We start from the raw sequence: 57,671 nt of genomic DNA, 5'->3' as shown, positions 1-57,671 counted from the left end.
GGCGACCAACCCGGCCGGCAGCCTGATCGAGCGCTTCCAGATGCCGCGCAGCGACGGCGGCGCCAAGGGCCCGAACGCCGGCGCCCAGACGGCGGCGCGCACCCGCTACGAATCCGCGTCGGAACTGGCGGCGCTGGCCCATGCGCTGCAAAAGATGAGCGCCGATGCCGGCCTGGCATCGAATCTTGCCACGGTGGTCACGCCGACCGGCTTGCGCGTCATGCTGCACGACACGGACCGCCAGGGCATGTTCGTGCGCGGCAGCCCGCTGCCGACCGACAAGTTCGCCAAACTGTTGCGTGCGATGGCGCCATTGTTCGAAAAAATGGAAAATCAGATGTTGATTGTGGGCCACACTGATTCCTTGCAGTACACTTATAAGGGTCCGACGGGCTATTCCAACTGGAGCCTGTCGGCCAACCGTGCCCTGGCCGCGCGCGGGGAACTGCTGAGCGGCGGCATGCGCAGCGAAAGCGTGCTGCAGCTGGTCGGCATGGCCGACCAGGCGCCCATCGATCCGGACCACGCGGATGCCGCCATCAACCGCCGCATCGAACTCATGATCCTGACCAGCGGCCAGGCCGCCAGCATCAAGAGCATGTTCGGCCCGCCGGCCGCGACCGACACGTTGACCAAGGACGTGGCGATCTCGAAACCGGGCGAACAGGCGCTGCAGGAATTGCGCGGCCAACTGGCGAACAAACCATGACGATCCAATCGAAATCCCGAGGACAGCGCATGAAGATCACAGGCGTATCCACTCCTTCCATCCAGCTCAATCCGCAGACGGGCGGCGCGTCCGCTCCCGCTGCCGTCCCGGCCGCCGCCACTGACGCCGTGCTGGAATCGAGCGTGCTCAAACCGGCCCAGGCCGCGCTGGCCGCCCTGCCCGACTTCGACGCCGCCCGCGTGGCCGAGCTGCGCGACGCGCTCGCCAAGGGCGAGCTGCCGTTCGACGCGGGCCGCCTGGCCGGCGCGATCCAGCGTTTCCACGGCAGCAAGGGCTGACGGCATGAGCGCAACCCGCATGACCCGCGACCAGGCCGTCGCCCGCCTGCTGGACGGCATCCAGGGCGACATCGCCGCCTGCGGCGCCATCCGCGAGCTGCTCGAACGCCAGTTCCAAGCCGCCCTGCGCCGCCGCAGCGCCGAGCTGGCCGAGCTGGCCGGGCAGCTGATGCCGCAGCTGGACGCGATGGAAGGACGCCGCAAGCAGCGCGTGCAGCTCGTGCGCGCCCTGCTCGGCCCGCAAGCCACGATGGGCGAGCTGTTCGCCCAGCTCGACGCGGCCCGCCGCGACGCCGCCGCGCACGCCTGGACCCAGCTCGAAGCGCTGGTGCGCGATTGCAAGGAAGCCACGCTGCGCAACGGCAGCCTGATGGCGGAGCAGCACGGCGTCATGCAGCGCGTGCTGTACGGCGAGGAGGCCACCTATGCGCCACGCTGAATTCGGCTCCGCGATTCCCTCCCTGCCCCCGACCGCGGCCACGCAGGCCACGGCGCCGCTGTCCAATGGCGGCAACGCATCGGCGAAATTCGGCGGCATCTTCAACGAGGTGCAGGGCGAAGTCGCCACCTTCATCCGGCAAGGAAGCGACGACGGCTTTGCCAGCAGCGCCAGCCTGTCGGCCGAGGGCCGCATCTGGGCCGCGCGCAGCCAGCAGGCCGCCGGCGCGGCCGGCGTCGTCGGCGTGGACGGCAATAGCGATGGTACGGCCTCGCCCGACCAGCAGGCCTTCCTGGATAGCATCGCCCCATGGGCGCGCGAGGCGGCCGACCGGCTGGGCGTGGCGCCGGAGCTGGTGTCGGCCCACGCCGCGCTGGAATCCGGCTGGGGCCAGCGCCCGCTGCGCAACAGCGACGGCAGCTCGACCTACAACCTGTTCGGCATCAAGGCAGGCGCCACCTGGAACGGCGACGTGGCCGAATCGCGCACCACCGAATACGTGGGCGGCGCGGCCGTCAAGACCAGCGCGCGTTTCCGCGCCTATCCGGACCAGGCCAGCGCCTTCCGCGACTATGCGCGCATGCTGACCGATAACCCGCGTTTCCGCGGCGCGCTGGGCGCCGGCAGCGACGCCCAGGCCTTCGCGGGCGCGCTGGCCAAGGGCGGCTACGCAACGGATCCGTCGTATGCCGCCAAGCTCGCACGCCTGGCGGGAAAATTGCAGGGCATCAGCGGTTGACCGCTGAATCGATGGGCTCGACTTCTCCCGGCCCGGCCACGCGCATGCGCACGACCTGCCCGCTATTGGCATTGCGCACGCGGATCGCGGCGCCCCTGGCGCCCGCGTCGAGCGCCTCGCCGGCCGTGCTGACTTCGATGCCGTCGCGCCGCGCCGTCATGACGACGGCATCGCCGCGCTTGACGAGGACGGGGCTGGACAGCTGGCCGCTGCGCAATATGTCTCCTGGACGCAACATGCGACGTGACATTTGTCCGACCGCATCCTCAGGAGTCGTGATCGGATCGGCAACGTTCGAGATGTCGCGGCGCTCGAGCGTGACTTGTGCATCGGTCAACGCTTCGTTGGGCGCGACCGGCGCGGCGGCCACCGCCACCATCGCCGAGACGCGCGCGCGGACGACGTATTCGAGCCGCCAGCCGGGTGTGTCGTTGCAGCGCGCCAGGAAGCGCATCCGCTGGGGAGAACGGGTATCCAGCGTCTCGACGACGACGTCCCGGGCGCACGGCGGCGCCGCGCGCCGGGTCACGACGGCGACGTCGAACTGCGGTTCGGTCAGGCCGGACGCCGCCATCTGCCGCTCCAGTTCGGCGCGCGCGGCTTGTTCGATTTGCATCGGAACGGCGGGTTGAGCGGCGTGCGCGGACGCAAAAAACAGCGTCAGTATCGAAACGACAAGGGTTGCCTTATGGAAAGCAATCATTAGAGAATAGCGGCTGACAAAAGCCAGATTCTAACCAATCCATTGCCGGGTGCAATTTCAGCCCGGTGGTCCACACGACGGAGGTCCTGCAATGACGATCAATTTCAAGGAGGCGCTCGGGGTCCATGCCGATACGCTCGCCCTGCGCGCCGAACGCACGAAAGTGCTGGCGGCGAACATCGCGAACGAAAGCACCCCCGGCTACACGGCCCGTGACGTCGACTTCGGCGCCATGCTGCAGGAACGCGTCGACAGCGAGAACGGCGAACTGAGCCTGGGCGACGGCGAAGCGCTGTACCGCGTGCCATTCCACCCGAGCGCCGACGGCAATACCGTCGAGATCGGCGTCGAGCAGGCCGCCTTTTCGCAGAACGCATCGGACTTCCAGACCAGTCTGACCTTCATCAACATGCAGTTGCGCGGCCTGGCGAAAGCCATCAACGGCCAGTAACGCGCCCCTACCGGTAAGGCATAGCAATGGGTTTCAAGGATATTTCCCAGATCGCCGGTTCGGCGATGACGGCGCAATCGGTGCGCCTGAACACGATCGCCAGCAACCTGGCCAACGCCAACGCGTCGGCCGGCTCCGAGGCCGAAGCCTACCGCGCGCGCAAGCCCGTGTTCTCGACCCTCATGGGCGGCAACAACGGCGGCGCCGTGCAGGTGCTGGACGTCGTCGAGAGCGCCGAGCCGCTGCGCCGCGCGCACGAGCCGGACAATCCCAAGGCCGACGCCGACGGCATGGTGTACTACACCAACGTCAACGAAGTGGCCGAGATGGCCGACATGATGACCGCGTCGCGCGCCTTCGAGACCAATGTCGAGGTACTGGGCCGCATCAAATCCATGCAGCAGTCGCTGCTCAAGCTGGGAGACAACTGATGACGGCCACGACGTCCGCCACCAATAGCCAGTTCGGCAACGGCGCCTCCGCCAATGCCAAGGTCGCGACCCAGGCTTCCACCGATGCCAACCGCGACATGTTCACCAAGCTGCTGGTCGCGCAGATCCAGAACCAGGATCCGCTGTCGCCGCAGGACCCGACCGAATACGTGAACCAGCTGTCGCAGCTGTCGCAGACGGAGGCGCTGCAGGACCTGTCCAAGCTCACCAGCGCCAACGCCAGCGTGCTGGCCAGCCTGCAGACGCTGGCGCTGGGCGGCCAGGTGGGTTCCGACGTGTCCGTCGTGACCGACACCATCAAGCTGGACGGCAACAAGGTCTCCGGCATCGTCAACCTGAACGGCCTGAGCACCGGCACCGGCCTGGTGCTGACCGGCAGCGACGGCAAGCAGACCACGATCGACCTGGGCACCCATGCATCCGGCGCGCAGGCATTCACGATCGACCCGGACGCACTCGGCCTGGCGCCGGGCACCTACAAGATCGCGGCCAAGCCGTCGGACGGCAGCTCGCCCACGATCGAAGTGTCGGCGCGCCTGAACAGCGTGCGCGTGACCAACGGCGGCGTCGTGCTGCAGGTGTCCAACCTGGGCGACGTCGATCCCGCGTACGTTACCGCTTTCAACGGCAAGACGGGCTCGTAAGCCCCCTCCTCTACCGCTCCAGAGAACATTAAGGAATCGACATGAGCTTCGACATCGCACTGTCCGGCATCCAGGCCATCAACGAACAACTGACCACGGTCTCGAACAACATCGCCAACGCGGCCACCTACGGCTTCAAGAGCAGCCGCGCCAACTTCTCGTCCGTGTACGCCGGCACCAAGGCCAACGGCGTGGAGATCGGCTCGATCACCCAGAGCATCGCCCAGAACGGTTCCGCCGTCACCACCGGCCGCGCGCTCGACGCCGCCATCGACGGCCGCGGCTTCTTCGTCAGCCGCGACCTGCAGGGCGGCCTGACCTACAGCCGCGTGGGCATCTTCTCGGCCGACGTGCAGGGCTACCTGATCGACAGCAACGGCAAGCGCGTGCAGGGCTACGGCCCCACCACGGCGGGCAGCGCGCTGGGCGCCATGGGCGACGTCAAGATCCCGACCGGGCAGATCGAGGCGAAGGAAACCACGAGCATCGACTACGTCGGCAATATGTCGGCGGACTGGGCCACGAAGACCGTCGCCGGCTTCAAGGCGAACGATCCCTCGACCTACAACCAGGTCAAGCAATCCCTCGTGTACGACTCGCTGGGTGCCCAGCACACGTTGTCGCAGTACTTCGTCAAGACCGGTGACAATACGGTCAGCGTGTTCTACGCGTTCGACAAGGGCACGCCGGGAACCGCCGCGAATGCGACGCTGACGTTCGACAGCAAGGGCAAGCTGACCGGTACCGCGAACACCGGCACGCTCACGTTCCCGGCCGCCGCCGGCGCCGCCTCCGGCTCCGTCACCATCAGCTATGCCGGCAGCACCCTGTACGCCGGCGACGCCACCACCACCACCAACCGCAGCGACGGCTACGCCTCGGGCGCCTTCATCGGCGTCGAGCTGGCATCGGACGGCTCGCTGGTGGCCAAGTACAGCAACGACCAGTCGCAGGTGGTCGGCACGCTGGCCATCGCCACCTTCCCGAACGAAGGCGCGCTGACCGCCACCAGCGACACCAGCTGGACCGCCAACGCCAACTCGGGCGACCCGCTGTACAACACCCCGGGCGTGGGCCTGTCGGGCAAGCTGACCACCGGCACGCTGGAAGGCTCGAACGTCGACATCACCTCGGAACTGGTCGGCCTGATGACCTCGCAGCGCAACTACCAGGCCAACTCGAAGGTCCTGACCACCGAGAACCAGATGATGCAGGCCCTGATGCAGGCCCTGTAAGACACCGAGCGACCATGGACAAACTGATCTTCACCGCCGCCTCCGGCGCCGCGCACCTGATGCGCGCGCAGCAGGTGCACGCCAACAACCTGGCGAACATGGATACCGCCGGCTACCGCGCCAGCATGGAAACGGCCGGCAATGCCCAGCTGGGCGGCTACGGCTACGACGACGTGCACATGGCCACCACCCAGGCCGACACCATCTCGACCCGCGCCGGCAGCGTGCGCGAGACGGGACGCGCGCTCGACGTGGCCATCGGCGGCCAGGGCTACCTCGCCGTGCAGTACGGCGACGGCGAAGCCTATACCCGTTCGGGCGAGATCGCGATCGGTCCCGACGGCGAACTGTCCGTGCACGGCCACGCCCTGTTGGGCGAAGGCGGCCCGATCGTGCTGCCGCAGCACACCGCCGTGGAGATCGCCACCGACGGCACCGTCTCGATCCTGACCGAGGGCGCCACCGAGATGCAGACGGTCGACCGCCTGCGCCTGGTGAATGCCGAAGGCACGGAACTGACCAAGAACGAGGCCGGCCTGATCGTCTCGCGCGACGGCGCCGACCTGGCGGCCGACCCGAACGTCAAGGTGCGCCCGCGCGCCCTCGAAGGCAGCAATGTCTCGGCGGTCGAGGAAATGGTCGCCACCATGAGCCTGAACCGCAGCTTCGAGATCCAGATGAAGCTGTTCCAGGCCAGTGACAAGATGAACGAAACGGGCAACCGCCTGATCGGCGCGTGATCGGCGCCTGAGCGCCCGCCACCGACAAGATAGAGAGGACATATCATGAATCCAGCAATGTGGATCAGCAAGACCGGCGTGCAGGCCCAGGATGCGAAGCTGCAGGCCATCGCCAACAACCTGGCCAACGTGAACACCGTCGGCTTCAAGCGCGACCGCGTCATGTTCGAGGACCTGTTCTACCAGGTCGACAAGCAGCCGGGCGCCCAGACCGCCGACAACACGGTCAGCAACGGCACCCAGCTGGGCAACGGCACGCACATCGTCGGCACCCAGAAGGTGTTCACCAACGGCAGCCTGCAGACCACCAGCCAGCCGCTCGACGTCGCCATCTCCGGTAGCGGTTTCCTGCAGGTGCTGCGTCCCGACGGCCAGCCGGCCTATACCCGCGCCGGCCAGCTGCAAGTCAACCAGAACGGCGTGCTGACCAATGCCCAGGGCCTGCCCCTGGTGCCGCAGATCACCGTCCCGAACAACGCGACGGCACTGACCATCGGCGAGAACGGCATGGTCAGCGCGACCGTCCCGGGCACCACCGCGCCGACCGAACTGGGCCAGCTGACGCTGACCACCTTCGTGAACCCGGCCGGCCTGCAGGCGCTGGGCGAGAACCTGTTCTCGGAAACGGGCGCCAGCGGCGCCCCGAACGAAGGCGTGCCGGGCACCGGCGCGTTCGGCAAGCTGAAACAGGGCGCGCTGGAAGGCTCGAACGTGCAGGTGGTCGAGGAGATGGTCGACATGATCGCGGCCCAGCGCACCTACGAGATGAACACCAAGGTGCTGTCCGCGGCCGACAACATGCTGCAGTACCTGTCGCAGGCGGCGCGCTGATCATGATCCGCTTCGCCACCGCCGGCCTGCTCGCCGCGGCCGCCCTGCTGACCGGCTGCGCCTCGAACGTGCCGCTGCAGGCCCCTGCCGCCGACCCGTTCGACCTGCCGCAGGCGCAGGTGGCGCGGCGCGGCGTGTCGGGCGGCGTGTTCAGCGCCGATACCGTGTCGCTGACCTCGGACGCGCGCGCATTCCGCGTGGGCGACGTCGTCACGGTGATCCTGCAGGAGACCACGCAGGCCAGCAAGAAGGCCGGCACCAGCTTCAGCAAGGGCTCGACGGTCGCCGTCGATCCGCTCGCCGCACTCGGCAAGACCTATCCCAAGACCGCCATCGGCATCAACGCCGACCGCAGCTTCCAGGGCGACGCCACCAGCACCCAGCAGAACGCGCTGTCCGGCGCCGTGACCGTGATCGTGCAGGAAGTGATGGCCAACGGCCTGCTGCGCGTGGCCGGCGAAAAGCGCCTGCAGCTGAACCAGGGCGAGGAATTCCTGCGCCTGAAAGGCTACCTGCGCCCGGCCGACATCGACAGCGACAACCAGGTGTCCTCGCTGCGCGTGGCCAACGCGCGCATCGCCTACTCCGGCCAGGGCACGCTGGCCGACGCCAATTCCCCGGGCTGGCTGACGCGCTTCTTCACCGGCCCCCTGATGCCGTTCTAAAGGACGACACGATGCGATCCTTCTCCACCGTTCCGCTGCTGCGGATCGTTTCCATTGGCCTGGCGCTGTGCGCCGTCGCCAGCCTGCCGGCCGCCGCGGCGCCCGCCGTCAAGTCGGCCGCCAGCGCCGCCGCCCAGCCGATGACCCGCACCCAGCCGCTGCGCAACCTCGCCAGCGTCGAAGGCGTGCGCGAAAACCCGCTGGTCGGCTACGGCCTGGTGGTGGGCCTGAACGGCAGCGGCGACTCGACCCAGGTGAAGTATTCGAGCCAGTCGGTGGTCAACCTGCTCAAGCAGTTCGGCGTCAAGATGCCGGACGGGCAGGATGCCAAGAACAAGAACGTGGCCGCCGTCATGGTCTCGGCCGTGTTCCCGCCCGGCTACCGCCGCGGCCAGCAGATCGACGTCACCGTCTCGTCGCTGGGCGACGCCAAGAGCCTGCGTGGCGGCACCCTGCTGCTGACGCAGCTGCGCGCGGCCGACAACGAAGTCTATGCGCTCGCCCAGGGCAATCTGGTGGTCGGCGGCCTGTCGGCTTCCGGCAAGAGCGGCTCCTCGGTGACGGTGAACACGCCGACCGGCGGCCGGATCCCCAACGGCGCCCAGATCGAGCGCGAGATCCCGACCGACTTCGCCACCCGCGCCCACGTTCTGCTGCAGCTGCGCCATCCGAACTTCGACACCGCCACCAACGTCGTCGAGGCGATCAACCGCCGCTACGGCCCGATCGCCACGACCGCCGACGGCAGCAGCATCGAGGTGGTCGCCCCGACCAACCCGACCGAGCGCGTGGCCTTCGTCGCGCGCCTGGAAAACATGCCTGTCGAAGCAGGCGCGGAAACGCCCCGGGTCGTGTTCAATTCGCGCACCGGCACCGTGGTGATCTCGGACGGCCTGCGCGTGCGCTCGGCCGCCGTCACCCATGGCGCGCTCAAGGTCGTGATCTCGGAAAGCTCGGCGGTGAGCCAGCCCGGCCCGCTGTCGCGCGGCCAGACCGCCGTCACCCCGCAGTCGAAGGTCCAGGTGGATCAGGGCTCCGGCCAGATGTTCCATTGGCCGCCGGGCGCGCGCCTGCAGACCATCATCGACGTGGTCAACAGCCTGGGCGCCTCGCCCGACGACATCATGGCGATCCTGCAAGCCCTCGACCAGGCCGGCGCGATCGAAGGCGAACTGGTGGTGATCTGATGGACGACAAGCTCAATCCGCTGGCCGCCCGGGCCATCCCCCTCGATACGGGCAAGGACGCGCAGGTGGCCCCCGCCGCCGACGGCGCGCCCGATCCGGCCTACGTGGCCAAGGCGACCAAGGTCGCCGTCGAATTCGAGAGCTTCTTCATCTCGCACATGCTGCACCAGATGCGCGAGAGCGCCCGCACGCTGGCGCCGGAAGACAGCCCGACGCGCGACCGCGTCAACCAGGACATGACGGACATGGTCGACAACATGTTGGCCGGGAATATCGCCAACCAGCGCGCGTTCGGCGTCGCCGACGCGATTTTGAAGCAGTTGTTGCCGGCGCCACTTAATAAGATGCCATAAACGGTCGCCTGTAACTACTGAACACGTATTCGAGAGAACGGCCCATGAGCATCCTGAACAACGCATTGTCCGGCGCGATCGCTTCGCAACTCGCCCTGAACGCCGCCAGCCAGAACATCGCCAACCTGCAGACCAAGGGCTATACCCGCCAGGCCGCGCTGCTGGCATCGGTGGCGCCGTCGGCCGGCTCGCAGGTCGGCAACGGCGTGTCGGTGACGGCCCTGATCCGCTTCTCCGACGGCTACAAGACCCAGCAACTGTGGAGCAGCGCCTCGGAACTGGGCAGCTATGCACAGACCCAGCCCTACCTGACCCAGCTCGAGCAGGTGATGACCGACGACAAATCGAACGTCTCGGACGGCATCGACCAGTTCTTCGCCGCGCTGAACGCCGTTGCCGGCGTCGACCCCACCTCGACCCCGCTGCGCCAGCAGGTGGTCACCGCCGGCAACCTGCTGGCCCAGCGCTTCAACAGCCTGAACAATGTGTTCAACACGCAGGAGCTGTCGATCCGCCAGCAGCGCAGCGCCATCGTCGACGAAGCCAACAGCGCGATCGCCGCGATCGCCTCGCTGAACACCCAGATTTCCGCGGCCAGCGCGGGCGGCACCAACGTGTCCTCGCTGATCGATGCGCGCGACCAGGCGATCGACAGCCTGTCCAGCCTGATGAAGGTGGAAGTCAACGACCAGCCTGACGGCAGCCGCAACGTCTCGCTCGCCAACGGCCAGTCGCTGGTGCTGGGCGGCGTCGGCGGCACGCTGGCGACGGACGGCGGTCTCGACCAGACCTTCAGCGTGACCTTCGCCGGCACCAAGTTCGACCTCGATCCGGCCAGGCTGGGCGGCGAGATGGGCGGCCTGTCGACCTACCTGAACGACACGCTGCTGCCGACCAAGCAGGGCGTCGCGGACCTGGCCAGGCAACTGACGGAAAAGATCAACACCCAGCTGCAGGCCGGCACCACGATGGACGGCAACCCGGGCAAGGCCTTGTTCGTATTCGACCCGAACAGCGTGTCGAACATGGTATCGGTGGCGGCCGGCTTCCAGACCTCGGACCTGGCATTTTCCGCGAGCGCCGCGGCCGGCCCCGGCGATACGGGCAACCTGCAGAAGCTGGTCGCCATCAAGAACGAGTCGATCAGCGTGACCCGCGTGGGCAGCGTGCTGATCGCCGACGCCGACACCCAGCTGGTCGGCAAGCTGGCCGTGGACAGCCAGCAGAACAAGAGCGCGCTGAACACCGCCCAGACCTTGCGTACCCAGGCCGAGAACGACTGGTCCGCGACCAGCGGCGTGAACGAAGACGAGGAAGCGGTCGGCCTGGTCGAATACCAGAAAATGTACCAGGCCAACATGAAGGTGATATCGGTCGCGAACGCGCTGTTCGATGCCACCCTGGCCATGATGGGATAAGGAAGACGACCATGCGCATCGCATCCAGCCAGTACCAGGCATTCATGACCGCCGCGCTCCAGAAGAACCAGGAGCGCATCACCTACGTTACCCAGCAGCTGTCCACGGGCGACCGTATCCAGCTGCCGTCCGACGATCCCGTCGACAGCGTGCGCCTGTCGCGCCTCAAGCGCGAGGAAGCCGCCATCGACCAGTACCGCGCCAACATCGCGGCCCTGCAGCAGCGCATGTCGAAGAACGAAGGCTACCTGACCAATATGGTCAACGACATGGGCGCCGGCCGCGACCTGCTGGTGTGGGCCGCCGACGGTTCCAACACCCCGAACGACCTGAACGCGATGGTGACCTCGCTGTCCTCGCTGCGCGACAGCCTCGTGTACACGGCCAACACGGTCGACCAGGAAGGCCGCTACGTATTCTCCGGCACCGCCACCAACGTCAAGCCGATGGTCTACAACGCCAACGCCGCGCTGGGCCAGCGCTACGGCTACGTCGGCAATACCAATGACCAGAACGTCGTCGTCGGCAACGGCATCACCCAGGTCGCGAACCAAAACGTGGCCGGCCTGGAAAAACTGCTCAACAAGCTGGACGAGACCATCGACGCGCTGTCACAGTCGGGCGTCGACGCCAACGACCCGGACGTGCGCGCGACCGTCGCGGCCACCCTGGGCGCCTTCGACGATGCGCTGAACCTGGTCAGCGGCAAGGTCGCCGTGCTGGGCGGCCAGCAGAACATCCTCAAGACGCTGGACGCCAACCACAACAACGTCAGCCTGTCGAACAAGACCGCGATCAACGACATCGGCTCCGTCGACGTGGCCGTCGCCGCGACCGAGCTGACCGGCTACACGACCGCGCTGCAGGCCTCGTACAAGGCCTACGGCAAGATCGGCAACCTTTCCCTGTTCGACGTACTCTGATGGACACGACGCTTCGACCCACCACGACGGGCAGCGCCCTCGGCACAGTACGCAGCAAGGGCGCCACGGCGCTGGTGCCGGCGCGCGCGCCCGACGCGGCGGCCGGCGCCGCGGAGAGTACGGCTGCCGCCTCTTCCGCCAAGCCCGCTGCCCTGCGCCGCAGCAGCGCGCGCATCGACAGCGGCCTGCAGGACGGCGTCGCGCGCGCCCAGCAGGCCCTCGACTACCTCGAACGCGTCGCCAGCCAGCTCGAGAACCTGAAGGGCGAGCTGACGGCCAAGCTGGCTGGCAGCCGCAACGGCGGCGCCGTCAAGAACCGCCCGCAACTCGACACCCACGTCCGCCAGCTCGCCCGCACGCTCGCGGCGCGCAAGTCCGAAGGCGGCGGCGGCATCGACGGCGACCTGCAGTTCACGGCCCAGCCGTCGACGCAACGCTTCCGCATCCGCGCGCTGGACATCGACACGCTGCAGCAGAATGCGCCCCAGACGATCGCCTTCTCGATCGGCGGCGCCGGCGGCCCGCAATTGTCGGCCACCGTCACCGGCGAGCAGACCAACGAACAGCTGGCGCGCGCGATCGACCGCGCAATGGCGCCGCTGGGCGTACGCGCCGGCCTCGATGGCGACGGCTTCGTGTTCTCGACCGCGGAATCGAACTGGCCCGCAGTCAAGGACAGCATCGCCGTGAGCGGCATCGGCCGTGTCGCGGCCGAGGAAGTGCAACCCAGCCTGGCGCCGCAGCAGTGGAACACGGGCGCAGGCTCGGACGCGCTGCGCCAGAGCCTGCGCGAAGTGGTGCAGGCGCTGGAACGCGTGCACCGCTCGCAGAGCGCCGCCAGCAGCGCCCTGTCGTCGGCCAACGTCGAAGTGACGCAGGCCCAGACGCCGCCGCCGGAAGTCGACCTGGCCGCCGAGGATTTCTCCGCCGCGGCCGCCAGCACCGACTACGAGTCGCTGCTGGCCCTGTCCTCCGCCCTCGTCGGCGTCAGCCGCGAACGCGTGCTGGCGCTGCTCGGCCTTCGCTAAAACCCTCCCCAAAAAACCGTCGCCCCTGCGCAGGCAGGGGCCCAATTTTCACGCGTCACCGCAACGCTGAACTTGGGCCCCTGCCTGCGCAGGGGCGACGTGTTTGGTCGCAGGGGCGGAGTGTTTTTGCTCGCGGGGACGGCACGTTCTGCCATCCCGCCGACTCCCGGACGAAAAAAAACCCGCTGCATGCAGCGGGTTTTTCTTGACTGCCTGAAGGCTTACGCGCCTTCGCGGCTGGCCTTCTTGCGCTCGTGTTCCTTCAGGTAGCGCTTGCGCAGGCGGATCGATTTCGGGGTGATCTCGACCAGTTCGTCGTCCTCGATGAACTCGACCGCGTACTCCAGCGACATCTGGATCGGCGGCACCAGGCGCACGGCTTCGTCGGTACCCGAGGCGCGCACGTTGGTCAGCTGCTTGCCCTTGATCGGGTTGACGACCAGGTCGTTGTCGCGCGAGTGGATACCGATGATCATGCCTTCGTACACCGGGGTGTTGTGCTCGACGAACATGCGGCCGCGGTCCTGCAGCTTCCACAGCGCGTAGGCGACGGCCTGGCCGTCATCCTGCGAGATCAGCACGCCGTTGCGGCGGCCGGCCAGTTCGCCCTTGCCGTTGTCGACCGGCGAGTAGGCGTCGAACACGTGGCTCATCAGGCCGGTGCCGCGGGTCAGGGTCATGAAGTCGCCCTGGAAGCCGATCAGGCCACGGGCCGGGATGCGGTATTCCAGACGCACGCGGCCCTTGCCGTCCGATTCCATGTTCTGCAGGTCGCCACGGCGGCGGCCCAGTTCTTCCATCACGCCGCCCTGGTTGGCTTCCTCGACGTCGACGGTCAGGTTCTCGTACGGCTCGCACTTGACGCCGTCGATTTCCTTGAACACGACGCGCGGACGCGACACCGCGAGCTCGAAGCCTTCGCGGCGCATGTTTTCCAGCAGGATGGTCAGGTGCAGTTCGCCGCGGCCCGACACTTCGAACGTGGTGTCGTCATCCGTCGGCAGCACGCGCAGCGCGACGTTCGACTTCAGTTCGCGGTCCAGGCGGTCGCGCAGCTGGCGGCTGGTGACGAACTTGCCTTCGCGGCCGGCCAGCGGCGAGTTGTTGACCATGAAGTTCATGGTCAGTGTCGGCTCGTCGACGGTCAGCATCGGCAGCGCTTCCGGGGTATCCACGGCAGTCACGGTCACGCCGATGCCGATGTCCTCGATACCGTTGATCAGGACGATGTCGCCGGCGACGGCTTCGTCGACCAGCACGCGCTCCAGGCCCTTGAAGTTCAGCACCTGGTTGATGCGGCCCTTGATCGGGTTCTTGTCGTCCTGGCCGTTCACGACCAGCACGTCCATGCCCGGCTTGACGCGGCCGCGGTTGACGCGGCCGATGCCGATCTTGCCCACGTAGGACGAGTAGTCCAGCGAGGTGATCTGCAGCTGCAGCGGGCCGTCCGGATTGTCGTCGCGCACCGGCACGTATTTCAGGATCGCGTCGAACAGCGGCTTCATGTCGCCGCCGCGCACGCTTTCGTCCAGGCCGGCGTAGCCGTTCAGGCCCGAGGCGTAGACGATCGGGAAGTCGAGCTGCTCGTCGGTCGCGCCCAGCTTGTCGAACAGTTCGAAGGTCTGGTTGATCGCCCAGTCGGCGCGTGCGCCCGGACGGTCGATCTTGTTGACGACGACGATCGGCTTCAGGCCCAGGGCCAGCGCCTTGCGGGTCACGAAGCGCGTCTGCGGCATCGGGCCTTCCTGGGCGTCGACCAGCAGCAGCACCGAGTCGACCATCGACAGCACGCGTTCCACTTCGCCGCCGAAGTCGGCGTGGCCCGGGGTATCGACGATGTTGATGTGGGTGCCTTCGTATTCGACGGCGCAGTTCTTCGACAGGATGGTAATGCCACGTTCTTTTTCGAGATCGTTCGAGTCCATCACGCGGGTGTCGACCGCCTGGTTTTCGCGGAAGGTGCCCGATTGGCGCAGCAGCTGGTCCACCAGGGTGGTCTTGCCGTGGTCAACGTGGGCGATGATTGCGATATTACGAATCGCGCGTTTGGTGTTTGACATGTGTGTTATTTCAACAGGATGTTGCGTGATGGTCGGATGAGCTCAAAGGGCCGATTTTTTCCTAAGCCGGCTAGTATAGCACGACTCGGCCTTCCCGCCGCATCGCGGCAAAAGTAAAAGCCTTGTAAATTCAACGGTTTGGCGCGAACCCAACCGTTTTTCGGCAAGCTCGCGCCAGCATGGGGGCAAAATATGGCAGGAAAATGACACGAGCACCTGCTCGCGTATTCAGGCCGCGCGCAGTGCCCAGGCGGCGCTGCACCACAGGATCAGGCCCGCGCCCAGGAAGCCCAGCGGCGACGCGGGCCCGCCGGATGCAATGAACGGATACAGCAGCGCGAAACCGACCATCGCGGCGCCGGTGGCGAAGTGCGGCCAGTAAGCGAACACATGAGCCAACGGGAGAAAATGCAGGCCGACCACGACGATGACCATCGGGATCACCCAGGCGCCGTAACCGAGATTGGCCATCACGTTGCCCAGTACGAGGATAACGATCCATTGCGCCGCGTTGACGATGTTGAACACGCGTTTGGCGCGCCGGCGTTGCGGCGTATCTTCCTGCCGGGCCAGCGCCGGCGCGTAGCGGCGGTAGCGCCGCCACGCAAAGGCGCACGACAGGATGGCCAGCACGGCGATGCCGACGAACCACGGCACGCCGGCATGCGAGCGCTGGGCCCAGCCCTCCAGCCACAGTCCGCCGAAGCCGAAGAAGAACATGGCCCCGGTGGCGCGGCCCGCCAGCCGGGCGGCGGCGTCGGTGGATGGCAAGGCGTGCATGGCGGTCGCTTTCCTGTCGTTGGTTGTTCAGCAATTCTGGATGAATGCCGACTTGCCGACAACAACAACCGCCGAAGATGTATCTGCCGTGCAACCGCCGTGGCGGGATTACGGCGCGGGCCGCGCGATCAGGCGCTCCGGCGCCAGGATGCCGTACTCCTGCAGCAGTGCCGTGCCCAGCAGCTTGCCGTCGTGGTACACGCGCACCCTGCCCTGCGCCGGCGGCAGCGCGACCGGCTCGCGGCCGAGGGCCAGTCGCTGTCCGTTCAGGAACCGTGCCGCCAGTTCGGGCGTCAGGTCCACCTGCGGGAAGCTCGACAGCAGCGCATCGACGGGCGCCAGCAGCGACAGCGGCGCCTCGTGCGCCTGCAGCTGTTCCAGCGTGACCATGCCGTCGATCGTCAGGTTGCCGACCTGGATGCGGCGCAAGGCGTTGAGGTGCGCGCCGCAGCCGAGGAGCTTGCCGATGTCCTCGCCCAGCACGCGCACATAGGTGCCCTTGCTGCAGGTGACGCGGATCGTCAGCAGCGGCGCCTCGTAGCGCAGCATCTCCAGCGCGTGGATGGTCACGGGACGCGCCTCGCGTTCCAGCACGATGCCTTCGCGCGCGTATTCGTACAAGGCCTTGCCGTCGCGCTTCAGGGCCGAATACATGGGCGGCACCTGCAGGATCGGGCCGCGCAGCTGCGCCAGCGCCGCCTCGATGCGCTCCGGCGTGACGTCGACGGGACGCGTGTCGACGGTCTCGCCTTCGGTGTCGCCCGTCGTCGTGGTCACGCCCAGGTGGACGTCCGCCAGGTAGGTCTTGTCCGCTTCCAGCAGGTCTTGCGAGAACTTGGTCGCTTCGCCGAAGCACAGCGGCAGCAGGCCCGTGGCGAACGGGTCGAGCGTGCCCGTGTGGCCGGCCTTCCTGGCATTGACCACGCGTTTCGCCTTGATCAGCGCATCGTTCGACGACAGGCCGACGGGCTTGTCGAGCAACAGCACCCCGTCGACGAGGTCGCGGGGCTTCTTCGGGGGACGCGCGTTCACTCGGCGCCCTTGCCCTTGCCTTCGCCGTCGTCCGCCTCGTCCACGTAGTCGGCCGCGCGGGTGGCGTTGGCCTGGTCGATCAGGGCCGACATTTCCAGGCCGCGGCGGGTCGAGGTGTCGTGCACGAAGTGCAGCTGCGGCAGCGTGTGGATGTGCAGGCGCTTGCCGAGCAGGACGCGCAGGTAGCCGGACGCCTTGTTCAGGCCTTCGAGGGTCTGCTTGACCTCTTCCGGGCTGTCCTTGAGCAGCGTGAAATAGATCTTCGCGTGGGCGTAGTCGGGGGTCAGGCGCACCTCGCTCAGGGTGACCATGCCGACGCGCGGGTCCTTGAGTTCGAACGCGATCAGTTCCGACAGGTCCTTCTGGATCTGGTCGGCGACGCGCAGGCCGCGCTGGGGGATGCTTTTACTGTGTTTTGCCATGTTCTTGTGGTTTCGGCACCGCGTGCGGGCGCCCTCAAAAAATTCGGGGCCAGTCGCCCCGCGCCCTGCGGCGCGGGTCCACTGACCCCGAATGGTACTCCTATCGGTAATGACGGGTACTTACAGCGTACGCGCCACTTCCTGGACTTCGAACACTTCCAGGGTGTCGCCAACCTGGATGTCGTTGTAGTTCTTCAGCGACAGGCCGCACTCCAGGCCGGCGCGCACTTCCTTCGCATCGTCCTTGAAACGCTTGAGCGAGTCGATCTCGCCGGTCCAGACGACGATGTTGTTGCGCAGCAGGCGTACCGACGAGGTGCGCTTGACGACGCCGTCCACCACCAGGCAGCCCGCGATCGCGCCGACCTTCGAAACCAGGATGACCTGGCGAATCTCGACCTGGCCGGTGACGTGCTCGCGCTTCTCCGGCGCCAGCATGCCCGACATGGCGGTCTTGATCTCGTCGATCGCATCGTAAATGATGCTGTAGTAACGGATGTCGACGCCGTTGGCTTCCGCCAGCTTGCGCGCCTGTGCATCGGCACGGGCGTTGAAGCCGATGATGACCGCCTTCGAGGCGACCGCCAGGTTGACGTCCGACTCGCTGATGCCGCCCACGGCCGCGTGCACGATCTGCACGCGCACTTCCGAGGTCGACAGCTTCTGCAGCGAACCGACCAGCGCTTCCTGCGAACCCTGCACGTCCGTCTTGATGATGAGGGGCAGGTTCTTGACCTCGCCCTCGGCCATCTGGTCGAACATGTTTTCCAGCTTCGCCGCCTGCTGCTTGGCCAGCTTCACGTCACGGAACTTGCCTTGACGGAACAGTGCGATCTCGCGCGCCTTGCGCTCGTCCGCCATGACCATCGCTTCCTCGCCTGCGCTCGGCACTTCCGTCAGGCCCTGGATCTCGACCGGGATCGACGGACCGGCTTCGGTCACCGACTTGCCGTTCTCGTCCAGCATCGCACGGACGCGGCCGAACGAGGAACCCGCCAGCACGACGTCGCCACGCTTCAGGGTACCGGACTGCACCAGGATCGTCGCGACCGGGCCGCGGCCCTTGTCCAGACGGGCTTCGACCACGAGGCCGCGCGCCGGCGACTCGACCGGTGCCTTCAGTTCCAGCACTTCGGCCTGCAGCAGCACCTGTTCCAGCAGGTCGTCGATGCCCTGGCCGGTCTTGGCCGACACCGGGACGAACGGCGAATCGCCGCCGTACTCTTCCGGCACCACGCCTTCGGCGACCAGTTCCTGCGTCACGCGGTCGGTGTTGGCGCCCTGCTTGTCGATCTTGTTGATCGCCACGACCAGGGGCACGCCGGCCGCTTTCGCGTGGGCGATCGCTTCCTTCGTCTGCGGCATCACGCCGTCGTCGGCCGCCACCACCAGGATGACGATGTCGGTCGCCTTGGCGCCGCGGGCACGCATTGCCGTGAAGGCTTCGTGACCCGGGGTATCCAGGAAGGTGACCATGCCGCGCGGGGTATCCACGTGGTAGGCACCGATGTGCTGGGTAATGCCGCCGGCTTCGCCAGCCGCCACCTTCGCACGGCGGATGTAGTCCAGCAGCGAGGTCTTGCCGTGGTCGACGTGGCCCATGACGGTCACGACCGGAGCACGCGGCTTCGACTCGAACTCGGCATGTTCGCCATTGTCGGCCAGGATCGCTTCCGGATCGTCCTCGGCGGCAGCGAAGGCCTTGTGGCCCATCTCTTCCACCACGATCATCGCGGTTTCCTGGTCCAGCACCTGGTTGATGGTGCACATCTGGCCCAGCTTCATCAGCTGCTTGATGACTTCCGATGCCTTCACGGACATCTTGTGCGCCAGTTCCGCCACGGTGATGGTCTCGGGGACGTGGACGTCCTTGACGATCGCCTCGGTCGGCGCCTGGAAGTTCGATTCGCGGTCATCGTGGCCGCCACGACGGCCGCCACGGCCACCGCCCGCACGCCAGCCGTCACGGCCGCCGCTCGGGGCCGCGCCGCGGCCCTTCAGGCCACCGCCCGGCGCACCGCGCTTCTTGTCGTCCGACCAGGTCGAGGCCACGTTGGCCGACTTGATCGACTTCTTGTCGCCCGGCTTCGGACGCGCGCCGTTGCTGGTCGACTCGCCCGGCTTGGCTTCGCCCGGTTTCTTGTCGGCCGGCTTGTGCAGCGTGGTCGTCTCGGCCGCCTTCGGCTTGGCCGGCGCCGGTTCCGGCGCCTTGATCACGCGGCGCGGCTGCGCCATCATGGCCTTGATCTGGGCCACTTCGTCGGCCACGGCCTTGCGCGCGCGCTCGGTGGCGGCGGCACGTTCGGCGGCTTCCTTGGCGGCTTCGTCGGCCTTGCGCTTGGCTTCCTCGTCGGCGGCCTTCTTGGCTGCCTCGGCGGCGGCGCGCTTGGCGTCGTCGGCTGCGCCGGCGCCCGCCGATGCTTCCTGGGCGGCCGCCTTCTTCGCTTCCTCGGCGGCTGCCGCTTCGCGCTTGGCGCGTTCTTCGGCGTCGCGCTTGGCCTGCTCTTCGGCGGCCTTGGCTTGCGCGGCTTTCTCGGACTCGAGCTTGGCCAGGCGTTCCTGCTTTTCGCGCAGTTCCGCTTCCTGGCGCGCGATCAGTTCCGACTGGCGGCGCGCCTCTTCTTCGCGACGCGCCTGTTCGGCGGCGTCGATCACCGGCGCTGCCTGGGCAGCGGCGGCGGCCTTCGGCGTGACGAGGTCGTCACGCTGGACGAAGGTGCGCTTCTTGCGCACTTCGACCTGGATCGTGCGCGACTTGCCGCTGGCGTCAGCCTGCTTGATCTCGGAGGTTTCCTTGCGGGTCACCGTGATCTTCTTCTTCTCGCCTGCATCGGCGGTGCCGTGGGTACGGCGAAGATGGTTCAGCAGCTTATCCTTATCATCCTTGGACAAGGGATCTGACGTCGAACTTTTCTCGACGCCAGCAGAACGCAGCTGCGTCAGCAGCAAGTCTGCAGGCATCTTCAGTTCGGTGGCAAATTGGGCTACGTTGTTACTCGCCATTCAGTCCTCTTTTCTATGTGTCGCGAGATGATAAAGAAATTTTCCTGCTTAATAAAGCACGAAAGACCGGGGCGTTCGCTCCGGTCTTTGCACTTCATTTATGCCTTGGCCGTTTCTACCTGGCTCCAGGCTTTCGCCTGCAGGGCCTTGGCGCGGTCGTCGTATTTAGCGTCGACCAATTTCATCTCATCATCGGTCACATCATTAAATGCATTTGTGATCAGGTCGCGGGCACGCTCGCTCGGCAAGGCCAGGATGGCGCCGAACTCGTCGTAGGCCAGGCCCGCGAATTGTTCCAGGGTCTTGATACCGGCCAGGCCCAGCTTGCCGGCGGTGGTGCGGTCCATCCCTTCCAGGTTGGCCAGCGCCTCTTCCATACCCTCGAGGCCTTCCTCGGAAGCGATCGCTTCGGTCACCAGCGCATCGCGTGCACGGGTACGCAGCTCGTTGACGGTGTCTTCGTCGAACGATTCGATCTCCAGCATTTCCGAGATCGGTACGTAGGCAACTTCTTCAAGGCTCGAGAAACCCTCTTCGACCAGGATATTGGCCACTTCCTCGTCCACATCCAGCTTTTCCATGAACAGCGCGCGCACGGCGGCCGTTTCCTGTTCAGCCTTGTTGGCCGATTCCTCGGCCGTCATGATGTTGATCTTCCAGCCGGTCAGGTCGGACGCCAGGCGCACGTTCTGGCCCGAGCGGCCGATCGCGATCGCCAGGTTTTCCTCGTCGACCACGACGTCCATCGCATGCTTCTCTTCGTCGACCATGATCGACGACACGTTGGCCGGGGCCAGCGCGCCGATCACGAACTGGGCCGGATCTTCCGACCACAGGACGATGTCCACGCGCTCGCCGCCCAGCTCGCCGGTCACGGCCTGCACGCGCGAACCGCGCATGCCGACGCAGGTGCCGATCGGGTCGATGCGCTTGTCCGCCGTGAACACGGCGATCTTGGCGCGCACGCCCGGGTCGCGGGCGGCCGACTTGATCTGCAGCAGGCCCTGCTCGATCTCCGGAACTTCGAGTTCGAACAGCTTCATGATGAAGTCCGGCGCGGTGCGCGACAGGATCACCTGCGGGCCGCGCATATTGCGGTCCACTCGCAGGATGAAGGCACGCACGCGGTCGCCGATGCGCAGGTTTTCCTTCGGGATCATCTGGTCCCGCGGCAGGCGCGCCTCGATCTTGCCCGATTCGACGATCGCATCGCCGCGCTCCATGCGCTTGATGGTGCCCGTCACCAGCGCGTCGCCGCGCTCCAGGAAGTCCTGCAGGATCTGCTCGCGCTCGGCATCGCGCACGCGCTGCAGCACGACCTGCTTGGTGTCCTGGGCGAAACGGCGGCCGAACTCGACCGACTCGATCGGTTCTTCGATGTACTCGTCGACTTCGATGTCGGCGATCTGTTCCTTGGCTTCGAAGTGCAGGATTTCCTGGTCCGGCAGCTGCAGGCCCGCTTCGTCAGGCACCACGTGCCAACGGCGGAAGGTTTCGAATTCGCCGCTGTCGCGGTCGATGCTCACGCGGATATCGACATCGCCCTCGTAGCGCTTTTTCGTGGCTTGTGCCAGCGCGAACTCGAGAGCGCCAAAGACGACCTCCTTGTCGACGTTTTTTTCGCGCGCGAGCGCATCAACCAGTAACAAAATTTCGCGACTCATGCTTTGCGACTCCTAAAATCCACCTTCGGCACCAGGCGTGCCTTGTCCAGTTCGGCCAGCGTAAATTCCAACAACGCCGCGCCATCCTTGCTTTCAAATTCCAACCCGATCTTGTCGCCCTGCGGCGCATGCAGGATGCCCGTGTAGGTCTTGCGGTTCGCGGTGCCGGGCATCGCGACGCGCAGCTTGACCGTGCACTCGTGGCCGGCAAAGCGTTCGAAGTCGGCCAGGGTACGCACCGGACGGTCCAGTCCGGGCGACGACACTTCCAGGCGCTCGTAGTCCACGTTTTCGACCGTGAACAGGTGCGACAGCTGGTGGCTCACCGTGGCGCAATCCTCGACCGAGATCGGTCCCTTTTCGTCCGCCACCGCTGCCGGGAAGTCGATAAAGACGCGCAGGATGCCTCGTTCGGCCCGTTCGATATCGACGAGTTCGTAGCCCAGTCCAGCGACTGTCGTGGCAATCAAATCGAACAACTGCACAGCTTCTCTCCACCGGTCCGGTGCCGGACCCTCAAAACGATTCAACAAAAAAAAAATGGGCAACTGCCCATCTTCTTGTTCCCAACCAGAGGCAGCTCACCAAACAACGCTGGGAACAACGACTCGGGTTAGACGTCAATTATAACCCGAACCAGGAATGGCCGCAATTGCCATTCCCTCAAAAATGAACACCCATGCAACAGTTTACACCGTCGGCGAAGCGGGCGCCGGGACTGGCGTGCACTGCGCGATCAGCCCCATATGCGCCCGATGCGCAGGGAATCAACCCCGGCGGCCGCGGCGCGGCATGCCGGAGTCGCTCACGCGCGCGCCCTGGCCGCGACGGTTCTGGCCGGCGCCGGCGAAACCGAAGGTGGTCTGCAGCGGATCCGGCTGGCGCGGGCCCTTGCCCTTGGCACCGCCCTTGCCTCCGGCGCCGTTCGCGCCGCGCGCGCCCTGCCCGCCCGGACGACCGTTCTGGCCGCCCGCGCGGCCGTTCTGGGCACCCGGGCGGCCACCCTGCGCGCCCGGACGGCCGGCCGGTGCCGGCGGGACGCCCAGCACGCTCAGGATGCCGGCCTGGCCGCGGCCCGCGCCGGCCCGCACGACCGGCGGGCCGAACGGATCGACATTGCGGTTGACGTCGGCACGGTCGATGCGGTTGCCGTTCGGCTCGCGGTCCTCGCCCTGCTGGCCGTTGCGGCGGCCGTTGCCCTGCTGGCCCTTGCCGGCGCCGGCGCCCGCATTGCCGCCCTGCCCGCCCTTCTTCTCGATGCCGAAGGCGGTCAGGAAGTTGCGCACGTCGTTGTCTTCCAGCTCTTCCCAGCGGCCGCGCTTGAGGCCGCTCGGCAGCGTCATCGCGCCGTAGCGGGTACGGATCAGGCGCGAGACGGTCAGGCCGACCGCCTCGAACATGCGGCGCACCTCGCGGTTGCGGCCCTCGCCGATCACCACGCGATACCAGCGGTTGACGCCTTCGCCGCCGCCGTCGGCGATCTTGGTGAAGTTCGCCAGGCCGTCGTCCAGCTCGACGCCGGCCAGCAGCTTCTGGCGCATGCCCTCTTCCAGCTCGCCCAGCGTGCGCACGGCGTACTCACGGTCGATGTTGTAGCGCGGGTGCATGAGCCGGTTGGCCAGGTCGCCCGAGTTCGTGAACAGCAGCAGGCCTTCGGTATTGAAGTCGAGGCGGCCGACGGCCAGCCACTTGCCGGTCTTCATGGTCGGCAGGCGGTCGAACACGGACGGACGGCCTTCCGGATCGTCCGCGCTGACGATCTCGCCGGCCGGCTTGTGGTACACCAGCACGCGCGGCGGCTTGTTGTTGTTGACGCGGCGCTGCAGCAGCTTGCCGTTGATGCGCACGGCGTCGGTCGGCAGGATGCGCTGGCCGATGTGGGCCGGCTCGCCGTTCACCGACACGCGGCCGGCGACGATCAGCTCTTCCATGTCGCGGCGCGAACCGAGGCCGGCCTCGGCCAGCACCTTGTGCAGCTTGGGCGCATCGTCGTCGGCCGTGAGGTCGCGGCGCGCCTTGGACGGCTGGACCTGGCCGCGGCCACCCTCGTTGGCGTCGAACGCGTCCGAGGTGACGAAGGAGAACACGGCGTCGGCGTCGTTGCCCTTGCCCTTGGCGTCGCCCTTGCCCTTGCCGTTGCGGTTCTTGGCGTTCTTGCCTTGCGGCTGCGCGCCCTTGCCCTGGCCGGCTGGCTGGCCCTGCTGGGCATTCTGGACTTGCTGGCCGCGCTGGCTCTGCTGGCCTTGCTGGCCCTTCTTCATGTTCTTCTGCTGGCGCGGCGAGCGGTGCGTCACGAGGCCGCCTTCCACGGTGGCGCCGGCAGCGGCTTCGGCCGCGCCGTCGACGCCGGCCTCGGCCTGCGGAGCACGTTCCTGGCGCTCCTGCTGGAGCGCGGCGCGTTGCTGGCGCTGCTCGCGCATCTGGCGCGGACCGCGCGGCTTGCGCTGAACGTCCTGTCCGTCCTGGCGCACCGCGCCGTCGCCCGCATCGGCGGACGGGGCGGCCGGCTGCGCGGCGGCCGCGACCGGCTGGGCGGCGGCTGGCGCGGCCGGTGCCGCGGCATCCGCAGCAGGCGCAGTAGCAGCAACAGCAGGCTCCTTCTTGGCGCGCGGCTTGCGCGGCGCCTTGGCGGCGACGGCTGCCGGCGCGCCTTCGGCGGCGGCGCCGGCCGACTGCGCTTCGCTCACGGCGGCGGCGCCTTCGGGGGCAGCTTCCTTCGCTGCGGCGGTCTTGCGGGTGCGCTTGGGCTTGGCCACGGGCTCTGCGGCCGCGGATTCGGCCGCCTGCGCGCCGTCGGCTGCCTGGGCCGCCTGCGCCTTGGTGCGGCGCTTCGGCTTGGCAACCGCCTCCAGCCCTGCCTCGGCAGGGGTCGTCTCGGTGGTGTCAGTTGGATTCATCATTCGTTTCTTGGTTTTGCTGACCTGGGCTCAACCGCCGGATGCGGGCGCAGGCTCGTGAATCGGGACTTCAACGGGTGAAGTGTCGTCAAATTGTTGTTGCAAGGCCGCTTCCAGCGCCTCCAGGCTGCGGCCGGCGCCGATGTCCGCCACCTGCTGCAAGGGCGGCAGCGCCGACAGCGAGGCCAGGCCCAGGTCGTCGAGAAATTGCTTGGTCGTTCCCAACAGGGCCGGGCGGCCCGGCACTTCGCGGTGCCCGACCACGTCGATCCAGCCGCGGTCCTCGAGCATCTTGATCGTCTGCGAGTTCACCGCCACGCCGCGGATCTCCTCGATGTCGCCGCGCGTCACCGGCTGGCGGTAGGCGATGATCGCCAGCGTTTCCAGCGTGGCGCGCGAATACTTCGGCGGCTTTTCCGGCGAAATGCGGTCCAGGTAGGGCTTCATCTCGGGCCGGCTCTGGAAGCGCCAGCCGGAAGCCAGGCTGACGATCTCGATGCCGCGGTCGCGCCAGTCGTGGCGCAGTTCTTCCAGCAACAGCTTGATCGTGTCCGCACCGACGCCCGCCCCCACCTGCTTGCCGCCACCGTCGACGTCGGCGAACAGTTTCTTCATGCCGTGGAGCGTCATCGGCTCGCGCGCGCACAACAAGGCGGTCTCGAGCACCTTCTTGGCCTCATCAGTGTTCATAGCGATGTCGTCTGCGGGTTTGCACCTGGATGCAAAGAAAATATCAAACACAATCCGCTCAACGCCAGCGCATGAGCGCCTGCGGTACGAAGCCCTGGCTGGCCCGTAGGATGCAACGTTGAATCGGGGTTCCGCGCCCGGACCGGAACTCCGGGCGGAAATGCGGGGGACTTGATGCCCGCCACGCGGCAACCCGCACGACAGGCGGATTGCTAACGGTTGATTTCGGCGAAACGCTGCTGGCGCGAGGACTTGCCGGGCCCGGGAGAGCCGGCTCCGGAGGCGGGGCTCCGGATGCGCGCCCCGCGAGCGAGCGACATCGTTTCTACCAATTGCCGGTCATTGTACCCGATAAAACCGCGAACGGGACATGCCGCGCGCATTGGATCGCTCGGCATCGCTCGCTGCCGCCGCCGAAACGCGGGGGCCGGCGCCGGATCAGCGGCCGAGCCGGTCGGCCAGGATGGCCGAAACCCCCGTGAACGCGGGATATTCGGCTGTGATCACATAGGTCGGCACCTGGGCCAGGTAAGCGGAGAAGCGGCCCTTCTGCTCGAAGCGCTCGCGGAAGCACGACAGGCCGAAGCGCTCCTTCAGGCGCGGGACGATGCCCCCGCCGATATAGACGCCACCCTGCGCGCCCAGCGTCACGGCCAGGTTGCCGGCGATGGTGCCGAGCATGCCGCAGAAGGTTTCCAGCACCTCCTCGCACAGCGGGCAGGTCCGGTCGAGGCCGCGGCGCGAGATTTCCGGGGCGCCCAGGCCCTCGTCCGGCACCTTGCGGTAGTCGGCCAGTGCACGGTAGATCAGTTCGACGCCGGCGCCCGAGATGAAGCGCTCGGCCGACACGTGCTCGAATTCGCGCCAGGCGTATTGCAGGATGGCGACTTCGGTCTCGTTGGCCGGGGCGAAGGTGACGTGGCCGCCCTCGCTGCGCAGCGCCGTCCAGCCCTTGCCGTCCGGGGCCGCGATCAGGCCGGAGACGCCCAGGCCCGTGCCGGCGCCGACGAGGCCGATGGCTTCGCCCGCCAGCGGCGCGCCGCCGCCCACCTGCTGCTTCTCGTGCGGGGCCAGGTAAGGCAGCGCCATCGCCAGCGCGGAAAAATCGTTGACCACGACAAAGGTGTCGAAACCGATGTCGCGCCGCACTTCCTCGATCGAAAACGCCCAGTGGTGGTTGGTCATGCGCACGCAGTCGCCCGTCACCGGATTGGCGATGGCGATCGCCGCATGGCGCGCGTCGCCGTAGGCGGCGACGGCCGGCAGCGCCAGGTAGGCGCGCATGGCGTCGGGCAGCGTCGCGTGGGCGGCGCAGGCCAGCACCTCGATCGCGGCGATCCGGCCCGGCCCGAGTTCCAGCGCGAAACGCGCATTGGTGCCGCCGATGTCGGCCAGCAGGCGCGGGCTGTCATGGGCGGAATCGAACACGGGAGCGGCGGCGGAAACGGGCGAAGCGGTCATGGTTGCCAACAAAAAAACAGATGCGGGAAGCTTAAGGATTTATTGGCTTCGACGCAAGTGCTTATTGTAGTTTAGGTACATGCAACGACTAGAAGCCCCGATCTGGCGCAAAAAGACGGGATAGTTGACAAGTAGTCGAACTACTAAAACACGGCATGCCGAGTACCTGCCGGCCGCGCGGCGCACGCACCGGCCCGCGCCATGCAACCGGTGTCAGCCGGCCTTGGGCGTGAGTTCGGCGTCGGCCTGGGCCGCGGCGCAGTGCGCGTTCCAGGCGTCCAGGCCGCCATGCAGGGGCCGGGCGCGATGGAAGCCGTTCTTGACGAATTCCTTCGCGACCTGGGCCGCGGTGATGTCGTTCGGGCAGGAGCAGTAGACGACGATGTGGCGTTCCTTGTCGAGCGTGGCCATGAGGCGCTCCGGTACGGCATCGCCGTAGACCAGCGCGCCGGGAATGCCCTGCTCGAGCTGGCGGGCCGTCACGCCGCGGGCGTCGACGATGAGGGGTTCGTGGCCGGCTTCGAGCATGTCCTTGAGCTCTTCCATCGTCACGCGCGGCACCTTGGCGGCGCCGAGGTTGCGCTTGCGCTCGATGTACTTGAGTAATACGAACAGGCCCAGCAGGACGGCGATGATGGTGATGGCCGTGCCGCCGAGGTTGCCGAGCCAGGCGATCACGTCGTCAATGCTGTCGTGGAACCAGGCGCCGATGCCCATGCCGACGCTGCTCCAGAACAGGCCGCCGATCGCGGAAAACGCCAGGAAGTGGCGCGTGCGGGTGCCGGTGGCGCCGGCCAGCGGCGACACGATGGTGCTGAAGCCCGGAATGAATTTGGCGACCATCAGCGACTTGGCGCCCCAGCGGCCGAAGTTGTCTTCGGTCTGGCTGACGCAGGAATCGGGCGACAGCGAAATCTTGCACAGCAGGCGCAGGATGCGCCGGCCATAGTACTGCCCGGCGCGGAACCAGAAGTAGTCGCTGATCAGGCAGGCCAGCACCGAGGCGCCCAGGTACACGGGCCAGTTGGCGCCGCCGTCGACGGCCATGGCGCCGGCGATGATGAGCACAGGAAACGCAGGAATCGGCAGGCCGAGCTGCTCGACCAGCACGAGACCGAACACGATCAGTGCGCCGTAAGTGTGGATGAGGTGCGAAAGCGAGGCCATTTCACTATGTTAGCGGAAAACCATCGGCGCGTTTGGGTTTCCCCTGCTTTTGCCCGGCATTTGGCCGGGCCTTGCCCTCTTGCGTGCCCTCGTGCGCTCTTTGCGCAACAGTCGCGCCCCTGGTGCGTCACGCGTCCTGCGGTTCCGGCCCCCGCGTGCGCCCCGGCGCCGCCAGCTTGACGGGGCGGTGCGTGCGTGCCGACGTGTAGATCGCCTCCATGATGCGCTGGTCCTGCAAGCCTTCCTCGCCCGGCGTATGGACATCCTGGTCCTGCTGGATGCAGCGGGCGAAATGGTCGAGCTCGGCCGCGAACTGGTTCTTGTTCTCGGCCTGGATCTCGCTCGCGTGTTCCTTGCCGTCGACCTGGTGCGACACCTTCAGCCTGATCCCCTCGTAGGCATAGGCGGGATTGAGCTCGGCCCAGGCCGTCGTGCCGTTCAATCGGAACATCTGCGACTTGTGCGAGGCATAGCCCGTCGTGCAGCTGGCGATGAAGCCGCTGGGAAAGCGCAGCACGAACTGGCAGGATTCCTCGACTTCCTTGAAGCGCGGATCGCCCGGCGTCGAATACGTGTTGCCGATGACCTCGACCGGTTCCTCGCCGCTGAGGAAGCGCGCCGCATTGATGCAGTACAGGCCCACGTCCGGCAAGGCCCCGCCGCCGGCCAGCGCGCGCTTCAGGCGCCAGTGCTGCGGGTCGGCCATGTGCTGGGAGTTCACGGAAATGAACTCCTTCAGCTGGCCCAGTTCCTTGTTGCGGATCATCTTGACCAGCGTGCGGTCGTTTTCCTCGTACTGGCTGCGGTAGGCGATCATCAGCTTCTTCTTCGCCTTGCGGCAAGCCTCGATCATCTGCTGGCACTCGGCCACGCTATTGGCCATCGGCTTTTCGCACAGCACATGCTTGCCGGCACGGGCAGCACGCACCGTGTACTCCGCGTGCATGCTGTTGGGCAGTGCGATGTACACGGCCTGCACCTCCGGCATATTGGCCAGCTTGTCGTAGTCCTTGTAGTCGAGCACGGCACTCTCGGGGATGTTGTACTGGTGCGCGACCTTCAGCGCCTTGGCGCGGTCGCCGCTGACCAGCGCGACGGGCTTCGCATGCTTGCTCTGGGCAAACGCAGGCAGCATCTCGTTGACGCTGATCCGCCCCACGCCGACGATGGCCACGCCGACCCGCTCGTTCCACGGATCGCCGGGCGGCTCGGTCTTTTCCGGTTTCTCGCTCTTGGCCTCGATCGGCGGAAATTCGATCTTGTCCTTCTCGTTGGCGGCGGCCTGCATCGCGGGCGCGGACAGGGCCGCCAGCGTTCCCATATAGCGCAGGAACTCCCTGCGCTGCGGCTGGCTGTGCGTCATGTGATCCTCGGTGGATAAGAAAAATGCATCTTCCCACGCGATGTTGAACGCCAGCGCCAGCTTGCCTTCGCAACATTCGGGGTCAGAGCACATCCATTTAAAAATTCGGGGTCAGAGCACATTTCCCGCAGGCCGGCATTGCCGCATCAAGTCGCCAGATGCACTCGAATAGCCGGCATTCGGTACAAAGCAAAATGTGCTCTGACCCCGAATTTGGCGAAAAATGTGCTCTGACCCCGAATTTCAGGCGCCGGGGATGGCGGCCAGCAGTTGGCGGGTGTAGGGGTGCTGGGGGCTGCGGTAGAGCTCGTCGGAGTCGGCCATTTCGACCACGCTGCCGTGGTGCATCACCATCACGCGGTCCGAGATGTACTTGACGACGGACAGGTCGTGCGAGATGAAGAGGTAGCTCATCCCGTACTCGTCCTGCAGGTCCTGCAGCAGGTTCAGCACCTGGGCCTGTACGGACACGTCCAGCGCCGACACCGACTCGTCGCACACGAGGATCTCCGGCTTCATCGTCAGGCAGCGCGCGATGGCGATGCGCTGGCGCTGGCCGCCGGAGAATTCGTGCGGGTAGCGGTCGAAGGCCTGGGCCGGCAGGCCGACGCGTTGCAGCAGGTAGCGCGCGTGCTCCACGCGCTCGGCATCGTTCGCGCCGATGCGGTGGATGCGCATCGGCTCGAGCAGGATCTGGCCGACGGTGAAGCGCGGGTTCAGCGAGGCATACGGGTTCTGGAAGATGATCTGGATGCGCCGCTTGTAGGGCTGGAACTCGCGGTCCGACATCTTCGCCAGATCGCGCCCCTCGAACAGCACGCTGCCGCCGCTCGCGCGGTGCAGGCGCAGCAGGGTCAGGCCGACCGTCGTCTTGCCGGAGCCGGATTCGCCGACGACACCCAGCGTCTTGCCGCGCGGCAGCGTGAACGACACGTCCTTCACGGCGTGGAAGGCGCGCTTGCCGAACAGTCCCTCGCGCAGGTAAAAACTTTTCGCCAGATTCTTTACGACGAGCACATTGTCGTCGCCAGGCGCATAGCCGCGCGTGCGCTGCGGCAGCGCGATGCCTTCCTGCACCCGCCCCGCCAGCACGTCGTCGATGACGGGCAGGCGCAGCGGCCGCTCGTCCAGCTTCGGCCGGCAATGCAGCAGCGCGCGCGTATAGGCGTCCTCGGGGCTGCCCAGCACCTGGGCGGCCTCCCCCTCCTCCCTGACCTCGCCGTGGCGCATGACGATTACCCTGTCCGCGATCTCGCCCACGAGGCCGAGGTCGTGCGTGATGAACAGCACGGCCATGCGGCGCCGCTGCTGCAGGCGCGCGATCAGCTCCATGATCTGCTTCTGGATCGTCACGTCGAGCGCCGTGGTCGGCTCGTCGGCGATCAGCAGCTTCGGTTCGCAGGCGATCGCCATCGCGATCATCACGCGCTGCTGCTGGCCGCCCGACATCTGGCTCGGATAGGCATCGATCTTGGTGGCGGGATCGGGAATGCCGACCTCGTCCAGCAGTTCCAGCGTGCGCGCGCGCGCCGCGCGCCGGTCCATGCCCATGTGCAGGCGCAGCACCTCGCCGATCTGGAAGCCCACGGTGAACACGGGATTCAGCGACGACATCGGTTCCTGGAAGATCATCGCGATGTCCTTGCCGCACAGGCGCCTGCGCGCGGCGACGCTCTGGTCGAGCAGTTCGCGGCCCTCGAAGCGGATCGATGAGCCTGCGTGGATGATCGTGGTGTCGGGCGGCAGCAGGCCCATCACGGCCAGCGAGCTGACCGACTTGCCGCTCCCCGATTCGCCCACCAGCGCCACGGTGCCCTCGGCCGGCAGGTCGAACGAGATGCCCTTGACGGCGTCGACGGTGTTCTTCTTGTCCGTCCGGAAGGACACGCGCAGGTTGCGCACTTCAAGCAATTGTTCAGCCATGGCTCACTTCACTTTCGGATCGAGCGCATCGCGCAGCGCGTCGGCGAACAGGGAGAAGGCCGTCACCAGCACGGCCATCGCGCTGGCGGCCGCCGCCAGCTGCCACCATTTGCCGAGGATGAGTTCGTTCTGCGCCTCGTTCAGCATGCTGCCCCAGGATACGGTCCCGACCGGCACGCCGAAGCCGAGGAAGGACAGGATCACCTCGGCCTTGATGAAGCCGACCACGAGGATCGACACCTGCACCAGCGCCACGTGCGAGACGTTGGGGAAGATGTGGCCGAACATCTTGCGCCAGCTCGATGCGCCGATGGCATCGGCGGCCATCACGTATTCGCGCGCCTTGTGCTTCATGTACTCGGCGCGGATCAGGCGGTACGGGCCCGTCCAGCCGGTCAGGCCCAGGATCAGCACGATGGTCATGACGCCCTTCGTCTGCAGCACGGCCGCCACCGCCAGGATCATCAGGATCGAGGGGATCGCCGTGAACACGCTGTAGAACCAGTTGAAGACATCGTCGACGCGGCCGCCGTAGAAGCCGGACAGGGCCCCGAACAGCGTGCCCAGCGCCACCGCGACGAAGGCGGCGACGAGGCCCACGACGATCGAGGTCTGGCCGCCCTTGATGGTCTTCTTGACGATGTCGTGCCCCCATTTGTCGGCGCCGAACGGCAGCGTGGCCGCCTTCGCGGCGGGCGCCGCGGCGCCGTGCGCGGCCAGCCCTGCCTTCAGCGCGGCGATGTCGGCGGCCAGCGGATCGAAGGCGTTCGGCGGCGCCGGCGGGGCCGGCCGCGCCAGCGCCGCGAGCGCCGGGTCGGGGCCGACGAAGGTCGGCGGCGCATAGTTCACCGCCACCTCGTCTTCCCAGTCGGCGGCGACCAGGCCGGCGGCCGCCAGCAGCACGGACAGCAGGAACAGGCAGACGACGGCCAGCGAGGCCATGGCGACGCGGTCGGCACGCAGGCGGCGCCAGGCCAGCGCCCACAGGCCGGGAGAAACGGGAGCATGGTGGAGCGCGTTCATGACAGCTGCACGCGCGGATCGACGGCCTGGTACAGCAGGTCGGCCAGCAGGTTGAACACCATCGTGGCGGCGGCGACATAGACGGTGATCGCCTTGATGACGGGGAAGTCGCTGCGCTCGACGGCCAGGATCACTTCGCGCCCGATGCCGGGAATGCCGAAGAAGCGCTCCAGCAGGAAGGCGCCGATCAGGAGGGCCGGCAGGTTCGACATCACGTAGGTGATGATGGGAATCGCCGCATTGCGCAGCACGTGCACCCAGACGATGCGCCGCTCCGGCAGGCCCTTGGCGCGCGCCGTGCGCACGTAGTCCTGGTTCACCTCGTCCAGCACGAAGCTGCGGAACAGGCGCAGCGTGGGCGCCAGCGACACAACCAGGCCGATCAGGATGGGCAGGGTCGCGTAGCGCAGCAGGTTCTCCAGGAAGTGCTCGCCCCAGCCCTGCACGGGGAACAGGCCCAGCTTGTAGGCCAGCCCGTACTGGAACACGATGATGTAGACGAGGATCGAGATCGACATCCCGACCGTGCACGCGACCATCACGAGGCGGTCGGTCAGCGAGCCGCGCACGAAGGCGATGGCCAGCGCCAGCGCGATGCCGATCGCCGTCTCCAGGATCGTCAGGGGCACGAGGACCGTCAGCGACGGGCCCAGGCGGCTGGCGATGATGTGCGACACCGGCTCGCCCGTGGCCCAGGCGTTGCCGAAGTCGAAGGTAAGGATCTGCTTCACGAAGATGCCCAGCTGGACGTACCAGGGTTCGTCCAGCCCGAGCTGGGCGCGGATGCTGGCGATGGCGCGGGCATCGGCCATCTTGCCCGCCAACAGGTAGGACGGATCGCCGCCCACCCAGTTGAACAGCACGAACACCAGCACGACGACACCCGCCATGGTCGGCAGCATCTGCCACAGGCGCCGCAGGATATAAGCAACCATCGAAATTCCCGGATCGTTCAAGCACGCGCATGCGCGGCGAATGCCGAACTATAGACGAGTTTGGCCGCTCTGCGCCGGGAAAAAATGTCGGCTGGCCATAACCGCAGTCGATACCGATGTGTTGTAACTACGCAATAGGGTTCCGGCTTGTATTGACTTACATCATGCACAGATGATCTGATGTGCTTAATAAAAGGAAAATTTTTCTTTTATGTAAATGAAGAGAGAGGTACGGTTTTACATTCTTCGGTTCCAGCATATGCATGCTTGAATCCTGCACCACCCGGAATGTGTTTTCGCACCAGGAAGAACAGAAATCCATCGATGGAGTCGTAATGCACCAGAAGAAAGCAGTAGCACAAGCAGTGTCCCTGGCCCTGGCGTACGTTGCCTTTGGCGCCCCCGCACTGGCCCAGGACACGGTCCAGGGTTCGATCCAGCGCGTCGAAGTGACGGGTTCCAGCATCAAGCGCGCCACCGCCGAGACGGCGTCGCCGATCCAGGTGATCAGCCGCGAAGACATCGCCAAGTCCGGCAAGGCCACGGTCGCCGAATACCTGCAGACCCTGACCGCCGACGGCGCCGGTTCGCTGCCGACCGGCTTCGGCAACGGCTTCGCCGCCGGTTCCACCGCGATCTCGCTGCGCGGCCTGGGTGCCACCTCGACCCTGGTGCTGCTGAACGGCCGCCGCATGGCGCCCTTCGCCCGTGCCGACGACGGCCAGAAGAGCTTCACCGACCTGTCCACCGTGCCGATGGAAGCCGTCGAGCGCATCGAGGTGCTGAAGGATGGCGCTTCCTCGACCTACGGCGCCGATGCCATCGCCGGCGTCGTCAACATCATCCTGCGCAAGGACTTCACGGGCCTGGTCTTCAAGATCGAAGCCGGCGAATCGCGCTACCGCGACGCCGAACAGGGCAAGGCCGCCATCACCTGGGGCAAGGGCCGCCTGGACGAGGACGGCTACAACTGGATGGTCAACGCCGAGGTGTACGGCAACCACGAGCTGATGAACAAGGACCGCTCGGACCGCGACTGGATCGGCCACGGCGACATCCGTCCGTGGGGCTATGCCGCCAACGGCCAGTTCGCCTCCGGCTACATCACCCCGGGCGCCGCCAGCCCGAGCCCGGCCGGCGCGATTCGCGATCCGAAGACGGGCAACTACGTCGGCCTGGCCGGCTGCTCGCAGTTCTCGCCGGTGACGGCCCAGGACCCGGCCGGCGGCTGCCTGTGGTACGCCGACCAGTTCCGCTCGATGCAGCCGAAGATCGGCGGCATCAATTTGTACACCCGCTTCACCAAGAACCTCGACGGCGACCTGCAGTTGTACGGCGAAGCCGGCTACTCCAAGCGCGACACCGAATTCACCCTGGTGCCGCCGTCGACCAGCTCGACCGTCGCCTTCCCGCCGAACGCCGCCAACCCGTCCGGCGTGATCCTGTACGGCAACACCATCCTGATGGCCGCCAACCATCCGCAGAACCCGTATGGCGTCGCCACCCGCGTGCGCTACTCGATGTTCGACGTGGGCGCGAGCACCCGCTCGGCCGACAACGAATTCAGCCGCTTCGTCGTCGGCCTGAAGGGCCAGCGCTTCGGCTGGGACTTCGACACCGGCTACACCCACTCGGAATCGGCGCTGGACCTGAACTACAGCAACATGATCAACATGAAGGTGCTGCAGCAGGCCCTGGGCAACCCGGCCAGCCAGTACTTCCCGTACTACATCGGCACCCAGGCGGGCAAGAACCCGGCCTCGCTGTACTCGGCCATGGTCGTGAACGCCAAGTCGCACTCGACCACCGAGCTGGACGTGGTCGACTTCAAGGCTTCGCGCGAGCTGTTCGCCCTGCCGGGCGGTAACATGGGCCTGGCCGTGGGCGCCGAATACCGCCGCCTGAAGCTGGACAATCCGTCGCTGTCGGGTTCCGAAGACGGCACCATCAACTCGTCCTACGTGGCCGCCAAGGGCACCGACGACGTCAAGGCCGTGTTCGTCGAAGTCGCGGCGCCGGTCCTGCAGACGGTCGAGCTGACCGGCGCCGTCCGCTACGACAAGTACAAGAACTTCAACTCGACCACGCCGAAGCTGGGCGCCAAGTGGACCCCGGTCAAGACCTTCGCGCTGCGCGGCACCTACTCGGAAGGCTTCCGTGCCCCGGGTCCGGCCGAATCGGGCGCCCAGAGCCAGTCGACCGGCAACTCGTCGGTGCGCGATCCGATCCGCTGCCCGGGCGGCACGCCGGCCGCCGGCGGCGCCACCCAGGCCGACTGCTCGATCACCATCGGCGCCGTCAAGGTCGGCAACCCGAACCTGCAGCCGGAAGAGTCGAAGGGCTACACGCTGGGCATGGTGTGGGATCCGCTGCCGAACACCAGCTTCTCGCTGGATGGCTGGAAGATCAAGCGCAGCAACGAGATCAACCCGCTGTCCTACGTCGAAGCCGCCGCGCTGCCGACCGCCATCCGCCAGGACAACAACCTGGTCGTGAACGGCGTCGTGCGTCCGAACACGGGCACCCTGCTGCTGTCGAACGCGCCGTACCAGAACTCCAGCTACACGGAAGTCAAGGGCATCGACCTCGACCTCAAGCAGCGCATCGCGCTGGGCAGCTACGGCCGCGCCGTGGTCGGCCTGACCTGGACCCACGTCGCCACCTGGATGCGCGTCGAGAAGAACGGCACCGCGTTCCAGTACGCCGGCACCCACGGCAACTGCGACACGTCGAACTGCGCCGGCACGCCGAAGAACAAGATCAGCGTGAACGCCAACTGGGACTACGACAAGCTGAGCATGAGCGCGATCGCCAACTGGCGCGACAGCATGGACAACGTGCGCTTCGCCGGCGACAAGTGCGCCTCGCAGTTCGCCGACGGCTCCCCGGCGCCGTACGGCTGCAAGCTGGCCTCGTTCATGACCGTCGACCTGTCGGCCCGCTACAAGCTGACCGCCAACTGGCAGATCTACGGCTCGATCCAGAACCTGTTCGACAAGGTCGCGCCGCTCGATCCGCTGACCTACGGCGGCCTGAGCTACAACCCGATGGATGCCAGCGGCGCCATCGGCCGCTACTTCAAGGTGGGCGCGCGCTACCAGTTCTGAGCGCTGAAAACGTAGTCGTTTGATCACGGGACGGTGAGCAATCACCGTCCCGTTTTTTATTGGTGCAAGCCTGCACTCTGGCGATACATATAGTCCGTATTGACGCACCAAATCGATCATTACTTTATTTGAACAGAATTCCTTATATTCAAATTAAATTCGATTATATCCATATAAATAAAAATTACATTCAAAAATGTCGTATTTATGCATACATACGTGTTAATACGTTGACTTTGTTTTTCTGCAATGTTTTTATTGATATGTAGCAAATAAAAGCCTCCGCTGGTGCAGGGGGGACAAGATCGATAAACGACTAGCTGTTGTCCGGCAGGGGAGTGTCAGCCGGCACAGAGTTCAGAAGGGACTCAAGAAAATGATGGCGGAAAAAGTTTTATCTCGTTCAGTACGTTTGATGTTTGCCGGCGGCATGGCACTCGGCGCGACCGTCGCGGTCGCCCAGGAAACCGGCGCCGAGGCGCCCGCCTCGCTGCAGCGCGTGGAAGTCACCGGCTCGCGCATTCCTTCCCTCAATACCGAAGGCTCCAGCCCGATCACCACGCTGAGCTCGAAGGACATCAAGATCGACGGCATGCGCAATGTCGAAGACCTGCTGAACAACCTGCCCCAGGTGTTCGCCTCGCAGGGCGCCGCGATCTCGAACGGCGCCTCCGGCACCGCCACCGTCGACCTGCGCGGCATGGGCTCGCAGCGTACGCTGGTGCTGATCAACGGCAAGCGCATGCCGGCCGGTAGCGTGCTCAACACGGCAGCCGACCTGAACCAGATTCCGTCCCAACTGATCCGCCGCGTCGACGTGCTGACCGGCGGCGCCGGCGCCGTGTACGGCTCCGGCGCGGTCGCGGGCGTCGTCAACTTCATCCTGAAGGACGACTTCAGCGGCGTCGAACTGGAAGCCAACATCTCCGGCGCCAACCACCGCCAGCACAACGACGAGGTGCAGTCGGTGGTGCGCGCGAAAGGCTTCCCGCTGCCGGACAACCGCAACTTCGACGGCAAGAAGTACGACTTCAGCCTCCTGGCCGGCGCCAACTTCGCCGACAACAAGGGCAACGCCACCTTCTTCGTCTCGCACCGCCACGCCGATGCGCTGACCCAGGCCCAGCGCGACTTTTCCGCCTGCTCGCTGGGCGCTTCCGACCCCGGCTTCGCCTGCTCGGGCTCGGGCACCTCGATCGCCCGCGTGGGCGCGTTCACGCCGGACGCGAACGGCAATCCGCGCCGCTACGTGACCGCCACCGATGCCTACAACTTCGGCCCGCTGAACTTCTTCCAGCGCCCGTCGGACGAGTACAACATCAACTCCACGCTGCACTACGACCTGCACCCGAACGCGCGCCTGTACAGCGAGTTCAACTTCCACCACTACAACACCGACGCCCAGATCGCGCCGGGCGGCATCTTCTACGGTGAGCAGGCCACGATCGCCTACGAAAACCCGCTGCTGAACGCGGCCTGGCGCCAGGCGCTGGGCCTGACCGCACCGGGCCAGACCACCACCGTTTCCGTGGGCAAGCGCAATACCGAAGGCGGCCCGCGCAACAACAGCATCACCGACATGTCGTTCCGCGAAGTGCTGGGCGTGAAGGGCATGGTCGCCGACTGGAGCTACGACGTGTTCGGCCAGTTCGCCCGCGTCAACCACAACGACAAGTCGACCGGCTACTTCTCGAGCCGCCTGATCAGCCGCGCGCTGGACGTCGTTCCCGACGCCAACGGCAACGCCGTGTGCCGCTCGGCCCTGAACGGCACCGACCCGGCCTGCGTCCCCTACAACCTGTACAAGCAGGGCGGCATCACCCAGGCCGCGCTCGACTACCTGAACGCCACCGGCTCGACCGGCGGCTACACCCAGCAGAGCGTGTTCGGCATGAACTTCGGCACCGACCTCACCCGCTACGGCCTGAAGCTGCCGACCGCCGGCAGCGGCGTGGGCGTGTCGTTCGGCTACGAGCAGCGCGTCGAGAAGCTGTCGTACGAGCCCGACTACGAAAACCAGACCGGCGACCTGTCCGGCGCCGGCGGCGCATCGCCCGCCGTGGCCGGTTCGTACAACGTCAAGGAAGCCTTCGGCGAAGTGCGCGTCCCCCTGCTGGAAGACCTGCCGTTCGCCAAGCGCCTGGACCTGAACGCGTCCTACCGCCACTCCAAGTACAGCACCGACGCCAAGACCAATACCTGGGGCGTGGGCCTGGACTGGGAGCCGATCAGCGAGCTGCGCTTCCGCGGTTCGGCCCAGCGCGCCGTCCGCGCGCCGAACATCTATGAACTGTACACGGGCCAAGCCGTCGTGCTCGCCGGTCCGAACGACGACCCGTGCGAAGGCGAGAACCCGAAAGCCACGCTGGCGCAATGCGTGAACACGGGCCTGCCGGCAGGGCTGTACGGCCAGGTGACGGAGAACTCGACCAACCAGTACAACGGCCGTACCGGCGGCAACCCCAACGTCAAGCCGGAAACCGCCGACACCTATACGCTGGGCGTCGTGATCGAGCCGATCAAGAACCTGACCATTACCTTGGACGCTTTCAAGCTGAAGATCGAAGACGCCATCCAGTCGGTCAACGCCCAGAGCGTGTTCACCCAGTGCTTGACCACGGGTAACCCGCTGTACTGCGGCCTGATCCACCGCGACCAGCTCGGCTCGCTGTGGCTGACCCCGGGCGGCTACGTCGAAGCCGGCACCACCAACATCGGCTCGCAGGGCACCTCGGGCATGGACGTGGGCGCCAGCTACCGCATGCGCCTGCCGCAGAACTACGGCAACCTGGACTTCACCATGAACGGTACCTACCTGCGTACCTACACGGTCGAGAACCTGCCGGGCAACGGCGACTACGATTGCGTGGGCCTGTATGGCGCCACCTGCGGCACCCCGACCCCGAAATGGCGCCACAAGGCCCGCCTGACCTGGTCGACGCCGTTCAACTTCGACATCTCGGCCACCTGGCGCTACTACGACAAGGTCAAGAATGACATGCTGGACGGTAACGAACAGCTGGCAGGCGAGCTGGACACCCAACGCGACGCCTACCTGTCGCGCCGCAACTACCTGGACCTGTCGGGCGTGTACCGCTTCAACCGCAACCTGGCGCTGAGCCTGGGCGTGAACAACCTGTTCGACAAGGATCCGCCGGTGGCTTCGTCGAGCTCGGTGACCGGCACCTCGGGCAACGGCAACACCTACCCGCAGGTGTACGACTCGTACGGCCGCTTCGTGTACGCCAACCTGACCTACCGTTTCTAAGCGGTCCCGGTTCTTCGGCAGCATGAAAAAACCGCCGCCGGCAGCGATGCCGGCGGCGGTTTCTTTTTCGGGGTCGTCCCTGCGCAGGCAGGAACCCAAGTCGACATCCCGCACGGGGCATCAGCCCCCGTAGCTGCCCTCTTCCTGCGAAAACGCATTCATCCCCGCCTGCATCGCCGTCACCAGTGCCCGTTCCGGCCCCGTCAGCTGCGGGTGCCAGATGTCGAACATCAGGATGGCGCGCAGACGGTCGCTGTCGTTCCACGCTTCGTGTTCGATGGTGTCGTCGAACACCCAGGCCCTGCCCTCCTCCCAGGCACGCACGTCGTTGCCGACCCGGAAGCCGCAACCGGGCGGCACCACCAGCGGCAGGTGCACGACGAGGCGCGCGTTGCTGACGCCGCAATGGGGCGGGATGCGCGTCCTCGGCGTCAGCACGGAAAACATCGCGACGGGCGTGCGGCCCGGCTGGTCCGGCTGGGGGGCGCCGGCCAGCAGGCGCATCGTGTGCGGGCAGCGCGCCGCGTTAGCGGCATGGACGGCGCCGCCCTCGATCAGGTGGAACGCACTCCAGCGCGGAGAACGGTTCAGCTCGGCCCACTGGCGCAGGGGCTGGTCCTCGTCGTACTGCATGTAGGGCACGAAACCGGGCGCGCGTTCCGGACCGTCGGCCAGTACGGCCAGGCATTCGGCGCGCACGGCATCGACGCCGGCCTCGACCGCGTCGAGCCAGGGAAAGTCGCGCCGCTCGAAGAAGGTCACGGGCGCCAGGCCCTGGAAGTGGAACAGCGCCGGCTGCGGTTCGTAGCGGCGCTTGCGGCCCAGCATGATGTCGAGCGACGCGGCGAAGCGTCCCGTGCCTTCGCCGTCCAGCGCGCGCAGCAGCGGCGCCATCCAGTCGTCGAGGAAGCGGCCGAAGTCGCGGTCGTAGGCCTCGCGGTAGGCCAGCGCTTCCTGCAGGGCCGGACGCAGCTGCGGCGCCAGGCGCTCGAGGGGGGGCGCCACCGCGGCCACCGCGCCGTGGGCGCGCGCCGCCGCATGCTTCTTGCCCTGGCGCGTGTACAGCGCGGCGCGCAGGATCAGGGCCAGCAGGTCGGTCGGATCGATGGCCAGCGCGCGCCGGATCGCCTCCTCCTCGCGCGCTTCGTCGCGCTGGGCGTTGCAGACCAGGGCCAGCTGGATCCACGGTTGCTTGTCGCCGCCGCCCTGCGCCACCAGGCGTTCGAGCAAGGCGCGCGCCTCGCCGAAGGCGCCGCCATGCTGGCGCAGCCGGGCCAGCGCCAGCAGCGCGCCGGGGTGGTCCGGCATACGCGCCAGGACGGCTTCCCACAGGCGCCCCGCGTGGCCCGGATCGCCACGCTGCAGCGCGTTGCGGGCATCGCGCTCCAAGGCGCCGATTGCATCATCGATTCGTTCTTCCATCGCCACCCCTGTATGTACATGTACATACGATTCTGGCCGACGATGCTGCCGGAAGGCAAGCCGACGATACTTTGTTTTTCGCCGCCCCCGTCAGACGCTCAGTCGCGGCGCAGGCGGCGCTGGCGCACGGACGCGGCCAGGTTGTCCAGCACGCCGATGCTGGTCTCCCAGTCGATGCAGCCGTCGGTGACGGACTGGCCGTAGACAAGCTCGCGGTCCGGCACCAGGTCCTGGCGCCCGCCCACCAGGTGCGACTCGACCATCACGCCGACGATGCGGTCGTCGCCTTCGGCCAGCTGGCGGCCGATGTCGGCGCACACGGGCACCTGGTTGGCCGGGTTCTTGCTGCTGTTGGCGTGCGAGGCGTCGATCATCAGGCGCGCGGCCAGGCCGTTGGCGGCCAGCTGCTTGCAGGCTTCCTCGACGCTGGCGGCGTCGTAGTTCGGCGTCTTGCCGCCGCGCAGGATGATGTGGCAATCCTCGTTCCCCGCGGTCGACACGATGGCCGAGTGGCCGCCCTTGGTCACCGACAGGAAGTGGTGCGGCTGCGAGGCGGCCTTGATGGCATCGGCGGCGATCTTGATGTTGCCGTCCGTGCCGTTCTTGAAACCGACGGGGCAGGACAGGCCGGACGCCAGCTCGCGGTGCACCTGCGACTCCGTGGTGCGGGCACCGATCGCGCCCCAGCTGATCAAATCGGCGATGTACTGCGGGCTGATCACGTCCAGGAATTCGGTGCCGGCCGGCAGGCCCAGCTCGTTGATGTCGCGCAGCAGCTCGCGCGCCATGCGCAGGCCGTCGTTGATGCGGAAGCTGTTGTCCATGTACGGGTCGTTGATCAGGCCCTTCCAGCCCACGGTGGTGCGCGGCTTCTCGAAGTACACGCGCATGACGATCTCGAGATCGCCGGCGAAGCGCGTGCGCTGCTCGGCCAGGCGGCGCGCGTAGTCCATCGCGGCCTTCGGATCGTGGATCGAGCACGGGCCGATCACCACCAGCAGGCGGTCGTCCTGGGCGTGCAGGATGCGGTGCAGCGCCACGCGTGCCTGCGACGCGGTCTGTTCCGCCGCCGGGGTGACCGGGAACTCGCGGATCAGGTGCGAGGGCGGGGTCAGTTCCTTCATTTCGCGGATGCGTAAATCGTCGGTGCGGGGCATTGCTGTTCTCCGTTCGCTGGTTGGCTGCTTGATGAATCGGGGGCCCAAACGAAAAAACCGCCATCGCTGGCGGTTTTTCTGGAATTCGTGTCGGACTTCGTTCTGTTGTTGCGTGAACCTGCCGCTACTCCACCGCCGTCGGGCTGGAATGGCTAAACCAAAAATAAAAGGTAAAGAAAGCGGCGTGGTGCATGGTCGGTCCAAAAGTGTGCGAACGACTATAACAAGGAGTCATCGGCATTGGCAAGCGTTTATTTGGCTGTCAACTGTCGCCCTTCTTTGCCTGTACTGACGATCGGTTGCGTGAAGCAGACAGGGTTTTCATGCTTGCTCCATACGCTTGAGAGATGTCAGTCCCGTATGCGCGGCGGGTGCAAGAGTCGGGACAAGCCCCGGCCGTCTGGCATTGCGCCGGCAGGGTTCCCTAATCCCTATGGAGTCCGGACATGACTGCATTTTCGCTGCACGAAACATCCATCGCGCCCACGATCCGCCGCCTGTTCGCCGGCGGCGGCGCCGTCGGCATGGCCATCCTGGCGCTGCCGGCGCCGGCACAGGAAGCCGCGCAGACCGCCGGCGCGCGGCCGATCCAGCGCGTCGAGATCACCGGCTCGAACATCCGCCGTTCCGAAGCCGAAACGGCTTCGTCCGTCATCACCGTCAACCGCGCCGACATCGAGCGCTCGGGCAAGAACACGGTCGCCGAACTGCTGCAGGACCTGGCCGTCAATAACGCCGGCGCGGTGCCGACCACGTTCGGCAACGGTTTCGCGGCGGGCGCTTCCGGCGTCTCGCTGCGCGGCCTGGGCGCCAACTCGACGCTGGTGCTGCTCAACGGCCGCCGCATCGCCCCCTACGGGCTGGCCGACGACGGCCAGAAACAGTTCGCCGACCTGAACATCATCCCCACCGATGCCGTCGACCGCATCGAGGTGCTCAAGGACGGCGCCTCGGCGATCTACGGCTCGGATGCGATCGCCGGCGTGGTCAACGTGATCCTGCGCCGCGAATTCTCGGGCAACACGGTGCGCGTCCAGCAGGGCGTCACGGAAGACGGCGACGGCCACCAGACCAATGTGTCGTTCACCAAGGGCTTCGGCAGCCTCGACAAGGACCGCTACAACGGCCTGTTCAGCATCGAATACAAGCGCCAGGGCGAGATCTGGTACCGCGACCGTTCCGACCGCGACTGGATCGGCCGCGTCGACCTGCGCCCCTGGGGTTTTTCCGCCGCCGAAGGCCTGGGCGGCACCGGCGCCATCGTGCCGGGCAGCGGCGGGGCCGGCAGCGCCATCAACGGCAACGTGCGGCCGGTGGGATCGACGGGCGACTTCTTCAACCGCGGCAACCTGGGCCCCGGCACGGGCTTCACGCGCACCTACCCGGGCGCGGCCTGCCCCGCCTTCTTCAGCTCCTACCCGCAGGGCGACCCGGGCGGCGGCTGCCTGATCGACGCCAGCCAGCGCTACAACCAGGCCATACCGAAACAGGAGAACATCAGCTTCTTCGCGCGCGGCACCTGGCAAGCGACGCCGGCGATCCAGGCCTACAGCGAATTCAATTTCTACACCAGCCGCGCCAATTCCTCGACCACGCCGTCGGGAGTGAGCGGCTCGGTGGGCTACCCGGGCGGCCCCGTCAACAACAGCGTCGTGCGGCTGGGCGAGGCGCACCCGGACAATCCGTATGCCGGCACCCCGGCCACGCTGCGCTACCTGGCGGCCGACGTCGGTCCGCGCGAATCCCTCATCACGTCGGAATTCGTGCGCTGGGTGGGCGGCGTCAAGGGCACCAACTTCGGCTGGGACTGGGATTCGGCCTTGCTGTTCTCGCACAACCACACCAACAACACCCAGAACGGCTACCTGCAGCGCAACGTCGCGTTCGCCCTGCTCGACCCGAGTCCCGCCAACGTGGCCGCCGCATCGACCAACCCGGCCTACGCGGCCCTGCCGCCGGGCACGTTCTGGCGCATCGGCGAGAATGCGGGACTGAACTCGCCCGAGCTGTACGCGGCGCTGTCGCCGGAGATCAACAACGCGGCCCGCACCAAGCTGGCCCAGTGGGACGTCAAGGGGTCGCGCTCGTTCAAGAACTTCCTGCCGGCCGACGACATCGGCCTGGCGCTCGGCGCCGAATGGCGCTACCAGCGCAGCGAGCTGCGGCCGACCACGGGCACCGAGCTGGGCAATATCATCGGCCTCGGCTATTCGGCCTACGAAGGCAGCAACCATGCGTATGCGGTCTATGCCGAAGGCCTGCTGCCCCTGCCCTACCAGCTCGAGGCGTCGGCGGCGATCCGCTACGACCACATCAGCGACGTCGGCCACTCATACACGCCCAAGGCTGGCCTGAAGTGGACCCCGGTGCGTGAATTTGCCCTGCGCGGCACGTTCGCGCGCGGCTTCCGCGCGCCCAGCCCGCCGGAGAACGGCGTCGGCGGCCTGGCCGCCTACTCCACCTCGGACGACCCGCTGCGCTGCGCGCTGGGCGTACCCGGCACCTGCGACCCGGTGTCGGTGGCCGTCATCACCTCGCCCAATCCGAACCTGTCGCCGGAACGTTCGCGCAGCTACACGGCCGGCATCATCTGGGATCCGCTGCCGCGCACCAGCATCTCGATCGACTACTGGAAGATCAAGCGCAAGAACGAGATCAACCAGGAACAGATCGATGCCGCCATCGCCGCCGGCTCGGTGGCGCGCGATCCGAGCAACGTCAGCGGCGTCCCGGGCGACCCCGGTCCGATCACGGCCGTGCTGACGCGCTACGTCAATTCGGCCGAGACCCAGGTGCGCGGCCTCGACATCGATGCGCGCTACAACCACCGCCTGCCGGCGGACTGGGGCAACCTGTCCTTCGACGTGAAGTACACCCACCTGTTCGAATGGACCCGCAGGGAAGCGGACGGCACCGAACGCGACTTCGCCGGCACGCACGGCAATTGCGACATCAGCAACTGCGCCGGCACGCCCGACGACCGCGCCAACTTCCGCGTGGGCTGGGACCGCGGGGACTGGCGCGTGTCACTGAACGCGAACTTCCGCGGCAAGATCGACAACCGCCTGTTCGACGGCGACACGGAATGCGCGAGCCATTTCGCCAACGGTGCCGACGCGCCCGACGACTGCGAACTGGCCTCGTTCACGAGCTGGGACCTGGTGGCCCGCTGGAAACCGCTGCCGCAATGGGAAATCTTCGGCTCCGTCCAGAACCTGTTCGACAAGGTGGCGCCGCTCGACCCGCTGACCTACGGCGCCACGTCGTACAACCCGCTCGACTACGAAGGGGCGCGCGGGCGCCTGTACACGCTGGGGGCGCGTTATACGTTTTAATACCGAACGGATATCCGCGCTCGCGTAAGCGCAACCATAAAACAACGTCGCCCCTGCGGAGGCAGGGGTCCAATTGCCGCATGCGTAGCGATGATGCATGCAACATTGGCCCCCTGCCTGCGCAGGGGCGACGGTTGATGTGAGCGTTTCAGTTCAAACGATCAGGCCGTACCGCCCACCGTCACGCCATCGATGCGCAGCGTCGGCTGGCCCACGCCCACCGGCACGCTCTGGCCTTCCTTGCCGCACACGCCGACGCCGGAGTCCAGCGCCATGTCGTTGCCGATCATCGAGATGCGGTTCATGGTGTCCGGGCCGTTGCCGATCAGCGTGGCGCCCTTCACCGGATAGGTCACCTTGCCGTCCTCGATCATATAGGCTTCGCTGGCCGAGAACACGAACTTGCCGTTGGTGATGTCGACCTGGCCGCCGCCAAAATTGACGGCGTACAAGCCGTTCTTGACCGAGGCCAGGATCTCGGCCGGATCCTTGTCGCCGGCCAGCATGTAGGTGTTCGTCATGCGCGGCATCGGCAAGTGGGCGAAGGATTCGCGGCGGGCATTGCCCGTCACCGGCATCTTCATCAGGCGCGCGTTCATCGTGTCCTGGATATAGCCCTTCAGGATACCGTCCTCGATGAGCGTCGTGCACTGGGTCGGGTTGCCCTCGTCGTCCATGTTCAGCGAGCCGCGGCGGTCCTGCAGCGTGCCGTCGTCGACGACGGTGACGCCCTTGGCGGCGACGCGCTGGCCGATCATGCCCGCGTACGCGGACGAGCCCTTGCGGTTGAAGTCGCCTTCCAGGCCGTGGCCGACGGCTTCGTGCAGCAGCACGCCGGGCCAGCCCGGGCCGAGCACGATGGTCATCGGACCGGCCGGGGCCGGACGCGCCTCCAGGTTGACGAGGGCCGCCTGCACGGCTTCGCCCGCATACTTGTCGAGCAGCTGCTCGCTGAAGTAGCCGTAGTCGTAGCGGCCGCCGCCGCCCGAGGAGCCCATCTCGCGCCGGCCGTTCTGCTCGGCGATGACGGTGACGGACACGCGCACCAGCGGACGGATGTCGGCCGCCAGCACGCCGTCGCTGCGCACGACCAGCACCACGTCGTATTCGCCGGCCAGGCTGGCCATCACCTGCACGACGCGCGGGTCTTTCGCGCGGGCGATCTTCTCGATGCGTTCGAGCAAGCGCACCTTGGCGGTGGCGTCGAGCGAGCTCAAGGGGTCGTGCGGCAGGTACAGGGAACGGCCGCCGCTCGGCTGCACGGCATTGGCCACCTTGACGCGGCCGCTGCCGGCGCGCGCGATGGTGCGGGTGGCGGCGGCAGCGTCCAGCAGCGCGGCCTGCGAGATGTCGTCGGAATAGGCGAAGGCGGTCTTGTCGCCGGACACGGCGCGCACGCCGACGCCCTGGTCGATCGAGAAGCTGCCGCTCTTGACGATGCCTTCTTCCAGGCTCCAGCCTTCGCTCTTGGTGAACTGGAAATACAGGTCGGCATAGTCGACCTTGTGCGTGAACATCGTCCCCAGCGTCGTGATCAGCTTGCCTTCGTCGAGTCCGAACGGCGTCAGCAGGACATCGCGCGCGACGGCGAGGGAGGAGAGATTGGGTTCGAATGGCGTCATTGCGTCGGGTCTTTCTGGTAAGGATAGGGCATTGTGCCATATCCGTTCCATTCCCACCGGAGGGGCCGGCGTCCCGTGTCGACGACCGGACGCGGCCCCGGCGCGACGCCCGCGGCTACATCGTCCGGTGTTTCAAGGCCGGCAAGCTCTCGCGTACCTTGGCCAGGTAGTCCGGATCGATCTCGCCGGCGACCACGCCTTCGCCTTCCGGCAACACGGCCTTGACCTCGCCCCAGGGGTCGATCAGCATGCTGTGGCCGAAGGTGCGGCGCCCGTTGGGGTGCGTGCCGCCCTGGGCCGAGGCCAGCACGTAGCACTGGTTCTCGATGGCGCGGGCGCGCAGCAGCACTTCCCAGTGCGCCAGGCCCGTCGTGTAGGTGAAGGCGGCGGGGACGACGATCAGCGTGCAGTCGCCCATGGCGCGGAACAGTTCCGGGAAGCGCAGGTCGTAGCAGATCGACATCCCGACCCGGCCGAACGGCGCCTCGAAGCTGCCGACCGTGGCGCCGGGCACGATGGTGCGCGCCTCGTCGTAGGATTCGGTACCCTTGTTGAAGCCGAACAGGTGGATCTTGTCGTAGCGGCCGACGCTGCGGCCTTCCGGATCGTAGACGAGGGTGGTGTTGAGCACCTTGCCGGCATCGGCGGACACCAGCGGCAGCGTGCCGCCGATCAGCCAGATGCCTAGTTCGCGCGCCTGCCCGGCGAGGAAATCCTGGATCGGGCCGCTGCCCGGCCGTTCCGCGCGCGCCACCTTGTCGGTGTCCGCCATGCCCATGATGGGCCAGTATTCGGGCAGCGTGACGAGGCGTGCGCCCTGCGCCGCGGCCTGGGCCAGCAGGCGGCCCGCGGTGGCGATATTGTCCTGGACGTCCGGCGACGACACCATCTGGACGGCGGCAACGGTGGTCTTGCTCATGGAGGGCTCCTATTGTTTTCCGGTCTTGGGCGCCGCCTTGCCCGCGGCCTGGGCGGACGCCTCGTTGGCGGCTGGATTGTCCAGCTTCACGATGTTAGGCGACTTCCAGGGTCCCGTCACCTGCATGTGATAAGTCAGCGCCTTCATCACCGGAGCGCGCAGGAACAATTGCGCCAGGAAGCTGCCCAGGCCGATCACGGGGTTCACGGCCAGGCCGTACACGAGGGGGCCCGTGCCGAGATTGAACTCCGGAATCACGACCACGTGCAGGTTGGTCGACTCGTTGGCGATGTCGGCGCTGCCGTCCATCAGCACCGTCGCGGCCACGCCGTGCATTTTGAGGTTGTCGGTGCGCACCACGCCGCGCTGGATCATGGCGTTGGCCGTGATGCCGTCGAACGCCAGGCCTTCCGAGAACACGTCGTGGAAGTCGAGCTTGAGCATACGCGGCAGCATCTGCAGGCTCAGTACGCCCAGCAGCTTGGCCGCGCCCGGATCCTGCTTGAGGAATTGCCCGTCCTCGACGTTCATCTGGACCTGGCCGGACAGGCTCGGGATGTCGAGCGAGTACGGCAGGCCGGCCCAGGACAGGTCGCCGGACAGCTTGCCCTTGCCGTGGCGCAGCGTGCCGGCGAAGCCGAAGCGGTCCAGCAGGCGGCCCGCGTCGCGGATGTCGAGGTTGAAGTTGAGCGCCGTATTGCTCTTGCCGTCGCGTGTCAGCCAGCGGCCGTTCGCCGCCAGCGTGCCGTCCGGATTGGACAGGTTCAGGCGGTCGATGCGCCATTCGCGGCCGGCCAGCGCCTGGGCATTGTTGGCCACCAGTTCCAGGCGGCCGAATTGCTTGTCGAACAGTTCGAAGCGCTCGGCCACGATGTCCAGGCCCGGGATGCCGGCCACGGCGCTTTTCCCCGATTCGAGCAGGTCCTTCACTTCGTTGGCCGAGGATTCCGGAATGTCGAGCGAGGCCAGGCGCGCCGTCACCTTGCCCAGGCCCTGGCCCGTCGGCGTGTCGTTCCAGGTGACGTAGCCGACGGCCGCCTGCGAATCGATGCTGGCCTGCCAGGAACCCGGCTGGTGGGTGACGCCGACGACGACGTTGCGCAGCGCGCGCTCGCCGACGATCAGCTCGCCGGCACGGGCGGCGATGGTGTCCGGCACCACGTACTGGGCCATCGAGACGCCGCCCGCTTCCGCCGCGCCCTTGTCGGCGCCCTTGCCCTCGCCGTTGCCTGCGCCGTTGCCCGAGCCGGCGATCTCGGCACCGGCCGCCAGCCAGCGGTCCACGTTCAGCGACTTCATGTCCACGTTGATCATCATGCCGCTGTCGGGCTCCGGCGCCGGCACGTTGACGCCGATGCCGCCGCGCTTGACGACCCAGGGGCCGTGCGGCTGGCGTTCGCGCAGGTAGCGCGCGGCGCCCAGGTTGCCCACGCCGATGCGCAGCTCGTCGCGGCCGACGCCGTCCGGCCCCGTCGGCTGGCCGGCCAGCACGAAGTGGACGGGCAGCGCCGCGTCGGCAGGCTTGTTCAGCGGCGCCGGCAATTCGATGCCCATGCCCGCCAGGGTCGAGTCGATGACGATGTCGGACTTGTGGTCCTTGACGGTGACGCTGCCGTTGAACTTCGCGCTGCCGGACAGCTTGGCGCCCAGGCGCTGCAGCGCCGGCAGCGCGGCCGTGGCGCGCATGCCTTCGGCGCTCACGCTGCCGGCCATCTGGATCGCGATGGCGCCGCCCGGCTGGGTGCCGCCGGACAGCTGCAGCGGGCCGCCCAGGAAGCTGGCGCCAATGCCGTTCAAATTCACGCCGTGCTCGGAAAATTCGATGCGGCCCAGCGCCGCCTGGATCGGCGGCAATTCCGGGAACAGCGTGACGTCGTTGTTCTGCAATTGCAGCGCGCCCTGCACCTTGGCGTCGTGCAGGTTCGCGAGCGGCAGGCGCAGCTTCAGGCCCAGCCGCGCCGGCCCCGTGCCCTGCGTGCTTTCCGTGAAGTGGCCGATCCATTCGAGCACGGGCGTGACGGACACGTAGCGCAGGAATTCCTGCAGCGGGCCGGCGGCATTGCCGTCGATCTCCAGCATCATCTCGTGCGACCCCAGCTCGGGGATCACGGCGCGCACATTGGAGAGGGCCACGCCCAGCGTGCGCGCCGTGTCGCCATGGATTTCCATGCGCGCGCGGTCGAACACGATGGAGCCGTTAATGTTCTCGGCCAGCGGCCACAGCGGCGACTTGTCGTCGGCGGCGAAGTGGCCGGGCGCGTATTCGAGCTTGGCGTTTTCCAGGCGGCCGGCGGCGCGGAATTCGCCGCGCGCCCGCTCCGCCGCATTGCTGGCGCGGAAGGGGAAATGGGCGAGGTCGCCGCGCAGGCGCAGCTGCGCATCGCGCAGCGTGCCGCCCTGCAGCGCGCCCGTCAGCCAGTCGCGCAGGTGCTCGGGCGTGGCCGTGGGCAGCCAGCGGCCGATGCTGGCGATGTCGAAGTTGTCCACGGTGGCCGTGATATCGGCGCTGCCCGGCCCCTGGCCGGGGCCCAGCGGCAGCAGGTGGCGGCCCGACAGCGTGGCCTTCAGGGCGCCCTGGCTCAGCTCCATGCCGTCGACCTCGACCAGCAGCTGGTCCGCGCGCGGCCAGCTCCAGCGCGCGCGCAGACCCAGGCGGTCGAACGCCATGTCCGGGTCGGCGAACCAGGCCGGCAGCGCCAGCGCGAACTTGTCGGCATCGATGTTCACGCTGCCGCCCTCGTCGCTGGCATCGATGCTGCCGGACAGGTTGCTGAAGCCGGGCAGCGCGCTGCGTGCCGGTAATGCGGGCTGGGCCGGATCGGCGCCGGCGGGCACGGCCGCACGCGCCGCCAGCGGCTGCACGCCCAGGCCCTCGACCCGGCCGCGCACGCGGTAGCCGGACATCTTCGGGAACCGTCCGCGCCATTCGGCCTCGACGTCGACCAGGCGGCCGCGCGGCGCCAGCTCGGCCAGCAACTGGCGCTGGCCAGGTGCCAGCGGCATCTGCACGGCCAGCGCGGCCAGCGCGCCCAGATCGACCTGGCGGGCACGCACGGCGAAGCGCTCCGGCAAGCCCTGCTTGGCCGGACGCCAGGACTCGGCCAGCGTGGCCGGCGGCAGCACGAGGCCGTCTCGCGTTACGACAGAAAAGTTTTCCAGGGAAATCTCATGACCCAGCGCGCCGAAGGTCGGCTTGCCGTCGTCCACGCCGGGGGCGATCGTCTCGCTGGCCGACAGGCGGCCGGACACGCGCGCCAGCGACAGCGCGGGCGCATCCGGCGCCAGGCGCGCGCTGACGCCCGCCAGCGCCAGGTCGGCCGTGAAGCCGGCCAGGCGCGCATGGTCGAAGTCGAGCCAGGCGCGCACCGAGCCGCGGCCGCGCTGCAGCGTGAACGGGTAGTCGAAGTACTGCTTCCAGGCCGCGAGGTCGGTATTGCGCAGGTCCGCATACAGCTCGCCTTTCCAGCGCGTCGCGTCGGACGCCTTGGCGCCGAACGCCGGATGGGTGAAGCGGGCGCGCACGTCGAGCGGATCGCCCTGCGGTTTGCCCCCTGCGTCGGGTTGCGCCGCCTTCAGCGCGAAGCGGTGCACGGTCCAGCGGTTCTGCAGCACCATCGTCACGCCCGTGAGCTGCAGGGGCGGCGCTCCGCGCAGCGCGTCGGTCCAGGACAGGCGCCCCTCGCGGATGACGATCTCGCGCTGGCGCAGCAGCCAGTCGGCGCCGCCGCCATCGTCCTTCTTGTTCGGGTCGATGCGCACGCCGGCCACGTACAGCACGCCCCGGTCGTCGCGGCGCACGTCCAGTTCGGGGCGGTTGATCTCGATCGATTCGAAACGCGGCTCGAGCGCCGCCACCGACCACCACGACAGCGTGGCCGAGACCGAGGGCAGCGCCAGCAGCTGGCGGCCGTCGCGGTCGCGCAGGTGCACGTCGCCGAGGTAGAGATTCGGATGCAGGCCGCGCCAGGAGGCGTAGACGCGGGAAATGGTCACCGGGTTGCCGAGCACGCGGCTGGCGGCGCGCTCGATGTCCGGCTTGTACATGTCGATGTTCGGGAGGACGGCGTAGCGCAGCAGCAGGAACAGCGCCATGAAGGCGAAATACAGCAGCAGGCCGGCCTTGACGGTGAAACCGAGCACATGGTGCGAGGCCAGGTTGGCGTAGCGGTAGCAGGCACGCGCGGCGGCCCAGCGCTCGGCGAGCGGCGTGTGGCCGTCGACACGGCCGTCGACATGGCCGTCCGCGTGGCCTTGAGCGGGCCCGTGCGCCTGGCCGTGCGGCGGCCCGCGCTCCTGCTCGCTCTGCTGCTCTGCCTGCGGTTCCGGGTTGTGCATCAAGGTGCTCAATAAAGCTCGCCGTCAATAGGAACCCGCCGCCCCGCGACGGTCTTCAATGTCCCCGTGTATATTCGTCAGTCGATAAGAGAGCGCTTGCAAGTTTCCCGGCGACCAACTTACCATCACGCTGACCCAGGGCAGCGTGGCGGGCAATTTTACCGCATAGCAAGCGCCACGGACCGCACAACCTCGCCAGGAGTCGCCGTATGTTGCACGCTTCACCCACCCAGTTGTCATCGACCGCGCACGACTCGCGCTTCTACCGCCGCTGGCTCGGCGCCGACCCGGCCCGGGCCGGACGCGTCGACGCCTTGTCCGCATTATCGCTGGCCCGCCTCGATCTTGGCGCAGCGCTGAAGACGGAGGCCGAGGCCGGCCCCGACGGCCCGGCGCGCCCCCTCCCCCTCGGGCGCGCCATGCGCCGGCTGCGCAACCTGCTCGTGTGCGCGATCATCCGGCGCGACCTGGAAGGCAAGGCCGACCTCGACGAGGTCGTCACCGCCATGAGCCGCTTCGCCGACTTCGCCGTCCAGTCGCACCTGGCCGAGCTGATGGCCGAGATGACGGCCGCGCACGGCGTGCCGATCGGCGAGGAATCCGGCCGTCCCCAGCAGATGATGGTACTGGCGATGGGCAAGCATGGCGGCGGCGAGCTCAATGTCTCGTCCGACATCGACCTGATCTTCGTCTACCCGGAGGACGGTGAGACGCAGGCCGGCGCCGGACAGAAATCGCTGTCCAACCACGAGTTCTTCGTGCGCCTGGGCCGCAAGCTGATCGCCGCCCTGTCCGAAATCACGGAAGACGGCTTCACCTTCCGCGTGGACATGGCGCTGCGTCCGAACGGTAAGTCCGGCCCGCTGGCGGCCAGCCTGAACATGGTCGAGGACTACCTGATCGTGCAGGGCCGCGAATGGGAACGCTACGCCTGGGTCAAGGCGCGCGCGGTGACGGGCGACGCGGCCGACATCGCCGCCCTGGACCATATCGTCCGTCCCTTCGTGTACCGGCGCTACCTCGACTTCGGCGTGATCGATGCGATCCGCACCATGCACGCCCAGATCCGCGCCGAGGTCAACCGCCAGGAGCGCCTGCATCCGGAGCGCACGCAGAACGTCAAGCTGGGCCGTGGCGGCATCCGCGAGATCGAGTTCCTGGCCCAGGTGTTCCAGCTGATCCGCGGCGGACGCGACCCGGCCCTGCGCGAACGCTCCACCCGCCTGACGCTGCGCCTGCTGGCCGAACGCGAACTGCTGACCGCCGACGTGGTCGAGCGCCTGCTGGGCGCCTACGCCTTCCTGCGCAACCTGGAGCACCGCCTGCAGTACCTGGAGGATGCGCAAACCCATACCCTGCCCGCCGCGCCGGAAGACCGGCTCGTGATCGCGCGCATGATGGGCATGGCGGACGAAGCGCAGCTGCTGGCGGCGCTGGACGACTGCCGCGCCTTCGTGGCCAGCCAGTTCGACGCCATCTTCGCCGACAAGGCCGGCAATGGCGGCGGCGACGAGGTCGATCCGGATGCGCTGGGCGGCGACGACAGCCGCGACGCCATCGCCGAACGCCTGGCCGCGCTGGGCTTCGACGACCCGCACCAGGCCGCCGGCCGGCTGCTCGCCACCTGGCAGGCGCCGCGCCTGCAGACGCTGCCCGAGGCCAGCCGCACGCGCCTGGTGGCGCTGGTGAACGCGGCCCTGCCCTTGATCGCGACGATCGTGCGCGAAGCGGGACTGGGCAGCCACGCCGCCACCCTGGGGCGGCTGCTCGACTTCTTCGAGGCGATCGCGCGCCGGTCCGCCTACCTGTCGCTGCTGACCGAGTATCCGCACACGCTCGAGCGGGTGATCCGCATGATCAATGCGAGCGGCTGGGCCGCGACCTTCCTGACCCAGCACCCGATCCTGCTCGACGAACTGCTCGACGACCGCGGCAATGCCGCCGAGGACCTGCCCCAGCTGGCGGCCGCGCTGGCCAGCCAGCTCGACGCGGCCGACGGCGACACGGAACGCCAGCTCGACATCCTGCGCGAAGCCCACCACGCCCAGATGTTCCGCCTGCTGGCGCTGGACCTGGCCGGGGAATTGTCGGTCGAGCGCCTGGCCGACCACCTGTCGGCACTGGCCGACCTCATCGTGCACGAAGTCGTGCAGCGCGCCTGGCGCACGATCCCCAAGCGCCACCTCGAGGTGCCGCGCTTCGCCGTGATCGCCTACGGCAAGCTGGGCGGCAAGGAACTGGGCTACATCTCCGACCTCGACGTCATCTTCCTGTTCGACGACGAGGACCAGGAGGCGCCGTCCAACTACGCCAGGCTGGCCCAGCGCTTCATCACCTGGATGACGACACACACGCCGGCCGGCATCCTGTTCGACATCGACACGGCGCTGCGTCCGGACGGCGCCAGCGGCATGCTGGTCTCGTCCGTGAATGCGTTCGAGCGCTACCAGCAGGGCTCGGCCTGGATCTGGGAACACCAGGCCCTCACCCGCGCCCGCTTCTGCGCGGGCGACGCAGCCATCGGCGCGCGTTTCGAGGCGATCCGCGAACGGGTGCTGCGCCAGGACCGGAGCGGCAATGCCGGCCAGCTGCGCGACGAAGTCGTCAAGATGCGCCGGCGCATGCGCGAGGCCCACCCGAGCCACACGCCGCTGTTCGACCTGAAGCAGGACGAAGGCGGCATGATCGACATCGAATTCATCGTGCAATACCTCGTGCTGCGCCATGCGGCGGCCTATCCGGAGCTGACGGCCAATGCCGGCAACATCGCCCTGCTGCGCCTGTGCGGCCGCCTGGGCCTGATCGATGCGGCCCTGGCCGAGGATGTCGCCGGCGCCTACCGGACGATGCGCCGCCTGCAGCACCAGGTGCGCCTGCAGGGCCAGGACAATGCCCGCGTCGAACGCGCGCTGGTGGCCGTCCAGGCCGGCGCCGTGACGCGGCTGTGGCAGGCCTGCTTCGGCGACCGATAGTCACAGCGGCGGAATGGTCTCGTTCCGGCAGCGCAATGCTGCCGGCAACATTCCGTGATTTTTCGCCGTCCCGGGACCGATTCCGCCCGGAACTGCCCATTTCTCCGAATTTTGTGTTGCGGACCAACAACGGTCGATTGTTGTATTTTGGTGCATTTACACGTCCATGCACCACTTTAAATCGTTGTTATGCGTGCAAAATTTTTTGCCGAATCCAAACGTTATATTTACATCTGAAAAACGTTGCATAAAAGTGACGTTTTTCTTCCGCCATTCATCAAATACTCCCATTTTGGTGCGTTGTGCCTTTGCAAAGCTACTTTCTGGTGCGAGACTGCACAACGCCGTCTCACATAACGACAATGTTTTTCACGCAACATTGTGTCGAGGCGACCAAGAAGATAGGCGTCAGAAGCCATCATTTCGTGGATTTTTACGTCAATACAGGAGACTGGGTGTCGCGCACATATGCACAAAAGACCGTTGACACCCTGCCATCCCAGGTGATTCCATTGCCGGCTTGGAAAAACCTTTCGTCACGTTTTTCCTGACAGTCGCATGAGCGATCGTGTACCACGGCCGTGCTACCCGCAGTCCGCCGTGCCCCAACCCCTAGGAGTTTTGTAACCATGATGGAAAAAGCTTTGTCCCGTTCGATCCGCCTGATGTGCCTGGGCAGTGTCGCCTTCGGGATGCACGCAGCCTACGCCCAAGAAGCGAATGCGCCGCTGCAGCGCGTCGAAGTGACCGGCTCGCGTATCCGCCAAGTCGACCTGGAGACCGCACAACCGATCCAGGTGATGACCCAGGAACAGATCCAGAAGACTGGCCTGGTCACCGTGGGCGACATCCTGAACCAGCTGTCGTCGGCCGGTACGCCGGACTTCAGCCGCGGCGGTGCGCTGACCTCGAACAACGAGAACGGCGGCCAGTACATCAGCCTGCGCAACCTGGGCTCGAACCGCGTGCTGGTCCTGGTGGACGGCAAGCGCTGGACCCAGACCGTCAACGGCTACACCGACATGTCGACCATCCCGTCGGCCATGATCGATCGCATCGAAGTCCTGAAGGACGGTGCTTCCTCGATCTACGGTTCGGACGCGATCGCCGGCGTGGTCAACATCATCCTGAAGAAGCGCCTGGACGGCGGCCAGCTGAGCCTGTACACCGGCGCCAACGACAAGGGTGACGGCAAGAACAAGGACTTCTCGCTGACCTATGGCGCATCGACCGACAAGGCATCCGTCATGTTCGGCCTGTCGCACACCGAGCAGGGCACCGTGTGGGCCAACAAGCGTGGCATCACCCAGTACGCCAACGGTCCGGATCACCCGGAAGACGGCTACGGCCTGGGCCCGTGGGGCCGCGTCTCGTCGACGGTTGCCGGCAGCAGCTTCCTGAACCAGGTGATCAACCACCCGGGCGGCGTGAGCGCCGATCCGCGTAACCCGGCCAACTACCACACCTACGACGGCAGCGTCATCGACGACAAGTTCAACAGCGCCAGCCAGATGATGTTCCAGATGCCGAACCGTCTGGACACGCTGTTCACCAAGGGCACGCTGGAACTGCCGTACGACATGCAGTTCACCACCACCGCGATGTACTCGCAGCGCAAGTCGTCGGCCCAGATCGCCGGCTACCCGCTGCAGAGCACCACGCAGCCGACCTACCCGGTCTACATCGCCGCGAACAACTACTACAATCCGATCGGCCAAGAACTCTCGTTCTCGCGCCGTACGATCGAAGTGCCGCGCGTGACCGACAATGAAAACCGCACCTTCCACGTCGACGCGACCCTGTCGGGCAACTTCGAAGTCAAGGGCAAGGCCTGGAACTGGGACGTGGGCTACAACCACAGCGAACAGCGCGGCTCGACCTACGGCACCGGCAACCTGAACCTGGTCAACCTGAAGCGCGCCCTGGGCCCGTCGTTCCTGAACGGCAGCGGCGTCGTCCAGTGCGGCACCCCGGATGCGCCGATCGCGCTGGCCGAGTGCACCCCGTTCAACATCATCGGCGGCCCGTCCGCGTCGACCCCGGAGGCGCTGGCCTACATCATGTCGACCGGCCAGGCAACCTACGGCAGCACCATCAACAGCGCGACCGCCAACATCAGCGGCGAACTGCTGCAGCTGCCGGCCGGCATGCTGGGCGTGGCAGGCGGCATCGAACACCGCGAAGTGCGCGGCTACGAGCAGCCGGGCCAGTTCGAGCAGTCGGGCTACTCGACCGACCTGGCAGGCAACCCGACCCGCGGCAAGTACCAGGTGCGTGAAGCCTACCTGGAAGCGAACA

Annotated in this window: 42 protein-coding genes (2 of these 42 cut by a window edge); 21 read left to right on the top strand and 21 right to left on the bottom strand. The window is 66.9% G+C overall.

Features of this window, described 5'->3' with window-relative positions:
- The 4 genes in view from ACI1V7_RS11000 to ACI1V7_RS10985 are tightly spaced (at most 29 nt apart) and all read left to right on the top strand, a layout consistent with a single transcriptional unit that may run on beyond the window.
- Window positions 1-709, top strand: the 3' portion of a protein-coding gene (locus ACI1V7_RS11000) for a flagellar motor protein MotB (protein ID WP_404531801.1). The gene continues 248 nt to the left of window position 1, outside the view; only the last 709 of its 957 coding nucleotides appear in the window; its start codon lies beyond the left edge, outside the window; it ends in the stop codon at window positions 707-709.
- A 29-nt stretch (window positions 710-738) separates the two neighbouring features.
- The gene (gene flgM, locus ACI1V7_RS10995; RefSeq protein ID WP_404531800.1) at window positions 739-1,008 is read left to right on the top strand and encodes a flagellar biosynthesis anti-sigma factor FlgM; all 270 of its coding nucleotides are present in this window, start codon (window positions 739-741) and stop codon (window positions 1,006-1,008) included.
- A 4-nt stretch (window positions 1,009-1,012) separates the two neighbouring features.
- The gene (flgN, locus tag ACI1V7_RS10990; protein ID WP_404531799.1) at window positions 1,013-1,447 is read left to right on the top strand and encodes a flagellar export chaperone FlgN; all 435 of its coding nucleotides are present in this window, start codon (window positions 1,013-1,015) and stop codon (window positions 1,445-1,447) included.
- The gene (locus ACI1V7_RS10985; RefSeq protein WP_404531798.1) at window positions 1,434-2,186 is read left to right on the top strand and encodes a glucosaminidase domain-containing protein; all 753 of its coding nucleotides are present in this window, start codon (window positions 1,434-1,436) and stop codon (window positions 2,184-2,186) included. The genes flgN and ACI1V7_RS10985 overlap by 14 nt, the downstream gene beginning before the upstream one ends.
- Here the strand turns inward: ACI1V7_RS10985 and flgA are convergent.
- The gene (gene flgA, locus ACI1V7_RS10980) at window positions 2,176-2,802 is read right to left on the bottom strand and encodes a flagellar basal body P-ring formation chaperone FlgA (protein ID WP_404531797.1); all 627 of its coding nucleotides are present in this window, start codon (window positions 2,800-2,802) and stop codon (window positions 2,176-2,178) included. The genes ACI1V7_RS10985 and flgA overlap by 11 nt on opposite strands.
- A 178-nt stretch (window positions 2,803-2,980) precedes the next feature.
- Here flgA and flgB point away from each other — a divergent pair, with 178 nt between their 5' ends.
- From flgB to ACI1V7_RS10920, 12 genes are all read left to right on the top strand, one after another.
- Window positions 2,981-3,340: a flagellar basal body rod protein FlgB gene (gene flgB, locus ACI1V7_RS10975; RefSeq protein ID WP_404531796.1), complete on the top strand. Its 360-nt coding sequence runs from the start codon at window positions 2,981-2,983 to the stop codon at window positions 3,338-3,340.
- A gap of 26 nt (window positions 3,341-3,366) precedes the next feature.
- On the top strand, window positions 3,367-3,771 hold the full coding sequence (flgC, locus tag ACI1V7_RS10970; RefSeq protein ID WP_404531795.1) for a flagellar basal body rod protein FlgC: 405 nt from the start codon (window positions 3,367-3,369) through the stop codon (window positions 3,769-3,771).
- Window positions 3,771-4,436 (top strand): flagellar hook capping FlgD N-terminal domain-containing protein, encoded by a 666-nt coding sequence (locus ACI1V7_RS10965; RefSeq protein ID WP_404531794.1) that lies wholly within the window; start codon window positions 3,771-3,773, stop codon window positions 4,434-4,436. Before flgC ends, ACI1V7_RS10965 begins: the two co-directional genes overlap by 1 nt.
- A gap of 41 nt (window positions 4,437-4,477) precedes the next feature.
- The gene (locus tag ACI1V7_RS10960) at window positions 4,478-5,671 is read left to right on the top strand and encodes a flagellar hook protein FlgE (protein WP_404531793.1); all 1,194 of its coding nucleotides are present in this window, start codon (window positions 4,478-4,480) and stop codon (window positions 5,669-5,671) included.
- Window positions 5,672-5,685: 14 nt separating this feature from the next.
- Window positions 5,686-6,411 (top strand): flagellar basal body rod protein FlgF, encoded by a 726-nt coding sequence (locus tag ACI1V7_RS10955; RefSeq protein WP_404531792.1) that lies wholly within the window; start codon window positions 5,686-5,688, stop codon window positions 6,409-6,411.
- 45 nt (window positions 6,412-6,456) lie between these two features.
- Window positions 6,457-7,242 (top strand): flagellar basal-body rod protein FlgG, encoded by a 786-nt coding sequence (gene flgG, locus ACI1V7_RS10950; protein ID WP_404531791.1) that lies wholly within the window; start codon window positions 6,457-6,459, stop codon window positions 7,240-7,242.
- 2 nt (window positions 7,243-7,244) lie between these two features.
- Window positions 7,245-7,907 (top strand): flagellar basal body L-ring protein FlgH, encoded by a 663-nt coding sequence (flgH, locus tag ACI1V7_RS10945; RefSeq protein WP_404531790.1) that lies wholly within the window; start codon window positions 7,245-7,247, stop codon window positions 7,905-7,907.
- A 140-nt stretch (window positions 7,908-8,047) separates the two neighbouring features.
- The gene (locus ACI1V7_RS10940) at window positions 8,048-9,094 is read left to right on the top strand and encodes a flagellar basal body P-ring protein FlgI (protein WP_404532512.1); all 1,047 of its coding nucleotides are present in this window, start codon (window positions 8,048-8,050) and stop codon (window positions 9,092-9,094) included.
- Window positions 9,094-9,447: a rod-binding protein gene (locus ACI1V7_RS10935; RefSeq protein WP_404531788.1), complete on the top strand. Its 354-nt coding sequence runs from the start codon at window positions 9,094-9,096 to the stop codon at window positions 9,445-9,447. Before ACI1V7_RS10940 ends, ACI1V7_RS10935 begins: the two co-directional genes overlap by 1 nt.
- 44 nt (window positions 9,448-9,491) lie before the next feature.
- The gene (gene flgK / locus ACI1V7_RS10930) at window positions 9,492-10,865 is read left to right on the top strand and encodes a flagellar hook-associated protein FlgK (RefSeq protein WP_404531787.1); all 1,374 of its coding nucleotides are present in this window, start codon (window positions 9,492-9,494) and stop codon (window positions 10,863-10,865) included.
- 11 nt (window positions 10,866-10,876) lie between these two features.
- On the top strand, window positions 10,877-11,788 hold the full coding sequence (flgL, locus tag ACI1V7_RS10925; protein WP_404531786.1) for a flagellar hook-associated protein FlgL: 912 nt from the start codon (window positions 10,877-10,879) through the stop codon (window positions 11,786-11,788).
- Window positions 11,788-12,816: a hypothetical protein gene (locus tag ACI1V7_RS10920; RefSeq protein WP_404531785.1), complete on the top strand. Its 1,029-nt coding sequence runs from the start codon at window positions 11,788-11,790 to the stop codon at window positions 12,814-12,816. Before flgL ends, ACI1V7_RS10920 begins: the two co-directional genes overlap by 1 nt.
- 221 nt (window positions 12,817-13,037) lie before the next feature.
- Here ACI1V7_RS10920 and typA read toward each other — a convergent pair whose 3' ends face one another.
- The 15 genes from typA to ACI1V7_RS10845 all read right to left on the bottom strand — a co-directional run bounded on the left by typA (window position 13,038) and on the right by ACI1V7_RS10845 (window position 33,236).
- On the bottom strand, window positions 13,038-14,876 hold the full coding sequence (gene typA, locus ACI1V7_RS10915; protein WP_404531784.1) for a translational GTPase TypA: 1,839 nt from the start codon (window positions 14,874-14,876) through the stop codon (window positions 13,038-13,040).
- A 228-nt stretch (window positions 14,877-15,104) separates the two neighbouring features.
- The gene (locus tag ACI1V7_RS10910; RefSeq protein WP_404531783.1) at window positions 15,105-15,656 is read right to left on the bottom strand and encodes a hypothetical protein; all 552 of its coding nucleotides are present in this window, start codon (window positions 15,654-15,656) and stop codon (window positions 15,105-15,107) included.
- Between the two features lie 108 nt (window positions 15,657-15,764).
- Window positions 15,765-16,688: a tRNA pseudouridine(55) synthase TruB gene (truB, locus tag ACI1V7_RS10905; RefSeq protein ID WP_404531782.1), complete on the bottom strand. Its 924-nt coding sequence runs from the start codon at window positions 16,686-16,688 to the stop codon at window positions 15,765-15,767.
- Entirely contained in the window at window positions 16,685-17,110 is a 426-nt protein-coding gene (gene rbfA / locus ACI1V7_RS10900; protein WP_404531781.1) for a 30S ribosome-binding factor RbfA, read from the bottom strand. The genes truB and rbfA overlap by 4 nt, the downstream gene beginning before the upstream one ends.
- Before the next feature lie 120 nt (window positions 17,111-17,230).
- On the bottom strand, window positions 17,231-20,113 hold the full coding sequence (gene infB, locus ACI1V7_RS10895; RefSeq protein ID WP_404531780.1) for a translation initiation factor IF-2: 2,883 nt from the start codon (window positions 20,111-20,113) through the stop codon (window positions 17,231-17,233).
- A gap of 98 nt (window positions 20,114-20,211) precedes the next feature.
- Window positions 20,212-21,777 carry a transcription termination factor NusA gene (gene nusA, locus ACI1V7_RS10890; RefSeq protein ID WP_404531779.1) on the bottom strand — a complete coding sequence of 522 codons (1,566 nt, stop codon included), beginning with the start codon at window positions 21,775-21,777 and terminating at the stop codon, window positions 20,212-20,214.
- Window positions 21,774-22,262, bottom strand: coding sequence for a ribosome maturation factor RimP (gene rimP, locus ACI1V7_RS10885; protein WP_290412219.1), 489 nt, complete (start codon window positions 22,260-22,262; stop codon window positions 21,774-21,776). The genes nusA and rimP overlap by 4 nt, the downstream gene beginning before the upstream one ends.
- A 282-nt stretch (window positions 22,263-22,544) precedes the next feature.
- Window positions 22,545-24,674, bottom strand: coding sequence for a 23S rRNA pseudouridine(2605) synthase RluB (rluB, locus tag ACI1V7_RS10880; protein WP_404532511.1), 2,130 nt, complete (start codon window positions 24,672-24,674; stop codon window positions 22,545-22,547).
- A gap of 30 nt (window positions 24,675-24,704) precedes the next feature.
- On the bottom strand, window positions 24,705-25,364 hold the full coding sequence (gene scpB / locus ACI1V7_RS10875; protein WP_404531778.1) for an SMC-Scp complex subunit ScpB: 660 nt from the start codon (window positions 25,362-25,364) through the stop codon (window positions 24,705-24,707).
- A gap of 438 nt (window positions 25,365-25,802) precedes the next feature.
- Window positions 25,803-26,825: a glucokinase gene (locus tag ACI1V7_RS10870; RefSeq protein ID WP_404531777.1), complete on the bottom strand. Its 1,023-nt coding sequence runs from the start codon at window positions 26,823-26,825 to the stop codon at window positions 25,803-25,805.
- A gap of 213 nt (window positions 26,826-27,038) precedes the next feature.
- Entirely contained in the window at window positions 27,039-27,992 is a 954-nt protein-coding gene (locus ACI1V7_RS10865; protein WP_404531776.1) for a rhodanese-like domain-containing protein, read from the bottom strand.
- Window positions 27,993-28,119: 127 nt separating this feature from the next.
- Window positions 28,120-29,355 (bottom strand): Gfo/Idh/MocA family protein, encoded by a 1,236-nt coding sequence (locus ACI1V7_RS10860; protein WP_404531775.1) that lies wholly within the window; start codon window positions 29,353-29,355, stop codon window positions 28,120-28,122.
- A 243-nt stretch (window positions 29,356-29,598) separates the two neighbouring features.
- On the bottom strand, window positions 29,599-31,278 hold the full coding sequence (locus tag ACI1V7_RS10855) for an ABC transporter ATP-binding protein (protein WP_404531774.1): 1,680 nt from the start codon (window positions 31,276-31,278) through the stop codon (window positions 29,599-29,601).
- Window positions 31,279-31,281: 3 nt separating this feature from the next.
- Complete coding sequence (locus ACI1V7_RS10850; protein ID WP_404531773.1) at window positions 31,282-32,301, bottom strand: ABC transporter permease; 1,020 nt, start codon at window positions 32,299-32,301, stop codon at window positions 31,282-31,284.
- Window positions 32,298-33,236 (bottom strand): ABC transporter permease, encoded by a 939-nt coding sequence (locus ACI1V7_RS10845; protein ID WP_404531772.1) that lies wholly within the window; start codon window positions 33,234-33,236, stop codon window positions 32,298-32,300. The genes ACI1V7_RS10850 and ACI1V7_RS10845 overlap by 4 nt, the downstream gene beginning before the upstream one ends.
- A 335-nt stretch (window positions 33,237-33,571) precedes the next feature.
- On the opposite strand from ACI1V7_RS10845, the gene ACI1V7_RS10840 reads away from it, so the two are divergent.
- On the top strand, window positions 33,572-36,343 hold the full coding sequence (locus ACI1V7_RS10840) for a TonB-dependent receptor (RefSeq protein WP_404531771.1): 2,772 nt from the start codon (window positions 33,572-33,574) through the stop codon (window positions 36,341-36,343).
- A gap of 430 nt (window positions 36,344-36,773) precedes the next feature.
- On the top strand, window positions 36,774-39,611 hold the full coding sequence (locus tag ACI1V7_RS10835; RefSeq protein ID WP_404531770.1) for a TonB-dependent receptor: 2,838 nt from the start codon (window positions 36,774-36,776) through the stop codon (window positions 39,609-39,611).
- A gap of 120 nt (window positions 39,612-39,731) precedes the next feature.
- Here ACI1V7_RS10835 and ACI1V7_RS10830 read toward each other — a convergent pair whose 3' ends face one another.
- Together ACI1V7_RS10830 and aroG are read right to left on the bottom strand one after the other, a co-directional pair.
- Complete coding sequence (locus tag ACI1V7_RS10830) at window positions 39,732-41,033, bottom strand: aspartyl/asparaginyl beta-hydroxylase domain-containing protein (RefSeq protein ID WP_404531769.1); 1,302 nt, start codon at window positions 41,031-41,033, stop codon at window positions 39,732-39,734.
- 98 nt (window positions 41,034-41,131) lie between these two features.
- The gene (gene aroG, locus ACI1V7_RS10825) at window positions 41,132-42,190 is read right to left on the bottom strand and encodes a 3-deoxy-7-phosphoheptulonate synthase AroG (RefSeq protein WP_404531768.1); all 1,059 of its coding nucleotides are present in this window, start codon (window positions 42,188-42,190) and stop codon (window positions 41,132-41,134) included.
- Between the two features lie 446 nt (window positions 42,191-42,636).
- On the opposite strand from aroG, the gene ACI1V7_RS10820 reads away from it, so the two are divergent.
- On the top strand, window positions 42,637-45,525 hold the full coding sequence (locus tag ACI1V7_RS10820) for a TonB-dependent receptor (RefSeq protein ID WP_404531767.1): 2,889 nt from the start codon (window positions 42,637-42,639) through the stop codon (window positions 45,523-45,525).
- A 161-nt stretch (window positions 45,526-45,686) separates the two neighbouring features.
- Here the strand turns inward: ACI1V7_RS10820 and tldD are convergent, their stop codons facing one another.
- From tldD to ACI1V7_RS10805, 3 genes are all read right to left on the bottom strand, one after another.
- Complete coding sequence (tldD, locus tag ACI1V7_RS10815; RefSeq protein WP_404531766.1) at window positions 45,687-47,147, bottom strand: metalloprotease TldD; 1,461 nt, start codon at window positions 47,145-47,147, stop codon at window positions 45,687-45,689.
- Window positions 47,148-47,262: 115 nt separating this feature from the next.
- Window positions 47,263-48,066 (bottom strand): carbon-nitrogen hydrolase family protein, encoded by an 804-nt coding sequence (locus tag ACI1V7_RS10810; RefSeq protein WP_404531765.1) that lies wholly within the window; start codon window positions 48,064-48,066, stop codon window positions 47,263-47,265.
- Window positions 48,067-48,075: 9 nt separating this feature from the next.
- Window positions 48,076-52,413, bottom strand: a complete 4,338-nt coding sequence (locus ACI1V7_RS10805) for a YhdP family protein (RefSeq protein WP_404531764.1) — start codon at window positions 52,411-52,413, stop codon at window positions 48,076-48,078.
- A gap of 197 nt (window positions 52,414-52,610) precedes the next feature.
- On the opposite strand from ACI1V7_RS10805, the gene glnE reads away from it, so the two are divergent.
- The gene (gene glnE, locus ACI1V7_RS10800) at window positions 52,611-55,373 is read left to right on the top strand and encodes a bifunctional [glutamate--ammonia ligase]-adenylyl-L-tyrosine phosphorylase/[glutamate--ammonia-ligase] adenylyltransferase (RefSeq protein WP_404531763.1); all 2,763 of its coding nucleotides are present in this window, start codon (window positions 52,611-52,613) and stop codon (window positions 55,371-55,373) included.
- Between the two features lie 644 nt (window positions 55,374-56,017).
- Window positions 56,018-57,671, top strand: partial view of a TonB-dependent receptor domain-containing protein gene (locus ACI1V7_RS10795; RefSeq protein WP_404531762.1) — the 5' portion only. The gene runs 1,166 nt beyond the window's last position; only the first 1,654 of its 2,820 coding nucleotides appear in the window; it begins with the start codon at window positions 56,018-56,020; the stop codon falls past the right edge of the window.

Origin of the sequence: Massilia paldalensis, assembly GCF_044901715.1 — a bacterium.
In the GTDB taxonomy this organism is placed as follows: Bacteria; Pseudomonadota; Gammaproteobacteria; order Burkholderiales; family Burkholderiaceae_D; genus Telluria; species Telluria paldalensis.
The sequence above is the reverse complement of the archived record's forward strand: the minus strand, read 5'-3'. Positions and strand labels throughout refer to the sequence as shown.

Excerpts from the sequence above, each read along its gene's own strand:
- ACI1V7_RS10810 (WP_404531765.1), bottom strand. The coding sequence starts at position 48,066 with ATGAGCAAGACCACCGTTGCCGCCGTCCAGATGGTGTCGTCGCCGGAC.
- ACI1V7_RS10860 (WP_404531775.1), bottom strand. The coding sequence starts at position 29,355 with ATGACGCACAGCCAGCCGCAGCGCAGGGAGTTCCTGCGCTATATGGGA.
- ACI1V7_RS10960 (WP_404531793.1), top strand. The coding sequence starts at position 4,478 with ATGAGCTTCGACATCGCACTGTCCGGCATCCAGGCCATCAACGAACAA.
- glnE (WP_404531763.1), top strand. The coding sequence starts at position 52,611 with ATGTTGCACGCTTCACCCACCCAGTTGTCATCGACCGCGCACGACTCG.
- ACI1V7_RS10910 (WP_404531783.1), bottom strand. The coding sequence starts at position 15,656 with ATGCACGCCTTGCCATCCACCGACGCCGCCGCCCGGCTGGCGGGCCGC.
- typA (WP_404531784.1), bottom strand. The coding sequence starts at position 14,876 with ATGTCAAACACCAAACGCGCGATTCGTAATATCGCAATCATCGCCCAC.
- ACI1V7_RS10835 (WP_404531770.1), top strand. The coding sequence starts at position 36,774 with ATGGCACTCGGCGCGACCGTCGCGGTCGCCCAGGAAACCGGCGCCGAG.
- ACI1V7_RS10920 (WP_404531785.1), top strand. The coding sequence starts at position 11,788 with ATGGACACGACGCTTCGACCCACCACGACGGGCAGCGCCCTCGGCACA.
- ACI1V7_RS10820 (WP_404531767.1), top strand. The coding sequence starts at position 42,637 with ATGACTGCATTTTCGCTGCACGAAACATCCATCGCGCCCACGATCCGC.
- flgL (WP_404531786.1), top strand. The coding sequence starts at position 10,877 with ATGCGCATCGCATCCAGCCAGTACCAGGCATTCATGACCGCCGCGCTC.
- rbfA (WP_404531781.1), bottom strand. The coding sequence starts at position 17,110 with ATGGCAAAACACAGTAAAAGCATCCCCCAGCGCGGCCTGCGCGTCGCC.
- ACI1V7_RS10830 (WP_404531769.1), bottom strand. The coding sequence starts at position 41,033 with ATGGAAGAACGAATCGATGATGCAATCGGCGCCTTGGAGCGCGATGCC.
- ACI1V7_RS10940 (WP_404532512.1), top strand. The coding sequence starts at position 8,048 with ATGACCCGCACCCAGCCGCTGCGCAACCTCGCCAGCGTCGAAGGCGTG.
- flgB (WP_404531796.1), top strand. The coding sequence starts at position 2,981 with ATGACGATCAATTTCAAGGAGGCGCTCGGGGTCCATGCCGATACGCTC.
- flgM (WP_404531800.1), top strand. The coding sequence starts at position 739 with ATGAAGATCACAGGCGTATCCACTCCTTCCATCCAGCTCAATCCGCAG.
- ACI1V7_RS10965 (WP_404531794.1), top strand. The coding sequence starts at position 3,771 with ATGACGGCCACGACGTCCGCCACCAATAGCCAGTTCGGCAACGGCGCC.
- ACI1V7_RS10935 (WP_404531788.1), top strand. The coding sequence starts at position 9,094 with ATGGACGACAAGCTCAATCCGCTGGCCGCCCGGGCCATCCCCCTCGAT.
- ACI1V7_RS10955 (WP_404531792.1), top strand. The coding sequence starts at position 5,686 with ATGGACAAACTGATCTTCACCGCCGCCTCCGGCGCCGCGCACCTGATG.
- tldD (WP_404531766.1), bottom strand. The coding sequence starts at position 47,147 with ATGACGCCATTCGAACCCAATCTCTCCTCCCTCGCCGTCGCGCGCGAT.
- scpB (WP_404531778.1), bottom strand. The coding sequence starts at position 25,364 with ATGAACACTGATGAGGCCAAGAAGGTGCTCGAGACCGCCTTGTTGTGC.
- ACI1V7_RS10845 (WP_404531772.1), bottom strand. The coding sequence starts at position 33,236 with ATGGTTGCTTATATCCTGCGGCGCCTGTGGCAGATGCTGCCGACCATG.
- ACI1V7_RS10850 (WP_404531773.1), bottom strand. The coding sequence starts at position 32,301 with ATGAACGCGCTCCACCATGCTCCCGTTTCTCCCGGCCTGTGGGCGCTG.
- ACI1V7_RS10855 (WP_404531774.1), bottom strand. The coding sequence starts at position 31,278 with ATGGCTGAACAATTGCTTGAAGTGCGCAACCTGCGCGTGTCCTTCCGG.
- flgG (WP_404531791.1), top strand. The coding sequence starts at position 6,457 with ATGAATCCAGCAATGTGGATCAGCAAGACCGGCGTGCAGGCCCAGGAT.
- infB (WP_404531780.1), bottom strand. The coding sequence starts at position 20,113 with ATGGCGAGTAACAACGTAGCCCAATTTGCCACCGAACTGAAGATGCCT.
- rluB (WP_404532511.1), bottom strand. The coding sequence starts at position 24,674 with ATGAATCCAACTGACACCACCGAGACGACCCCTGCCGAGGCAGGGCTG.
- ACI1V7_RS10840 (WP_404531771.1), top strand. The coding sequence starts at position 33,572 with ATGCACCAGAAGAAAGCAGTAGCACAAGCAGTGTCCCTGGCCCTGGCG.
- flgH (WP_404531790.1), top strand. The coding sequence starts at position 7,245 with ATGATCCGCTTCGCCACCGCCGGCCTGCTCGCCGCGGCCGCCCTGCTG.
- flgA (WP_404531797.1), bottom strand. The coding sequence starts at position 2,802 with ATGCAAATCGAACAAGCCGCGCGCGCCGAACTGGAGCGGCAGATGGCG.
- flgN (WP_404531799.1), top strand. The coding sequence starts at position 1,013 with ATGAGCGCAACCCGCATGACCCGCGACCAGGCCGTCGCCCGCCTGCTG.
- flgC (WP_404531795.1), top strand. The coding sequence starts at position 3,367 with ATGGGTTTCAAGGATATTTCCCAGATCGCCGGTTCGGCGATGACGGCG.
- nusA (WP_404531779.1), bottom strand. The coding sequence starts at position 21,777 with ATGAGTCGCGAAATTTTGTTACTGGTTGATGCGCTCGCGCGCGAAAAA.
- flgK (WP_404531787.1), top strand. The coding sequence starts at position 9,492 with ATGAGCATCCTGAACAACGCATTGTCCGGCGCGATCGCTTCGCAACTC.
- aroG (WP_404531768.1), bottom strand. The coding sequence starts at position 42,190 with ATGCCCCGCACCGACGATTTACGCATCCGCGAAATGAAGGAACTGACC.
- ACI1V7_RS10865 (WP_404531776.1), bottom strand. The coding sequence starts at position 27,992 with ATGGCCTCGCTTTCGCACCTCATCCACACTTACGGCGCACTGATCGTG.
- ACI1V7_RS10985 (WP_404531798.1), top strand. The coding sequence starts at position 1,434 with ATGCGCCACGCTGAATTCGGCTCCGCGATTCCCTCCCTGCCCCCGACC.
- ACI1V7_RS10870 (WP_404531777.1), bottom strand. The coding sequence starts at position 26,825 with ATGACCGCTTCGCCCGTTTCCGCCGCCGCTCCCGTGTTCGATTCCGCC.